This window comes from Pseudomonas sp. B20 (assembly GCF_020515755.1).
Classification (GTDB): Bacteria; Pseudomonadota; Gammaproteobacteria; order Pseudomonadales; family Pseudomonadaceae; genus Aquipseudomonas; species Aquipseudomonas syringae.
In genome coordinates, this window is the sequence record NZ_JAHPJG010000015.1 from 1 (window position 1) to 57,671 (window position 57,671).

The window sequence follows — 57,671 nt, forward strand, 5'->3', positions numbered from 1 at the left end:
GGTGCCGGTACAGTCCACGAAAAAAGGCGTTGCAACCATCGCCTTCGCGAGCAAGCTCGCTCCCACAGAGACTGGTGTTTATCCAGTTACCAAGGTTTCAGCCTTGCGGTTTTCAGAGTTCATCTCGTTTTGTTTAGCGGCGATAGGAATTCGATCCTTAAAATCTCACATGTGATACATATCTATCTTCAGAAACATCTGCTACGTTGCTCACCTGATCCACGGCCAGCAACAGAGGGAAGCGCCAATGCCTCGTAAAGCCCAGGGCGATAACGCAGCGGTCCCGGCCAAGGTTTCCAAGAGTTCCACCGATTACATGCGTGAAATGCGTCAGCGGCTCAAGGAGGCGGGGCTGGTGAAGCGCGAGTTCTGGATCCGGCCCGAAAATGTCGATGCCCTGCGGGGGATCGAAAAAGCCTTAAGACAGCCCTTTTTGGGCGACAGAATAAAACTGGAGGACTTCATGACCGAGAATACCCACTGGACCATCAGCTCTCTGCAGAAGGCACTCAGCGAACTGGAACTGGTGACGAACGGCAAGATCGAGCTCGACGTGACCGAGGGCGATGCCTCGGGGATCAGGCTGACCATGGCTGACTACGGCGACCTGCCGATCTATATCGCCGTGGAAGGCGAGCAGATTCTCGCCGACGCGACTTTGATCGAAGTGAACAAGATCAAGAACGTGCAGGCCTTCAACGACGTTGTGCTGCGCAGTCGCGACCTGTTTCCACTGTCCTCGATCGGCATTGAAAAGCTGGGCGGCGATCAGGAAGTCTACTGCCTGTTCGGCGCACTGAGCGCTGCTTCGTCGCTCACCGTAATCGTGCAGGAAATCCTCACCCTCGCGGACAACGTGATCCGTGCGGCCGATGCTTTTGAAGATCATTTCATCTACTGAACAGCGCTGTCAGGCGGAGAACATTCATGACTACGAGTATCTGGAAAAAACTGGTCACCGCCGTTCGTGGTGGTGCTTCCGAAGTGGGCGAGTCGATTGCCGACGCCAATGCCATCCGCATTCTGGACCAGGAAATCCGCGACGCCGAGAACGCGCTGGTCAAGGCCCGCGACGGGCTGATCACTATCAAGGCCAAGCACAAGCTGTCTGCACAGCGCCTTGAAGAACATGCCACCAGCATCGCCAACTGGGAAGGTCGCGCCATGCAGGCCCTGAGCAAGGGTGAAGAAGCCTTGGCCGTAGAGTGCGCGAACAAGATCGCCGAAATCGAAGCCCTGCGTGATCAGGAGCAGGAACTGGCCGATCAGTTCAGCAAGCAGGTCAACCTGTTGCAGGATCAGGTCATCAAGGCCGAGTCGCGAATCAAGAGCCTCAAGCAGCAGGTCGAGATGGCCAAGGCCCGTGAAACCGTGCAAAAGGCCCGCGTGGCAACGGCCACTGCAACCGGTGGCGCCAGCGGCGCCGTGGAAACCGCAGTCGGCTCGCTGGCACGCCTCAAGCAGCGTCAGGATGAACAGGACGCCAAGCTTGAAGCCGCTGAAGAACTGGCCAGCCAGTCCAGCGGCAGCGATCTGGAGCGTCGTCTGCAGGATGCCGGGATCGGTGCCAAAAGCGGCGGTGCGCAGGATGTACTGGCGCGCCTGAAAGCCAAAAATCAGACGCCGGCTCAGTAAGCGCTGCAACGAGGCAGGCGAGGGTGGTGCATGGCGTTTTCCCGACGACTCAAGGTCATCCTCGTCCTGTCGGCCGTGTTGATTGCGGTACAGGCAATCAACTCGGCCACCGGCAACAGTCTGGTCCATTTCGGTATCATGCCGCGCAGCCTCACCGGGTTGCGTGGCATTGTGTTTGCGCCCTTTCTGCACGGGTCGATTCAGCACTTGCTCAGCAATCTGTTGCCGTTCATTGTGCTGAGCTGGCTGGTGGCGACCGAGGGTGTAAGGCGTTATGCATGGGTCGCCGGGCTGATCTGCCTGCTGGGCGGGCTGCTGGTCTGGAGCTTGGGTCGCAGCAATATCCATGTCGGCGCAAGCGGTCTGATTTTTGGTTTGTGGGCTTATCTGCTGGCGCGGGCGTGGTATCAGCGCAGTATCGCCAGCGTGCTGATCGCGCTGCTGGTGCTGGCTGCTTACAGCGGGCTGGTATTCGGTTTCGTTCCGGTGGCCGGCGTGTCGTTCGAATCACATATCGCCGGTGCACTTGCGGGCGTTTGTGTGGCCTGGCTGATGCACTCCAGGGCATTGCTGGCGCAGAAGTAAGTCAGTCTCACGCGCGGAGGCAGTGCGCCTGTTGCGCTTGAAGAGCGTTTATATCGTCACCCGTCACTGCAAGGAAACGGATTATGAGTTGGTTCAAACGGGCCATGGGCCTGGAAGCCCCCAAGGCATCAGGCCGCGACGGCGCACAACCGGTCAGCACGGTGAGTCCGCTGGGACTGGCGTCCGGACGCATGCTATGCCTGGACAGTTCACTGAAGCTGTTGCTCGACGGTCACTCGGAAGTGGTCGTCCCGGGCGATGAAAAGGTCTGGTCCGTAGGGCATATCGATCTCGGCCAGTCCATGGCGCTGCATCGTTTCTACCTCGATAACGAGGACTACTTTCTGCAAGTGGTCAGCGACGGCCCCAATCCGGAAGATGTGCAGGACATCATCTTGTTCGGCTATTACAGTGCCGAGCCGATCACCAGCAAGGATGAATTGCTGCGCCTGACCGGCCCGTCGTCGAAGATCGGCCTACCGACCTACGAGCACGATGGCGAGGTCTTCGAGCGGCAATGGGGGACTTCACCCGGCCAGACCGAACTGACGCCACTCGATGAAGACATCGTCAGTCCTGACGCGACTTATCGCGTCAAGCACCTGAGCATGCTGTACGCCCGCGAGACGGGACTGATCAACCGCCGTGAGTTTCTGCTGTTTTCCGTAGAGGAAGACGAGGAGGGCAGCATCACGCTCACCACGGCAGTCGGCATCACGCTGCAATCCACTGATATCAACGTTCTTTGACAAGGAAATCCTCATGATCGACGCGCTGCGTATGTCGCTCAATGCCACTGCTGTGTTTGGCTTCGTCCTGTACATCCTGGTGGCGGCGATTCTGTTCGCGCTGTTCCAGTTCATCTACAGCCGGATCACGCCACACAAGGAATTTGCGCTGATTCGCGAGAACAACAGTGCCGCTGCGCTGGCCTTGGGTGGTTCGCTGATCGGTTTCGCGCTGCCGGCCAGTAACATCATCAGCTACAGCATCAGCATCCTGGATGTGGTCGTCTGGGCAGTGATTGCCGCCGTTGTGCAACTGCTGGCGTTCGGCGTTACCAGCCTGGTGCTCAAGGGCCTGTCGACGCGTATCGCCAAGGGCGAAATGGCGGCGGCCATCTATTCGGCCAGCGTCGCGATCAGCGTCGGTCTTCTCAACGCCGCCTGCATGACCCCGTCGGTCTGACGGCAGCCTTGAACAAGGAGACTCACGATGAGACGTAGTTCAGTAAAACTGGTACTTGCCGGTGCGCTGCCGCTGGCCCTTGCCGGGTGCGGTCCGTCCGAGCAGAAGGACACCGTCAACGCCAAGGCCAACTTCAGTTCGGTGCAGGAATGCGCCGATGCCAAGGTGCCGGTTAATATCTGTTCGGATGCCTACATGCAGGCGCTGTCCGATCATCGCCGCATTGCGCCGACCTACGATGACAAGGCCTCCTGCGACGCGGACTTCGTACCGGATTATTGCCAGGTCACCTCTGACGGCAAGTACATGCCCAAGCTCGGCGGCTTCGAACTGGGCTTTTCCGGGCAAGTGCCGAAAGAGGCTCTGGACCGGGCCAATCAGGAAGTCAACCAGTCTGCTTCGGCAGGCATGAGTGGCACCACCGGGCTGATGGCCGGCTTGCTGATCGGCAATCTGCTCAGCAACGGCTTCGGCAATAACCGCTATTACTCGCAGCCCATCTATCAGACGCGCGATGACCGGGGCGGCTATTACAGCTCGTCCCTGCCCAGTCAGATCGATCGCGGCAAGACCTTCGGGCGCTCGACCCAGGCGCAATCCAGCCCGGATCGCAGCTACGGCAGGAGCACTCTGGGGCGCAACCTGGGCAGCTCGGGTTCCGGCTCGTCCTCTGTGTCATCGACCATCTCGCGCGGCGGCTTCGGCAGTCAGGCTTCGGCACGCAGTGGCTGGGGCGGCAAGAGCAGCAGTGGCAGCAGTTTCGGAGGCTGACGGTTCGCGGCATGAAAAAGATCAGCATCGAGGAACGTCCGGACTGGCGCACGACCGCCGAACGTGAAGGCTTCAACTTTCACACCATCGACGGCGAGCGTTACTGGGACGAGCGCGGGTATTACCTGTTCAGCGAACAGCAGATTACCCGCGATCTTGAAGCGCCCACTCAGGAGCTTCACCAGATGTGCATGGACGCCGTGGCGCGAGTGGTGGACAGCGAAGCGCTGCTCCATCAACTGGCGATTCCGGAAGCGTTCTTCGACCTGATCCAGACCTCATGGAAGGAGGGACATCCGCATTTGTACGGGCGCTTCGATTTTGCCTACGACGGTACGGGCCCGGCAAAGATGTACGAAATCAATGCCGATACGCCGACCAGTCTGATGGAAGCCGGGGCGGTGCAACTGCTCTGGCTGGAAGAGCAGATGGCGCGCGGCGTGTTGCCTGCGCATGCCACCCAGTTCAACTCGATTGCCGAGGACCTGGTTCGGGCCTTTGCCGAGTTTCCCGGTACGAGTCCGTTCTACTTTTCGGCGATGTCCGGTTCCATCGAAGACCGGGGCACCACCGATTTTCTGCGGCGCATGGCGGCACACGTCGGCATCGATGCGAGGCATATTGATATCGAAGACATCGGGCTCGGCGCTGACGGACGTTTTGTCGATCTGGACGGGCGCTGGATCGAGCGCTTGTTCAAGCTGCATGCGTGGGAGCACATCTTTCACGAGGAATTCGGCCAGCACGTGTCGGCCAGTGGTACCCAATTCGTCGAACCCGCATGGAAGGCGATTCTCAGCAACAAGGGGATTCTGCCGTTGTTGTGGCAGTTCAACGAAGGCCATCCGAACCTGCTGCCTGCGCACGTCGACCAGGACCCGAACAAAGCGGTCCCCAAAGGCTGGGTACGCAAACCCTACTTTTCCCGTGAGGGCGCCAACATTGAAATGCGCACGCCCGGCGATCAGGTGATCTCGGTCGATGGGCCCTACACGGATGCGCCCTACATTCTGCAGGCTTACTCGCCGCTTCCGCGATTCGGCGACAGCTACACGCTGATCGGCTCCTGGGTCATCGGCGATCTTGCGTCCGGGATCGGTATTCGTGAAGACGACAGCCTGATCACCAAGGACACCAGCCGCTTCCTGCCACACGTCGTCATCGACTGAACCCTGCCTGTCGTCACCCGGTGTTACTGGCTTCGAGCACGTAACACTCTTGTTGTTACCACATGTTCATATACCCGCCATAAAACAGCGATAATAAGTGGTTTTGTTAGTGTGCTGTCTGACAATCAAACAGACGGTGTCGTTGTTTTTAATTCTGGTAATAACGCGGGGGCACGACGTTTCAGATCTGTAACCTATATAAGTTGTGATCTGTTCTTTTTCGCCTGTTGGCATTCACGTTGCATTACTGTGGGCTATTCCGGGTGCCTGCTTCATTGGTGTTTAACAGCGCGTTGTCGATTCTTCTTGTTCTGTGAAGTTTCCTACAGACCTATACCCGATAGATAACCTGTTCGCGGTAGGAATACGTGGGCAATTCGGTTTGCCTGTTAAACAAACGGTTATTGGCCGAACGTCAATAACCGTGTCGCCCTTACAACCTGCCGTTTACACGGAACTATTCCCGGCCTGGACGCCAGACACGCGTCCCGACGTGGCCATGCAAGGAGAGCCCACATGCTCATGAAACTACGGCTGGGCGGCGCGCTGATGCTGCTGTTCGCGATCAACACCTGCCAGGCAGTCGATGCCACGTCGCTCGGGAGTCGTTTGACCCCGCTGGGAGGCGAGATGGCAGGTAATGCCACGGGGACCATCCCGCCCTGGACGGGCGGAATCACCCGACCGCCGTCCGGATACAAGGGGTCGGGCACTCGGCATGTCGACCCGTATGCCGCTGACAAGCCCCTGTTCACCATCACCCACGCCAATATGCAGCACTATCGCACGCGTCTGACGCCAGGGCAGGTGGCGATGTTCGAAGCCTACCCTGACAGCTACCGGATGCCGGTATACCCCACGCGACGTTCCGGATCGGCGCCGCAATGGGTCTACGACAACACCCGCCGCAATGCGCAGAAAGCCCGGTTGATCGGCGGCGGCAACGGTTTTGTCGATGCCTACGGCGGCATTCCATTTCCGCTTCCGGAAAAGGGCATTCAGGCCGTGTGGAACCACATTGCCCGGTATCGCGGCCATTATGCGGTGCGACGTACTTCGGAAGTTGCCATACAGCGCGACGGCAGTTTCAAGCTGAACACGTCGCGTCAGGAAGTGCTGTTTCGCTTCTATGACCCTGCGGGCAGCTTTGCCAGTCTGGATAACGTGCTGTTTTATTACCTGTCGTTTACCCAGTGCCCGACGCGCATGGCAGGTTCTGCCGTGCTGGTCCATGAAACACTGGACCAGATCCAGGAGCCGCGGCAGGCGTGGACCTACAGTGCGCGGCAACGCCGGGTACGCCGCGCGCCGAGTCTGGCTTACGACATGCCGATCCCGGCCTCTGAAGGCTTGCGCACGGCCGACGACACCGACATGTTCAATGGCTCGCCGGATCGTTACGACTGGACGTTACTGGGCAAACGCGAGATTTATATTCCCTACAACAACTACCGGATTTCCAGCCCCGACATTACCTATCGGCAATTATTGCAGGTGGGTCATCTCAACCCGGCCTATACGCGCCATGAACTACATCGTGTATGGGTGGTGGAGGGCACGCTCAAACCGACCGCGCGTCATGTCTATTCAAGACGCACGCTGTACCTGGATGAGGACAGTTGGCAGGCTGCAATCGTCGATCAGTACGATGCCCGGGGGCAGTTGTGGCGCGTCTCCATGGCGTACCTGAAAAACTATTACGAACTGCCGACGACCTGGTCCGCACTGGACGTTTTCCATGACTTGCAGGCGCGGCGTTATCACGTACAGAACCTCGACAATCAAGAGCCTGGCACCAGTGACTTCTCTCAGCTGGTACCCAGCGTGAACGCCTTCAAACCAGCGGCCTTGCGGCGCAGGAGCATTCACTGACCGGCGTCTGGTCAATCTGCCCGATCAACCGTCGTTATGTTTCATCAATCACATTCAGCACGCTTAACAAAAGATAACGACATGTCGATTGTCAGGCATTTGCAAAGCTGCCTAGGATGGCTGAGCTTCCAGACAGGTAACGCCATAGCGCTGCGGGCGTCGACATCGATATGAGTTGTCCGGCACCCGCACCCGATAACAGCCACCTGATAATAATAAGAGCGGAAAAGTCCATGCGTGAGTCTTTCCATCGTCGCACCCGGTTATACGCGGGCATGTCCCTGGCTGTCGTTGCGTCATCCCTGTTTGCGCTGCCAGCCATGGCCGGTTCCGAGGCGCTAGCCACTGCCGCCGCTGCCGACACGCCTGCTTATGCCATCGAGTCGGCCAAAGCCTCACGCACGTTATTACTGGACGTCGCCCATGCGGGTGCGCGGCTGGTCGTGGTGGGTGACCATGGGCATATTCTGCTTTCCGATGATCAGGGCATGACCTGGAGTCAGGCCCGCGTGCCTACCCGGCAGTTGTTGACGGCCGTGTTTTTTGTGGATGAACAGCACGGTTGGGCGGTCGGTCACGACGCGCAGGTACTGGCCAGCAGCGATGGCGGCAAGACCTGGAACAAGCAGTTCGAGGACTTGAAGCGCGAGGCTCCGCTGCTGGATGTCTGGTTCAAGGACCTCGACAACGGCTTGGCCATCGGCGCCTACGGCCTGCTGCTGAGCACGGCCGATGGCGGGCAGCACTGGGAAGATGTCAGCGACCGGCTGGACAACGAAGACCAATACCACCTGAACGGCATCGCTCAGGTCAAGGACGCCGGCCTTTTTATTGTCGGCGAAGCGGGCAGCATGTTTCGCTCCCGCGACGAGGGGCAGACCTGGGAAAAAATCGCCGGCCCGTATCAAGGCTCGTTATTCGGCGTGATCGGCACGGCTCAGCCGTCCACGTTGCTGGCCTATGGTCTGCGCGGCAATCTGTTTCGCTCCAGCGATTTTGGTGACAGCTGGCAGCCGATCGAACTGAAGGGCGCGCGCGGGCCGCTCGAGTTCGGTCTGGCCAGCGCCACGCTGCTGGCCGATGGCTCGCTGGTGCTGGTTGGCAATGGCGGCAGTGTCATGCGCAGCACCGACGGCGGTGAAACATTCGCGGTTTTTAATCGACCTGATCGCATCTCGCTGGCCGGGGTCACCGGCAACCCTCAGGGCAATCTGATTCTGGTCGGGCAGGGCGGCGTTCGCCTCACCTCGCCGACGGGCGCCGATACGACCCAACAATAAGACCTTTCAGGGCGGGGATATTCAGGCATGAGCACGCACCAGCACGCGCAAGATTCGGATGAAAAGGCAACCTTCCTTGAACGCCTGATTTTCAACCATCGCCCGGCAGTCATCATCCTCTGCCTGCTGGCCAGTCTCTTTCTGTTCTGGCAGGCCACGCAGGTGCGGCCTTCCACCAGTTTCGAGAAGATGATCCCGCTGTCTCATCCGTTCATTCAGAACATGATGGAACACCGCAACGATCTGGCTAATCTGGGTAACACCGTTCGTATCTCGGTGGAGGCCAAGGACGGCGACATCTTTTCCAAACAGTACATGGAGACGCTGCGTCAGATCAGCGACGAGGTGTTCTATATTCCCGGCGTCGACCGGTCTGGCCTGAAATCGCTGTGGAGCCCGAGCGTACGCTGGACCGAAGTGACGGAGGAGGGCTTTGCCGGAGGCGAAGTGATTCCGCAGAGTTACAACGGTTCGGAGGAGAGTCTGGATCTGTTGCGCAACAACGTGCTCAAGTCCGGACAGGTCGGGCGGTTGGTGGCCAACGATTTCAAATCCAGCATCATTGATGTGCCGTTGCAGGAGTCCTACCCGGACCCGGCAGATCAGGGCAAGTTGCTGGCGCTGGACTATCAGCAGTTCTCGCACCAGCTTGAAGAGAAGGTCCGCGACAAGTACGAAGCACAGAACCCCAACATCAAGATTCATATCGTCGGTTTCGCCAAGAAGGTCGGTGACCTCATCGACGGTCTGTTCATGGTGGTGATGTTCTTCGGCATCGCCTTTCTGATCACGCTGGTGCTGCTGATCTGGTTCACCCGGTGTATCCGTAGCACGGTGGCGGTACTGAGCACCACGCTGATTGCGGTGATCTGGCAATTGGGGCTGATGCACGTTGTAGGGTTCGGTATTGACCCGTACTCAATGCTGGTGCCGTTTCTGATCTTCGCCATCGGCATCTCTCACGGTGTACAGAAGATCAACGGTATTGCTCTGCAATCCAGCGAGGCCGACAACGCCCTGACCGCTGCAAGGCGGACGTTTCGTCAGCTGTTTCTGCCCGGCATGATCGCGATTCTCGCCGATGCGGTGGGCTTTATCACGCTGCTGATTATCGACATCGGGGTGATCCGCGAGCTGGCCATCGGCGCTTCCATTGGTGTGGCAGTGATCGTGTTCACCAACCTGATCCTGCTGCCGGTGGCGATTTCCTACGTGGGCATCAGCAAGCGGGCGATCAATCGCAGCAAGCAGGATGCGGTCTCCGAGCATCCGTTCTGGCGCTTGCTGTCGAACTTTGCCAGCCCAAAGGTTGCACCTGTCTCGATTGTGCTGGCGCTTCTGGCCTTCGGTGGCGGCCTCTGGTACAGCCAGAACCTCAAGATCGGCGACCTGGATCAGGGCGCGCCGGAGCTGCGTCCCGATTCACGCTACAACAAGGACAACGCGTTCATTATCAGTCATTACTCCACCAGTTCGGACGTGCTGGTGGTCATGGTCAAGACGCCACCAGAAGGTTGCTCGGCCTATCCGACAATGTCAGCGATCAACGAGCTGGCCTGGAAGATGGAAAACACCCAGGGCGTGCAGTCGGCCATTTCGCTGGTGACGGTGTCGAGACAGATGATCAAGGGCATGAACGAGGGCAACCTGAAATGGGAGAGCCTGTCGCGTAACAAGGACGTGCTGAACAACTCCATCGCCCGCGCCGACGGCCTGTACAACAACACCTGTTCGCTGGCGCCCCTGCTGGTGTTCCTCAACGACCATAAGGCCGAGACCCTGGACCGTGCGGTGCATGCAGTGCAGGACTTCGCTAAACAGAACAACACGCCGGACCTGCAATTTCTGCTGGCCGCCGGCAACGCTGGTATCGAGGCCGCGACCAACGAAGTAATCAAGCAGTCCGAGCTGGTGATTCTGGTGCTGGTCTACCTCTGCGTGGCCGCGATGTGCATGATCACCTTCCGCTCATGGGCCGCCACGCTGTGCATCGTCCTGCCGCTGGTGCTGACCTCGGTACTGGGCAACGCCCTAATGGCCTTCATGGGCATAGGCGTCAAGGTCGCGACCTTGCCGGTGGTGGCGCTGGGCGTAGGGATCGGGGTTGATTACGGCATCTACATCTACAGCCGTCTCGAGAGTTTCCTGCGCGCCGGACTGCCATTGCAGGAAGCCTATTACGAAACCCTCAAATCCACCGGCAAGGCCGTGCTGTTCACCGGCCTGTGTCTGGCCATCGGTGTGTGCACCTGGATCTTCTCGGCGATCAAGTTCCAGGCCGACATGGGCCTGATGCTGACCTTCATGCTGCTGTGGAACATGTTCGGCGCACTGTGGCTGCTGCCCGCGCTGGCGCGGTTTCTGATCAAGCCGGAGAAGATGGCGGGGAAGGTGGGGAACTCATTGTTTTCGCATTGAGGTTGTGGCGGCCTGTAACTCGGTGTCCTATTCACTATCGTGCCAATGCGGCGCTGGAACGATCATTAAAAAACGTCCAGCATCGTAATGCTCTCGTTATTGAGGGTTCACGCGAGTAGGGCGATCACCCATGCAGTCAGGGAGATTGGGGCCGATAGGGATCAGCCCTGAATAAACGAAACCCGAGCCTTCTCCCCAGTCCATTCCCCATGCCCCGGCTTCACGATCGTAAATCTTGGTCTCTGAAATAAGTTTTCCATTTCGATGATCGTACAGCTTGTAAAAACCGGGGCTACCCCACCCAGGAAACCATTTTGGCGATCCAACTCCGTTAAGGTCCGGTTGTGGGTGGAATATGTTTGGCAGCACCCAAAAGGGCTTGAAAGCTTCCAATCGATAGCACCCGCCAGGACTGATTAGTGGAGCTCCTGATCTTTTGGCTAGCGCTCTTTCCCACCATTCCGATGCGGTCCAGAGACCGCCTGCGATAATAATATAAGCTAGGAAGAAAATTGCGCGCAGCCTCGTTGGTGTCATGGCTGCTGCTCCGAAATGCCTGGCTGATCACCAATACAATCAGGTGCGTTGGGGCCAACGGGGATCATCCCTACAAAAACGGTTTTGGACCCGGCTCCCCATGTTGTTTCTCCGCCAGCTATCTCCAGATCATAAATATCAGTTTCGGAAATTAATTGGCCGCTGCGATGGTCATAAAGTTGAAAAAAAGCAGGATATCCCCACCACGGAAACCATTTTGGCGCACTGATGCCGTTAGGGTCCGGTTCGGGGTGAAATATATCCGGCAAAATCCAAAAAGGTTTAAGCGCTTCCACTCTATAACACCCGTTCGGGCTAATGACGGGGTCTCCCAGATTTTCAGCCAAGCCTTTTTCCCATCTGCTAGAGGCAGTCCAGAGGCTGCCAATACCAATGCATGTTAATAATAAGAAATGCCTTTTGGAATGTTTCATGTTTTTGGCTCTACAGCTACTGGCTGGTCGCCTATGCATTCAGGAAAGTTTGGGCCGATATAAATTATTCCTGCTGTCACTTTCGGTATTGATGGATAGCCCCAATTTAATGGCCCGCTTGTGTACTGAAGGTCATAGATTTTGCTTTCGCCGATCAATGCGCCGGTATGATTATTATATAAGCGATAAAAACCAGGGTACCCCCACAACGGAAACCACTTGGGCTCGATATCCTCATTAGGATCGGACTCTCGATGAAATATACCGGGCAGTACCCAGTATGGTTTAAATCGTTCAACACGATAGCAACCATTTGGACTGACCGTGTCTGCGCCCAGTTTTGTAGCCAGCGCTTTTTCCCACCATTCCGATGCGGTCCAGAGACTGCCCGCTAGGGTGGCGTACGTTAGAAAAAAGGCTATTCGGCGCGATGAGGTTTTCAAGCCAACCCCTTAAGTTCGACAGTCTGGTTGACTGGCTTCCATAATATATCCGAATAGATTAGAAAGTCGCCTCCGTTACCTGTTTTTTCTCTATATTCACGGAAGTGCATGTTTGTAATTGCGGAAAAAGGCCCGTCCTTCAAGCGTATTACGAGATGCCCTTGTGGTGTTAGAGTAATAATGGATTCTGCCTTAGTCAGTACTCGGTCTTCTGTCCAAGTGCCTAAGTATTGCAGTCCATTAAAGTCATAGTGGTCTCGAATGTAAAAACCAATGTGTTCTATATTGAAATATATTTTTTGCTGTTGCGTGATAATGTTTTCTTTGGTTTTTGTTTTTCCTACTAATCCGACTTTTAATGTTGCTTTTCCTAAGGCGCCATACATGTCATCCAATGCGTCCCATGTGTCTCCAAGTAATGAAAAATTAATTTGGGACATAGAATCCATTTCTCTTGCTGACATACCATAAAATCCCAGATTTATCTGATTATTTTGCTGCCAGCCAGCTTTTCTTAATCGTGTTTCCAACTGCTCCAAGGCGTTAGGTGTACTTAGCCTCGACTCAGCCACTTCAACAGCCTGCCTGCATCGCTCAAACTGCATTGCCCATTCCATCTTCACGATGCTTTCATCGCACTGTGCGGGAGGCAGGCTCATTGGGTCAGGCTGTGTTTCCTGCTCCTTCCACTCCTCCGGCATCTCCCACGCTGGACTGTCAAACCATCTTTGCATCAGCGCCGCTGCCGTATTCCACCCCATGTTGCGCATGGCTCCTGGGATGCGGGAGAGGGCGAGGCTTTGGATGATGACTTCTTTGGCCGGGGTGTCTGTCGGGGCGTAGGTGTGTGAGGCGCCTTGGGGCAAGGCGAAGTAGGTGTCGGGGCCCAAGGCGTTGGTGCGCTGGAAATCGTTCAGAGACATCGGGGTTACTCCATGACCGGCCAGGGTGCGGTGGTTGCAAGTTGTAGGGCGGTGACCGCAGGGCTTGTATGGCTGCGGCTGTAGCCGTGCAGGTCAAGCGCACCAACGGCAGTGCAGCGTTGATCTTGCATGACCACATAGCCCAGATGGCCAAGGCTGGAACGCTGTTGGTTGAACAGACGAAATCGTTCGTCGCATGCCATTGAGTTTCGCTGGCTCGGCAACGAATCAACGGCCTGCACACTGCCATCCAACGCACCTTCGCTGGCCACCTCCTGATGATGACCAGCCGAAGTATCAGGCGCAGGCTGCACTGCACTGGACCGCCTCCCGACCCGAAAGAAGCTTTGTTGCCTGGATATCAACCGGGCCCCGCAACTGGTCAGGTCGCCTTCCAGGGCGATGATGTTCCCGTCGATATGGAAGTTGTTTTCTTCGCCGAGAATTTTGCTGGCGCCGTGCAGCGGACAGATGACGTCACAGCCTCTGTGCGCTACGGCGAAACCATTGATACGCATTGTTTGATCGCCGTTGATGACAGACCCTCCGTGGTCTGTGGTATCGCCTTGAACGATGGCCAGAAGTTTCATGCAATGCTCCCTGCACACTTTTTATCAGCTGCACGAATTCCTGACGTCCGACAGGTTTAATCGACGTATATGAACAGGCGCAGTGTTTTGATTAATGTGCAGGGAGAGATATCATTACTTTATATGTTCGCAAATAGCAGACTTGCTATCTGGAGTGATTAAGGACTGAGCTTACGCTGGGCTAGTAAAGATCTTACGAATGAACTGGATATTTCCCACGGAAATAGAACGTTCAGCGGCGGGTTTCAGCAATCGTCAGGGTTCGCCATGCCTGATTAATAAACACGACGAATACACAGGCGCAGGAAGTTATCGATTCGGTCGAGCCTGTCGATCAACCGCCCCCGAGTACCACACTCAGCGCATTGCGTGCATCGTCCAGTTGCACCAGCGAAGCGTGGCGTGCGCCCAGTGCGTCGCGGTTCTGGATGGCGGTGAGGATCGCCTTGTGGCGTGGCATGGCCAGTTCGTGCAGGTTGGGACGCTTGTTGGAGTATTTGAGCGCTTCGCGCAACGCCAGTGACAGCATGTTGCACAAGTGCGCCAGCAGATCGTTGTGGGTGGCGTCGGCGATGCGGCTGTGGAAGTCGAGGTCCGGTTGCAGCAGGTCTTCCGGCGTCGGTGCGGCTTCCATGCGCAGGTAGGCTTCGTGGATCGACTCGATCTCTGCGTCGGTGGCATGCTGCGCGGCCAGTGCGGCAACCGCTGGCTCGATGACCGCGCGTACGCTGGTCAGCAGATGGAAGAACTCATTCTGCGGCGAGCTTTGCATGACCCAGTGCAGCACGTCCGGGTCCAGCAGATGCCATTCGCGGCGTGCCTTGACCACCGTGCCGACACGCGGACGCGAATAAACCAGACCCTTGGCCACCAGAACCCGTGTCGCTTCGCGCAGGACCGGGCGGCTGACGGCGTACTCTTCGCAGAGCAGCGCTTCGGCAGGCAGCTTTTCGTCAGGCTTGAAACGGCCGGACACGATTTGCATGCCCAGCTCCTGGACGATACGGGCGTGCATGCTTTTTCGGTCGGAAGGCTTTCGATAATCCATGGGAACGCTGGTCGGTCCTGGCGGTAATTGCTGGGCATCATACCATTGCGTAACACTTGCGGCGGCTGCCTGCGTCAGGCAAACCGCCGCTTTTGTCAGTGCGAGTGGCGGGGCACTTCGGAACCTCTGCAGCCGACCAGGAAGTCGAAATCACAGCCCTGATCCGCCTGCATCACCCGGTCTACGTACAGTTGACGGTAGCCACCGAGCAACAGCTGCTGCGGTGCCTGCCAGTCGGCGAGGCGTGCCGCCAGTTCGGCTTCCGGGATGTCCAGATGCAGACGCCCGCCAGCGCAGTCGAGTTCGATCCAGTCGCCTTCCTTGACCACCGCCAGCGGTCCGCCCGCTGCGGCTTCCGGCGCCACATGCAGAACCACTGTGCCGTAAGCCGTGCCGCTCATGCGCGCATCGGAAATGCGCACCATGTCAGTCACGCCCTGCGCCAGCAGCTTGGCTGGCAAGCCCATGTTGCCGACCTCGGCCATGCCCGGATAGCCCTTGGGGCCGCAGTTCTTCAGCACCATGACCGAGTTGGCATCGATGTCCAGATCCGGATCGTTGATTCGCGATTTATACATCTCGAAATTCTCGAACACTACTGCGCGGCCACGGTGCTGCATCAGTGCCGGTGTCGCGGCCGAGGGCTTGAGCACGGCACCGAGCGGCGCGAGGTTGCCGCGCAACACGCAAATCCCGCCGTCGGCGCGGATCGGGTTGTCCAGCGCGCGGATCACCTGATCTTCACCATAGATCGGTGAGTTGCAGGTGTTTTCGCCAATGCTCTTGCCATTGACGGTCAAGGCATCCGGGTTGGGCAGCAGCCTGGCTTCGTTCATGCGGCGCAGCACGGCGGGCAGGCCGCCGGCGTAATAGAACTCTTCCATCAGGAAGCGCCCGGAAGGTTGCAGGTCGACGATGGTCGGCATGCCACGGCCCATGCGTGACCAGTCATCCAGGTCCAGATCGACGCCGATACGTCCGGCGATGGCTTTCAAGTGGATGACGGCGTTGGTCGAGCCACCGATGGCCGCGTTGACCCGGATGGCGTTTTCGAAAGCGGCCTTGGTGAGAATCTTCGACAAGCGCAGGTCTTCGCGGACCATGTCGACGGCACGCATGCCGGACATGTGCGCCAGCACGTAACGCCGCGAATCCACCGCCGGAATGGCCGCGTTGTGCGGCAGCGAAGTGCCCAGCGCTTCGGCCATGCAGGCCATGGTCGAGGCCGTGCCCATGGTGTTGCAGGTGCCTGCCGAGCGCGACATGCCGGCTTCGGCGGAGAGGAATTCATCGAGACTGATGGTTCCGGCCTTGTAGGACTCATGCATCTGCCAGACGATGGTTCCGGCGCCGATGTCCTTGCCTTCATGCTTGCCGTTGAGCATCGGTCCGCCGGTGACGACGATGGCGGGGATGTCGCAACTGGCAGCCCCCATCAACAGGGCAGGGGTGGTCTTGTCACAGCCGGTCAACAGCACGACCCCATCGATGGGGTTGCCGCGAATCGCTTCTTCAACGTCCATGCTCGCCAGGTTACGGGTGAACATTGCGGTAGGGCGCAGGTTGGATTCGCCGTTGGAAAACACCGGAAACTCCACCGGCCAGCCGCCTGCTTCGATCACGCCACGTTTGACATGCTCGGCGATCTGCCGGAAATGCGCGTTGCAGGGGGTCAACTCCGACCAGGTATTGCAGATGCCGATGATCGGCTTGCCCTGAAACTGGTGGTCGGCAATGCCCTGATTCTTCATCCAGCTGCGGTACATGAAGCCATTCTTGTCGGCAGTGCCAAACCACTGGGCAGAACGGAGGGTCGGTTTTTTATCGGAGTCAGACATGATCGGCTCTCTTATTGTAAGACTTAATGGCGATACTGCTGGCTAAGGTAAGCCTAAAAAACGCGTATTGGAAGAGTTGTCAGTTTAAATAGTATTACTATATAGTCAGTCGTAGACGAGGGATCATCCTGGCGCATGTGCAGTGTTATTCAGCCCCCAGGCACAGAGGCGATCCCCGCAGGTTCCATAACAAAAACAATGGGAGACCGCCTACATGAGCCAGGAACTGCGGCTTATACGCCGCATCACGCTGAAACTGATTCCTTTCCTTATCCTGCTGTACCTGATCGCTTATGTAGACCGCTCTGCCGTGGGCTTTGCCAAGCTGCACATGGGCGCGGACATCGGTATTGGCGACGCCGCCTACGGGCTGGGTGCCGGACTGTTCTTCATCGGTTACTTCCTGCTGGAGATCCCCAGCAACCTGATGCTCGAGCGTTTCGGCGCACGCCGCTGGTTCGCGCGAATCATGATCACCTGGGGCGCGATCACCATCGGCATGGCCTTCGTCCAGGGGCCGCACAGCTTCTACGTGATGCGGTTTCTGCTGGGCGCTGCCGAGGCGGGCTTCTTCCCCGGTGTGCTGTACTACATCACCCAGTGGTTTCCGGTGCGCCATCGCGGCAAGATCCTTGGCCTTTTCATCCTCTCGCAACCCATCGCCATGATGATCACCGGGCCCGTGTCCGGCGGTTTGCTGGGCATGGACGGCATACTCGGCCTGCATGGCTGGCAATGGCTGTTCATCGTCATCGGCACGCCGGCGATTCTGCTGACCTGGCCGGTGCTGCGCTGGTTGCCGGATGGTCCGCAGCAGGTCAACTGGATGGACCAGGCCGAGAAGGACTGGCTGACCGGTGAGCTGAAAAAGGATCTTGAAGAGTACGGCCAGACTCGTCACGGCAATCCGCTGCATGCCCTGAAAGACAAACGCGTGCTGTTGCTGGCGCTGTTCTACCTGCCGGTGACCTTGAGCATCTACGGTCTGGGCCTGTGGCTGCCGACGCTGATCAAACAGTTCGGTGGCAGTGACCTGACCACCGGCTTCGTGTCGTCGGTGCCGTACATTTTCGGCATCATCGGCCTGCTGATCGTGCCGCGCAGTTCCGATCGCCTCAACGATCGTTACGGGCATCTGGCCGTGCTCTATGTGCTGGGCGCCATCGGCCTGTTCTGCAGCGCCTGGCTGACCATGCCGGTGGCGCAGCTGGCTGCATTGTGCGTAGTGGCGTTCGCGCTGTTTTCCTGCACGGCGGTGTTCTGGACCTTGCCCGGGCGGTTCTTTGCCGGCGCCAGTGCCGCAGCCGGTATCGCGCTGATCAATTCGGTCGGCAACCTGGGCGGTTACATCGGTCCGTTCGTGATCGGTGCGTTGAAGGAAATCACCGGCAGCCTGGCATCGGGTCTCTATTTCCTGTCGGGCGTCATGGTCTTCGGGCTGCTGCTGACCGGCATCGTTTATCACGTGCTGGAGCGCAAGCATGTGCTGCCAGTGTCTGACTTCGCGGCGAGTGCCAAGGCGAGATAGGTTTTCAGCGGCCCATTATCTGAAAGGAGAATTTCATGCGGTTAGTACAGTTTGAATTGAGCGACGGTCAGCGTCGGGTCGGTCTGGTCGACGGTGACCAGGTGCGTGAGGTCCAGGGCGTCGAGAGTGTTCGCGAGCTGGCGCTGGCGGCGATCGAGGCGGGTTCGGCGCTGGCGCATCAGGTCGAGCAGCGGGGCGTTGGCGAGACGCATGACTATTCGCAGTTGCTTGAGGAATTGCGGATTCTGCCGCCGCTCGACCATCCTGACCCGGCGCACCTGCTGGTCAGTGGCACCGGGCTGACCCATCTGGGCAGTGCGTCGGCACGCGACAAGATGCACCAGCAGTCCGGCGATGAAGCCTCGATGACCGATACCATGCGTATCTTCAAATGGGGCGTCGAAGGCGGCAAGCCGGCGGCGGGGCAGGCCGGTGTTCAGCCCGAGTGGTTCTACAAGGGTGACGGCAGCATTGTCGTGCGCCCCGGACATTCGTTTTCGTTGCCGCCCTTTGCCGAAGACGGCGGGGAAGAGCCCGAGCTGAGCGGCCTGTACGTCATCGGTCATGACCGCAAGCCTTATCGCCTGGGCTTCGCCATCGGTAACGAATACTCCGATCACGTCATGGAGCGTCGCAACTACCTGTATCTGGCGCATTCGAAACTGCGCGCCTGTTCGTTCGGGCCGGAGTTGCGCGTGGGTGACTTGCCGCAAAGCCTGTCGGGCACCAGCCGGGTCTGGCGCGATGGCAAGGTGCTGTGGGAGAAAGAATTCCTCAGTGGCGAAGCGAACATGTGCCACAGCCTGGAAAACCTCGAATACCACCACTTCAAGTACGCGCAATTCCTCAGGCCCGGTGACGTGCATGTGCATTTCTTCGGCACCGCGACCCTGTCGTTTGCCGATGGCGTGCGCACACAGCCTGGCGATCGTTTCGAGATCAGTCAGGCCGAGTTCGGTCAGCCGCTGGTCAATGGCCTGGCACCTAGCGAACCGGTGTTTCAGCCGGGCGGCATCGGCAAGCTGTAAGCGCAGACGCGGATTGCTCACCGTGCCAGCGCTCGGCGCTGGTACGGCTCTACTTGCGCTCCGACTGTATCTGCGCCTGCGTTTTGCCCTATCATTCGCGCTTTTGCTGGCCGGATGAATTTCATGACTACCACACCCACCACACTGCTCGCCGCGCTCGAAGCCACCACCATGCTGGAAATCGACGGTCTGCACGCCTGGGACTTCTCTCTGGGCGAGGAGCTGAACGTCGAATGCATGGACGGCCGCGAGCGCAAGGTATGGCGCTTCACCAAGGCGCAAGTCGAGGCTGCGACCTTCGATGAGTCCCTGCAAAGCTGGGTGATCAATGACGGCAACGCCGATCACCGGATCATCTGCCTGGATGCCTTTACCCCCTCCGATGAAGATGATTCCGCGCAGGATTGAGTAAATGCGGGCTGGCGCTGTCATAGACCCCGACAGTGCCGTAACAGGCATCAATAACTTCGATAACAAGGGATGCCCCCATGCCCCATAAATTCCTGCCGTGGCTGGCGATTGCCAGTGCCATGAGCGCATTTACCCTGCAGGCCCAAACCATGCCCGATACTGAATTGCTGATAGGTTCCTACACGCAAGGCAAGAGTGAAGGGATCTATCGTTTTGCCTTCGACAGCAAAACCGGGATGATCGACGCCAAGCCGCTGCAAGTGGTCAAAGCCGAAAACCCGTCGTGGCTGACCGTCTCCAGAGACCAGCGCTATCTGTTCGCGGTCAATGAAAACGGCCCCGGACAAAAAGACGTGGTCGGTAAGGTCAGCAGCTTTGCGATCGACCCGAAAACCCGTCAGATCACGCCGATCAATCAGGTTCAAAGCCGCGGTGAAGAACCGACGCACTCGAGCCTGAGCTATGACGGTCGCTACCTGTTCGTGGCCAACTACGCCGTAAACCCTGACCCGGGCGGCGCGCTGACCGTGGTGCCGGTGGGCAAGGACGGCACGTTGAGCGAAGCCGTTCAGGTGCTGCCGCTGGGTCCTGGAAGCAAGGTCAACAGTGAGCGGCAGATGTCGTCGCATGTGCACCTGGCGGTGCCGACCCCGGATGACAAGTACGTGGTGACTGCCGACCTGGGCGCTGACAAGCTGTTCGTGTATCACTACGACGCAAGCCAGGCCAAGCCGTTGCAGCCAGCCAAGGTACCGTTCGTGCAGTTGCCGGGCGGTTCCGGACCCCGTCATACCCTCTTCAGTGGCGATGGCAAACATGCCTGGCTGGTACTGGAGATGACGGCTCAGGTGGCGGTGTTCGACTACCATGACGGCGGCTTCAAGCAGACCCAGCTGGTCGACATGAAGAACAAGGGCGTGGACGAGAAAAACGGTGGTGGCGCCTTGCACACTTCACCGGATGGCAAGTTTCTGTACGTGACCAATCGGGGTGACGCGAATCAGGTTGTGGTGTTCCGCATCGATCAGGCCAGCGGCAAGCTTGAAGAAATTCAGCGTCGTTCCCTGGAAGGCAAGGAACCCCGCGAGTTCGCTTTCGATCCGACCGGCCAGTTCATGCTGTTCGCCAATCAGAAGAGCAACCAGATCGTGACCGTACGCCGTGATCCGCAGAGCGGGAAGATCGGTGAAACGGTACAGAAATTCGATGCAGACGCACCTTCTTACCTGCGTTTTCTGACTGACAAGTAAGCCGCCCCGGCTCCAGCCCTTACGATATAAGGGCTGGGGCCGTTATCATTCTTGATGATATGGGTTAGTGCTACAAAAGATTTCTGCTGAACCACTCTCGGGCGTAAGTTTGAGTCACGGCCATAACGGTCAGGACTTCAAACCAGCGTACAGACAGACAAGAGGGGTGACCGACATGAATTTCAATCTTTTCTCCATCATCGCTGCATCTGCTATCTCGGCAAGCGTCGCTCTCCCGGCCAGCGCCAGTGTCGAAGTGAACGACAAGAAAGCCCACGCCGCTCAGACCTACACTGCGACCTACACAACCAAATACCTGCAACAGAGCGCTAATTTCTACGCAGCGCTGGACCACAAATCCGCCCAGTGATTGATCAGCCGTCACGCTTTCGCGAGCATGTTCGCCCACACAGGTCCCTGCGACTTACTGCCCAATGCGTGGCAGACCATGCACGGAATGTCAGGCGAGCCTGTTCGCGAAAGCGCTGGTGGCGGCACATTCACGCCTGTAAACAAGGCTTCTGCCCAGCGGGCGTAGGAGCGAACTTGTTCGCGAAGGCGGTACTTCGGGCGCTACATTTTCTCTGAATTTAACGTCCCTTTCGCGAACAAGCGAAGCGTCGCCCGGTCCACTCCTACGCCCTCCCGGGCAGAATCAAAAGCTGAAGACTGCCAGGCGAGCCTGTTCGCGAAAGCGCTGGTGGCACAACATTCAAGAGCGAACGCAGAGCGTCCAGAACGGCATTCCCGCGCGGAGCGTGAGGAACGATAACCAACTGCCGTGCCTCACGTTCCGCGTCACAGGTCTCTCAGTGCCCCACCTCGATGGTGCTCAACCCATTGCCCTGACGACGCACCTTGATCTGCACCGGGATTCGTTCGTGCATTTCCTGGACGTGGGAGATCACGCCGACCTTGCGACCCTGTGCCTGCAAGCCGTCGAGGGCGTCCATCGCCAGTTGCAGTGACTCCGGGTCGAGGCTGCCGAAGCCTTCGTCGATGAACAGTGACTCGATGCGCAAGGTGCTGGACGCCATGGAGGCGAGGCCCAGCGCCAGTGCCAGCGAAACAAGGAAGGTTTCCCCGCCGGACAGCGAGTGAACCGAGCGCAGTTCGTCGCCCATTTCCGTGTCCATGACCAGCAGGCCGAGCATGCTGCCGCCGCGTTTCAGGCGGTAGCGGCGCACCAGTTGCCTGAGCTGCGCATTGGCATGATGGACCAGCAGATCAAGGTTGTAGGCCTGGGCGATTTTGCGAAACCTGTCGCCTTCTGCCGAGCCGATCAACGACGCCAGACGTGCCCAGCGCAGGTATTCGCTGTTGGCATCGGCGATGCGCGCCTGCAGTTCGCTGTTGGCGTTGCGGCGGCGCTGATCTTCACTGAGCTCGGCACGCAAGTCGGCGCAGTGCTGCTCACTGAGCGCCGACTGTTCATGGGCCTGTTGCAGCGCTGCTTCCAGTTGCGCACTGTCGGTCAGATCACTGTGTTGCGCCTGATGCTGTTGCAGGCGCTGATCGCGTTCCTGCAGCAACACTTTTGCCTGTTCCAGCGCCTTGTCGGTGCTGCTCAATTGCGCACGCAGTTGCTCGACATGCGCGTCGTCGTAGGTCAGCAAGGTGTCCAGGGCGCTATCGTCCAGCTGCGGATGCTGAGCGCGCCATTCGCTGATCTGCACATCAAGTTCAGCCAGTTCCTGTTGCAGGGCCTGCTGCTGTTGCTGTCCGGACTTGAGTTCGGCAGCCAGTTGAATCAGTTGATTGTGGATGTCCTGCAGCGCGTGCGCCGCCATACTTTCCGCCTGTCTGGCCTGCTCGATGGTCTGCTCCAGCGCCTGCTGCCATTGCTCTGCGCTCGCGTGTTCGCCCAGCAGACCGGCAAGCGTCTGCTGACTGTTCTGCCGTTGCTCGCCGAGCCGGGTGACTTCCTGCGCCAGTTCGGTCTGGCGGTGCACGCGAGTCTGCTGCTCGACCTGCTGCTTCTCGATCTTCTGCTGGCGCTCGGTTTGCTCCTGCTGCTCTTCGTGTTGCTGCTCCAGTTGATCGAGACGCTGGGTCACCTGCTGTTCGAGCTGCAGCACGGTCGCTGATGCATCACTGCGCAGCCCTTCAAGCACCTGGGGCGATACCAGCGGCGTAAATGCCGTCAGTTCTTCTTCCAGTCGCTGCCCGTCTGCTTCCAGTTGCTTGAGCTGCTCGGCAACATGGCCCGCAGCGGTCTGGCTGGCTTCGGTCGCCGCCTGGAGCTGCTGCTGCAGGCGCGCAGCGTCTTTTTGCAGGGTCAGCAAGGCTTGCTGACGTTGCTCGTCACGGCTGATGACTTCGCTCAGTTGACTCAATTGCTGGCTCAACCAGCCGTCGCGCTTGTCGGCGTCGCGGTCGAGCAATTGCGCGGCGAGAGGATGTGACTCCAGGTCCGGTGCCAAAGCCTGATGGCGGGCGGTGAGCTGCTCATGCTGGCGCAGCAGCTCTTTCTGCCGGGCGATCACGCCGCCGACCTGTTCACGTAATTGATTGCGTTGCTCGGTGAGCAGGTCCACGGCTTTCTGCGCGCTGGCCTGCTCGTTGTCGTCGTGTTGCGTGAGGCTTTCGAGCAGCGCCTCCGGTTGATGCCAGGGGTGTTCGATGTTGCCGCAGACCGGGCAGGGCTGGTCGTCCTGCAACTGCACGCGCAACTCCTCGACACTGGCGCTGCGGGCCAGCCGTTGGCGCTCCAGCAGTTGCCGGGTGACGGTCAGGGTCTGTTCGGCGACGGTCAGTTCATCACGAACGCGAAGGCCTTCGCTGTTGAGCTGTTCGCGTTGCTGCTGGGCGCTCTGCTGTTGCTGGGTGAGGTCGGCAAGCTGGCGGTCGACGTCCTGCTGACTGGCCCACAGACGGGCCAGTTCCTCGAAGGCACGCTGCTGTTTGCGGTTGTCCTGCAACAGGCTGCCGAGAATCTGCACCTGCTCGGTTACTGCCTCCACTTCGCAATCGGCTTCGCGGTACAGCAACTCCAGCGCGCTGCGTTGCTCGGTCAACTGCTGATCGGCATTGCTGGCACGTTGCTGCAGCGCAGGCAGCTCACTGTGGCCGTGCTTGAGACGATTGGCGATCAGCGTGAGGGATTTCAGCCGATCACGCCACGCGTTCCAGGCCTGAGCCAGTGGCGCCAGTTCGCTACTGTGCTGCAGTTGCCCGGCAATACGCTCAAGACGTTGCGCTACCTGCTTTTGCTGATCGAGCAGGGTTTGCAGGCTGGTCTGGCCCTGGATGCAGAGCTGCTCGCTCTGCTGGTGCAGGTCGGACGCCTTGGCCAGTTCCTGGGCCAGGTGATTCAGGGTGTTCTGTGCTTCGAAAGCCTGCAGCAACAGCGGTTTGGCGCTGCTGTGGGCTTGCTGGGCTTCCAGCAGGCTGGTCTGCGCCTGAGTACGGCGGCTTTCCAGCTGTTGCTGCTGGTCGTGCAGCGAGGTCTGCTGTTGCTGATGCTGGCGAATCTGTTCAGCCAGCGGATCAAGCTGAGCATTCAGCGTGACCCGACGCGCGAAGCGATGACGCTGCGGGCCCAGGCGTTCCAGCTGGCCGAGGGTCTGGCGTGCACCGCTGTGCTCGTCCCAGGCCTGTTGCGCACTGTTCAGGGCTTCTTGGGCAGCGAGCTGTTCGTCACGCAGACGGTGCAGCTCGGTCAGCCACTGCTGTTTGAGTTCCAGTTGCCGTTGCTGTGTCTGATGAGCCTTGAGCTGCTGCTGCGCGTCGCTCAGGCGTTGTTCCAGTTCAGCCAGCAGCTCCGGGGCCAGCGGGATGATGTTGCTGGCCTGCGCGGTCAGGGTTTTCAGAGCGTCTTCGGCTTCCTTGCTTTTGCTGTAGGCGCGCCGACCGAGCTGGCTGTAGATCGCGGTGTTGGTGAGCTTTTCCAGCAGTTCGCTGCGTTCCTTGTCATCCGCCTTGAGGAACGCGCTGAACTCGCTCTGGGCGAGCATCACGGCACGGGTGAACTGTTCGAAGTTCAGGCCCAGGCGGTTTTCGATCAACTGCTCGAATTCGCGTTTGCTCTGGTTGCTGAGGATTTGCTCACTGTCCAGATCGGTGAGGGTCTGGCGGCTGGCCTGCAGCTTTTTGCTGGCGTTGTCGCGCGCGCGATTGGTTTCCCAGCGCGCGCGATAACGCCGCTGATCGATGCCGATGAAGTCCACCTCGGCGTAACCGCTGCCCGTGCCACGGCGCAGCAGGGTACGTGGGTCGCTGGTGGTGATGTCGCCGTCAATGTCCGGGACCTTGGACTGGCCGATGTTGCTCAGCCGCGGAATCGCCCCGAACAGCGCCAGGCACAGGGCATCAAGCAGCGTGCTTTTGCCCGCGCCGGTTGGGCCGGTGATGGCAAACAGTCCGGCGCTGGCCAGCGGCTCGGCAGTGAAATCGATTTCAAAGGGGCCGGCCAGCGAGGCCAGGTTTTTCAGGCGAATGGCGAGGATTTTCATGGTTGCTCGCTCTCCTGCTGGACTTCACGCAGCAGCGTGGCGAAATCGGTCAGCGTCTGTTCGTCGACCTCGCTGCCGAAGTTGTCCTGCCAGGCACGGCTGAACAGTTCCTGAGGCGTGAGTTGGTCCAGTTCGATCAACGTGGCGTCACCCTCGCTGCCGTCCGCGCTGCCCTTGCCGGCGTATTCGGCACCGATGCGCACCAGCCGCACAGCCTTGCCCTGTAGGGCGTTTTCGATCTGGTTGCGCAGGTCCGGCTGGGGCTCATCCAGACGCACACGCACTTCCAGCCACGGCTGGCGATCCGGATCGGCAAGCAGGTCGATGTCCGGCAGCGTCTTGAGCTGCACCAGCAGGTCGGCCAATGGCGCAGGCCCGAGGCGTTGCAGGTTGACGGCGCGAGGGATCAGCAACGGCTCGACACTGGTCAGCGTCTCGCCGTCGCAATTGATTTCCAGAATCTGGTGCTGGTAGCTGATTTCCGAAAAGGACAGCGGGATCGGCGAGCCGCTGTAGCGAATGCGCTCTTCGCCGTTGACCCGCTGCGGTTTATGCAGGTGGCCCAGCGCAACATAGGTGATGCTCGGCCCGAACAGGCTGGCCGGCAGGGCTTCGGCGTTGCCGATGATCAGGCTGCGCTCGGAGTCTTCCGAGACCGAGCCACCTGCCATGTGGGCGTGACTGATGGCGATCAATGCCTGACCGGGCTGGCGCTTGAGGTCAGCCGCCGCGATCAGCAGTTCATGCACCCGACCGATGCCACGCAGGTAGTCATCGCCCAGGGTCGGGCCGGTGACCTCGGCGGGACGCAGAAAGGGCAGCGCCAGGCACCAGGCCTTGATGTCGCCATTGGCGTCTGGCAATGGCAACAGCAGGCGTTGGGCATCCAGCACGCCGTCGTCCAGCCACATCACCCTGCCCAGCGCGTGGGTACGCAAGCGGCGCATCAGCGGGGCGGGAAGTTCGATACGCGAGCCGGAGTCGTGGTTGCCGGCGATCATCACGATGGTCAGCAAGGGTTGCTGTTCGTGGGCGTTGACGATGAAGTCGTACAGGCGCTCCTGCGCTTTGACCGGCGGGTTGACGGTGTCGAAGATGTCGCCCGCGATCAACAGTACATCCGGTTTACGGTCGGCCAGACGGGCCAGCAGCCAGGTCAGAAAGCAGGCGTGTTCGAAATCCCGCTCCTGGCCGTGCAGGTTCTGACCCAGGTGCCAGTCAGAGGTGTGAAACAGACGCATTGGTTTACCTTGTCGTATAGGGGTGTTGCCTGAGCTGCATCCTTATTTGGGATACAGCGGCGGCAACCCGGCATCACCTGCCGGGTCCTGAATATGTTCGGCGGCGGGCAGCTTGCGCACCGCGCGCCAGAGGTCCTCGCCCAGCCACAGCTTGCCGGTTTCGCTGTACAGCGCACCGTTGAGACCGTCCAGAGCATCGGACAGCGGCACGAAACGCGCGGCCATTTCGGCCAGGGTTTCCGGCTGCTGACGTGCCCAGGCGTCGAGCGCCTGACGGGTGCCCTGCGGATCGTTGGCCAGGCAGGCGCGTTTGAGGTCATCGAGTACGGTACGCGGGCTGGGCCCGGTCTGCACGGCCCGGGCGATTGCCGGCTGTCCACGGGCGCGCCACCACAGGCCGAAACCGAGCAGGGTGGTGCAGACCAGCAGCAATGTGCTCATCTGCCACGGCCAGACTGGCGGGCCGATTACGGTCACGCCGCTTGTGTCGTTGTTCACCGGCGTGTCCACCGCCAGACCCGGGTTGACGCTGATCTGCAGGGTGCGCGCGGGCAGGCTGCTGTGCTCCAGATGATCTTCGCGGGTATTCCACCAGGTCACTTCAACCGCAGGCAGGTCGATTGCGCCGGCGCGGGTGGGCACCAGGGCTTCGCGTTCTTCGCGCGTGCCGATCAGGCCGCGTTCGCTGGGCAGGTTGCGCAGTTGTGGCTGATCCGGGTAACGCCGCAGGCCGGGTACTTCTGTGGGCGGCAAGGGTGGCAGCTGCGCGCCGGCCAGCCCTTCGGCCTTGAGCGTCAGGGTGCGGGTCAGCGAATCGCCGACCTGCGTAGTGCCGGGCTCCGGGCTCCAGTTTTCTTCCAGATTGATACTGCGTGCCGGCAACCAGGCGACATCGGCCGGGTAGTCGGCAGGCTTGGGCTTGACGGTCAACGGCACTTCGGCAGATTTGACCCGCACCGCTCGGCCCGGCTGCGGGCCGAACGGATTGGCGTCCTGGGCTTGCGAACCCTCGGCAGGCGTCTGCACCAGCGTGGCACTGAACACTTGCGCCGGTATCTTCAGCACACCGCTCTGCTGCGGGTAGATCGCGTAGCGTGTCTCGATCACCCCATGGCGCACGCCGTTGATCAGCTTTTCGTAGGTGCGCGAATCACCCAGTTTTTCGACCCGCGCGTCCGGCACTTGCAGCGGGCTCAGGCTACTGTCGTCGAACAGTGACACCGAGTGGTAAACGCGCAGAGTCAGCACGGCCTGGGCCTGAACATACACGCTGTCCTGATCCAGGCTCGCTTCGATGAAGATCGATGCCAGATGGTTGCCCGGCTCCTGGGGCTCGCTCTGCAGGACCTGCAGGGTCAGCGGCTGGCTTTTCAGCTCTCCCAGTTGCAGCGACGGAATCAACACGCTTCCGGTCTCGCGGGGCAGCAGGGTCACGATCCAGCGCGTCGTGGCCTGGCTGCTGCCATCCAGAGTTTTCAGGCTGTTGAGCTGACGCGTGTCGCGCACCTCGAAACTGCTTTCCAGCGCGCTCATGTCGGGCTTGCCGAACTGCGTCACATCGTCGGTTTCCAGCGTCAGCTCGACGGTTTCCCCGGCGTTGAGGCGCGTGCGGTCAACGCTGGCGGTCAGTTGCGCAGCCTGCAGCGACAAGGTGATCAGGCTCAGCAGCAGGCCGATCAATAAGGTGTACACGCGACTCATCGGGTCTTTTCCTGATGTTGCTGTTCGTAGCGAAATTTGCGCCGCAACAGTTCGCCCGGGTCATCCGGAATCTGCCTCAGCCACTGCTCCAGTTCCTGACGCCGCTCGCCGGTCATGGGGCTGTCGGCGGACTGTAGCGCAGGGCGGGTGGTCTGTTCGTCGTCGGTCGACTCGCCCGAGGTGGCCTGGCCGCTGTTGTCCGGCGGCAGGCTTTCGCTGGTGCCGGGTTGATCCGATCGGGACGGGTTCTGCTCGGCGGGCGATGCGCTGCTATTGGGGTCTTGCGACGCCTGCTGCCCTTCTTCGCCCTGATCGGCCTTGTTCTGTTCATCCTGGGCTGGCTTCTGCTCATTGGCCTGATCCAGCAGGCTTTGCACCAGCGCCCGATTGGTTTGCGCCGCAGGGAAATCGGGCTGTCGGTCCAGGGCCTGCTCGTAGGCATCCAGTGCCGCTGCCAGCTCGCCGCTACGGGCCAGGGCATTGCCACGATTGTAGTGGTCGGCGGCGCTGTTGCCTTCGGCAAACTGCCGGGCGGCGCTGGCGTAGTCTTGCGCCTGGTACAACGCCACGCCTTTCCAGCGCGAGTCTTCGAAGCGCTGCGCTGCCTCGGCTGGACGATGCTGTTCCAGCAGTCGCTGGCCCTGTTGATCGGGACGCAGCCACAGGTCCTGAAACTCGAACGCCTGGCTGTTCTGCGGAAACATGAACATCAGCGGCAGGCAGAACAGCCAGCCGCGCCGGCCGGCCAGTGCCGCGATCAGCAGCAGCGGCAGCAGCAACCAGTGGCCCTGGTCAGCCCAGGTGTCGAGTTGCACGACCTGGCCGTCGCGGGTCATGTGTCGGGGGCTGGCCAGCAGACCGAGGCTGCGCAAGTCTTCTTCATCGCCGCGTGCCTGACGATAGCTGCCACCGACCTGATCGGCGAAGTCGTTGAGGCTGCTGCTGTCCAGACGTGGCACCAGAATCGCACCCTGATCGTCCTTGAGCAGGCTGCCGTTTTCCTGCGTGACCGGCGCGCCTTCGGCCGTGCCGACCCCAAGAATCAACAGCGGCGGCGATTTTCCGCGCAATGCGGCGCGGATGCCCTGACGTTCCTGTTCGCTCAGCGACGAGGTGATCAACAGCATCCGCCCCTGACCCAATGCGCCCTGTTTGAGCAGGTGCAGCGCTTTCTGCACAGCCAGATCGGCGCGCTGGCCGGTCACCGGCATGATCGACGGTCTGATGGCTTCCAGCAGGTTGTGGCTGGTGACCAGATCATCGGACAGCGGCACCAGCGTGTGTGCGCTGCCTGCATAGACAACGATGGCGGTCTGCGCATCGCTGCGTTTTTGCAACAGGTCCAGCAGCTTGCGTCTGGCCTGTTCCAGGCGGGTAGGGGGCGTATCGGTGGCGAGCATCTGCGGGGTGAGTTCGAGAATGATCACCAGCGGATCGACCGGCTTCTGGCTGATCTGTTCGACGCGCTGCCAACTGGGGCCCAGCAAGGCGAAAAGGGCCAGCAACCAGGCGAGCCCCAGCGCGACCCATGGCGGTTTGCTGTTGCTGCCGCGCCCACCGTTGAGCAACACCTCGTGAAAGTGAGTGGGCAGCAGCATTTGCCAGCGTCCGGCGCGTTTCTGCCGGTGCCAGAGTCGCCAGATCAGCAGCGCCAGCAAGGGCGTGATCAGCAGCCATTCCGGGCGAAACCAGTGCGGCCAGAGCCCGCTGATCATCGCGACCTCCACAGGCTTTTGCAGCGCTCACGCCAGTTGATGGAACGTAGCACCGCCAGCAGGCGTTGCAGTGCGTTGTTCGGCCATAACTCGCGCAGCACCAGCAACACACTCAACAGCAGCGCCGTCGCCAGTGGCCATTGATAAAGCGCTTGCGCCGGGCGCGCCTGGGTGGGCTGCTGTGCGACCGGTTCCAGGGCATCGAGGGTGGCGCGGATTTTTTCCAGCTGGTCGCCATCGCGCGCGCGGAAATACTGGCCACCGCTGAGGCTGGCGATTTCCTTGAGCGTCGGTTCATCCAGATCAAGGCTGGGGTTGAGGCCCAGCACGCTTTGCAGCGCGTCCTTGTCCGGGTCCGAGCCGATGCCGATGGGGTAGATTTTCACGCCTTCTTCGGCAGCCAGCCGTGCGGCGGTGATCGGATCGATCTGACCGGCGTTGTTGGCGCCATCGGTGACCAGCACCAGCGCACGACTGGTGGCCGGACGCATACGCAGACGTTTCAGGGCCAGGCCGATGGCATCGCCCAGTGCGGTGTTCTTGCCGGCAATGCCTATCCTCGCCTCGTCGAGCCAGACCCGCACGGTGCGGCGGTCATAGGTCAGTGGCGCCTGGACAAACGCCTGGGTGCCGAACAGGATCAGGCCGACTCTGTCGCCCTTGCGGCCTTCGAGAAAGTCACCGAGCAGTTGTTGCACCAGCACCAGCCGGCTGACTTCATCGCTTTTCCATTGCATGTCCGGGTAGTCCATCGAACCGGACACGTCGACTGCCACCAGCAGATCGCGGCCACTGGCAGCCACCGGCAGTGGCTCGCCCAGCCATTGCGGTCGCGCTGCGGCGATCAGCAGCAACAGCCAGATCAACAAGAACGGCGCACGCTGTCTCCAGACCGGCAAATTGGCTTTGGCGCGGCGACCGCTCAGGCCTTCGAGTTCACTGAGAAAGCTGACCTTGAGCGCCGGCTCGCCACTGTCGGCCATGGGCAGCAGGGCGCGCATCAGCCATGGCAATGGCAGCAGGGCGAAGACCCACGGCCAGGCGAACTCAAACATGTTTGCGGATCCAGGTATCGACCGCCTGAGTCAGGCCGGTGATGGCCTTGTCGTCCAGTTTGCACTCGGGCTTGTAAGCGCCTTCGACCAGGATCATCCAGCGCGTCAGACCGGCAGCCGGGCAGCGGTTGTCGAGGAACGCCAGCCATTTGCGGCCGTTGAGGGTATGGCTCTGGCTGTGCGGGTAATGGTTACGGCACAGGCGTTTGAGCAGGCCGTTGATCTGCTGCAGCCAGGCACCGGCAGGCGCGCCGTCGTAGGGTTTCGGCAGGCTGGCCAGTTCCGCCAGCGCGGCGAGGCGAACCGGGTCCAGCGGCTGTTCGCTGCGCACTTTGCGGGCCTTGACCGGCAGCAGTTTGCGCAAGCGCCACAGGCCCCAGCCTGCAACGGGGATTAGCAACAGCAGCAGCCACCAGCCCGGCGCAAGCGGCCAGAAGCCTACGGCTTCGGGCGCAATCAGCGGCTCCAGCTGATCGAGGGGATTCATTTGCGCTTCACCGGACGACGCGCATTGAGGTATTCGCGCAGTTGTTCGACGAGCTCCGCCTGGGTGCTCAAGGGCATGAGCAATACCCGCAGCTTCTGCGCCAGCAACTCCCAACGCGCCGTGCGCTCCTCGCCCTGTTGCCGATAGGCGCGGCGCAGCTCGGGGTTGAGGGTGTCGATCTCCAGTTGCGCGCCGCGTTCGGCAAAGCGCAGCAAACCGGCAGCGGGCAGGGCGCGGTCCAGCGGGTCGGACAGCGGCAGCAACAGCAGGTCGCTGTGGCGAGACAGCAGGCTCAGTTGTTGTTCGGCGGCATCGGACAGGGCGCGCTCGTCGCACAGGACGATGACCAGACTGCCGGGGCGCAGCACTTCCCGTGCGCGACGCAGCGCAGTGCCGAACGCATCGCGGTCTGGCGGAATCTCGGTATGCAGCGACTGATTGACCCGCACCAGTCGGTTGAGCAACTGCAGCAGGCTCTGTTTGCTGCGTCGCGGCTTGATCTCGTAGTGTTCGTTATCGCCGAATACCAACCCGCCGACCCGGTCGTTGTGCTCCAGCGCCGCCCAGCCGATCAGCGCGGCCGCTTGAGCCGCGAGTACCGACTTGAACATCAGGCCGGAGCCGAAGAACAGCCGTCGGCTCTGTTCCACCAGAATGAAAATGGGCCGCTCGCGTTCCTCATGGAACAGCTTGGTGTGCGGCTCCTGCGTGCGTGCCGTCACGCGCCAGTCGATGCTGCGCACGTCGTCACCGGCCTGATAGACCCTTACCTGATCGAAATCCACACCACGACCGCGCAGCTTGGAATGGTGCAGGCCGATCATCGGGCTGCGTTGGCTCGGGGTGGAAAACAGCTGCACTTCCCGCACCCGATGACGCATCTCGATCAGCTCGCTGAGGCTGACGCGGATGCCCGGCTGGGGGATCAGGTAGGGTTGCATGGGGTCAGGCGACGGCCACGACGTCGAGGATGCGCTGAATCACGCGATCCTGATCGATACCGGCAGCTTCGGCCTCGAACGACAGGATGACCCGGTGGCGCAACACGTCGAACAGCACCGCCTGAATGTCTTCGGGGCTGACGAAGTCGCGTCCGGCCAGCCAGGCGTGCGCACGGGCGCAGCGGTCCAGCGAGATTGAGCCCCGCGGGCTGGCACCGTAGGCAATCCATTCGGCCAGCTCCGGGTCGAACTTGGCCGGCGTACGGGTGGCCATGACCAGTTGCACCAGGTATTCCTCGACCGCATCGGCCATGTACAGGCCAAGGATTTCCTTGCGTGCGGCAAAGATCGCCTGCTGGCTGACGCGGCGCTCCGGCTTGGTTTCGCCATTCAGGGCTTCGCCACGCGCCTGTTGAAGGATCTTGCGTTCGACGGCGGCATCCGGGAAGCCGATCTTGACGTGCATCAGAAAACGGTCGAGCTGGGCTTCGGGCAGCGGGTAGGTGCCTTCCTGCTCGATAGGGTTCTGGGTCGCCATGACCAGAAACAGCGGCGACAGGTCGTAGGTGCTGCGCCCGACACTGACCTGCCGTTCGGCCATGGCTTCGAGCAGCGCCGACTGGACCTTGGCCGGCGCACGGTTGATTTCGTCGGCCAGCACCAGGTTGTGGAAGATCGGCCCTTGCTGGAACACGAAGCTGCCGGTTTCCGGGCGATAGATCTCCGTACCGGTGATGTCGGCAGGCAGCAGGTCGGGGGTGAATTGAATGCGGTGGAACTGGGCTTCGATGCCTTCTGCCAGCTCCTTGATCGCCTTGGTCTTGGCCAGGCCGGGAGCGCCTTCGACCAGCATGTGGCCGTCGGCAAGCAGGGCGATGAGCAGGCGTTCGATCAGCTTTTCCTGGCCAAGGATCTGCGTTGAAAGAAAAGTTCGCAGCGCAATCAGCGCTTCACGATGTTCCATCGGTGACGGTTCCTGGCAGGGTGAACAGCTGTGTCTGACGACTGCTGAGCTGGGGGCGATACTTTAATCCATCCAGGCAGCTATCGACTAACGACTCCCGCGTTTTTTATTGCATTTAGAGAAGTGCCTGTCATTTATGCGGGTATTGTCCTACATGATCCTTGGGTGTCCATGTAGGAAGGCTGGCTCTGGCTCCCGGAGGCCACGGCGTCAGAGTCGATAGAAGCTCGCCGCGTTATCCCACAGCGCCTGACGAGCGCCGCTTTCGCCCAGTGCGTCGATCAACAGTTCGATATCGTCGGGCCGGAACGGGCGGGGGGCGCGGGTCGAAGGCAGGTCGGTGCCGAACATCAGGGCATTCGGGTTGGCGGCGTGGATATCCCTCAGGGCCTCGCGCACCGGAAAGTCCACTCGCCCGAAACCACAGGCCTTGATCCGTACACCGCGCTCGGCAAGACGCAGGACCACGGGCAGCCCTTCGGTACTCAGCCCCAGGTGATCGATGCTGATAGCCGGAAGTTTGCGCAGGCGTGTTTCGATGGGCGCCAGTTCCCGCGAGTCGATGTACAGCTCGGAGTGCCAGCCTGCGCGTTCATGGACACGCACGGCCAGTGCCTCCAGCTGGTCGAGCTGCTCCGAGCCTCCGCGCTTGAGGTTAAAGCGCAAGGCGCGCACGCCTGCCGCATTCAGGGTGTCCAGCTCTGCATCGGTGACGCTGGCGGGCAATTGCGTGACACCGACGAAACCCGGTCCCAGCAGGCGCAGCGCCTGAAGCAGATATCCCTGATCAAAGCCCTGAAAGGAACCGGACACCACCGCGCCGCCCTGAACGCCCAGCGGCTGGACCGTCGCAAGGTAGTCAGCGACACCGAACGGCTCCGGCAGATAGCCGTTATTGGCGATCAGCGGGAAATGCGGGTCGATGATGTGGCAGTGGGCGTCGAAAATGCGGTTCATGACGGACTCCTGTTCGGCGAAGTGTTCACTCTGGTGCTTTTTTGATCATCAGCTGATTGTGCTGGTGTACTCACCGACGTTTTTGAGAATGATCTGTAACGTCTGGTGAACGTCCTGCAACTCGCCTGCATCGGTGGCGTGGAGGATTTCGTACTGATGGTGGCCATCGAGCTGCCTGGCGTCCTGCGCGTCGATTTCCACCAACAGGCGCTCGGCACTGAAGGTGACCTTCAGGCTGGACACGTTCAGTGACTTGTCGTCGCTGACGGTGATTTCCACTTCGTTCTCGTCCGGGAAACGGGTCAGGGAAAACAGCATGCCGTTTTCTGCGTGGCAGCAGAGCAGTGCCATGTCGTCGTATTCGTCGTCGCACGGGTTGGCGATGAGGCTGGCGGTCTTGATTTGCATGGGTGGCTCCGGGTCTGTCCAGGTAAGGCATGAGTGAATTTTGCCAGTCCCGGGCAAATAATGTCGGGCGATATTGGCACCATCGTACGCAGTGTATCGCGACCTGATGACCGAATATGTCGCAGCCTCGTAAGCAGTGTGCGCTCAGCTCTCGTTAAGCTGCATGACGGACAAGTGGTGTACGGTGTCGGGTGCGCGTAGCGTTTTTTCACTCCGATATACAAATGTGACTACCCTGACACGGCGCGCGTTACTACTTTAGCTTTACACTCGATCAGGTGATGCCCACGCGATTGACTGCAAGGGCACCCCGGTTTCAACACCTTCTTCAAGCCTCCCCAATAAAAGCCAAAGCGGAGTACCACAGATGGCGTTCTTCACCGCAGCCAGCAAGGCCGACTTCCAGCATCAACTGCAAGCGGCACTGGCTCAGCACATCAGCGAACAGGCACTGCCACAAGTGGCGCTGTTCGCCGAGCAATTCTTCGGCATCATTTCCCTCGACGAACTCACCCAGCGGCGGCTTTCCGACCTGGCAGGCTGCACCTTGTCCGCATGGCGCCTGCTGGAGCGTTTCGAACATGCTCACCCGCAGGTCCGGGTCTACAACCCCGATTACGAGCGCCACGGCTGGCAATCGACTCACACTGCCGTTGAAGTGCTGCATCATGACCTGCCGTTTCTGGTCGACTCCGTACGTACCGAGCTGAACCGCCGCGGCTACAGCATCCACACCCTGCAGACCACCGTGCTGAGCGTGCGTCGCGGGGCTGCTGGCGAATTGCTTGAGCTGCTGCCCAAGGGCACCACTGGCGACGACGTGCTGCAGGAATCGCTGATGTACCTGGAGATCGACCGCTGCGCCAACGTCAGCGAGTTGAACGTGCTGGCGCGCGAGCTGGAACAGGTGCTTGGCGAAGTACGCGCCGCCGTTGAAGATTTCGGGCCGATGAAAGCGCGTCTGCACGAGCTGCTGGCCAGTATCGATGCCAATGAGTCCAACACCGATGTCGAGGAAAAGGCCGAGATCAAGGTCTTCCTGCAATGGCTGGTGGACAACCACTTCACCTTCCTCGGTTACGAAGAGTTCGAAGTGCGCAACGACGCCGAAGGCGGCCAGTTGGTCTACGACGAGTCGTCCTTCCTCGGGCTGACCCGACTGCTGCGCCCTGGTCTGACCCGCGAAGAACTGCACATCGAAGACTACGCGGTGAAATACCTGCAGGAACCGGTGCTGCTGTCGTTTGCCAAGGCGGCGCATCCAAGCCGCGTACACCGTCCGGCGTACCCGGATTACGTTTCGATCCGGCAGATCGACGCGTCGGGCAAGGTCATCAAGGAATGTCGTTTCATGGGCCTGTACACCTCGTCGGTGTATGGCGAGAGCGTGCGGCAGATTCCGTACATCCGTCGCAAGGTTGCCGAGGTCGAGCGCCGTTCCGGTTTCGACGCCAAGGCGCACCTGGGCAAGGAACTGGCGCAGGTGGTCGAAGTGCTGCCGCGTGACGACCTGTTCCAGACGCCAGTGGACGAGTTGTTCACCACGGTCATGTCCATCGTGCAGATTCAGGAGCGCAACAAGATTCGCGTGTTCCTGCGCAAGGACCCGTATGGCCGTTTCTGCTACTGCCTGGCCTATGTGCCGCGCGACGTGTATTCCACCGAAGTGCGCCAGAAGATCCAGCAGGTCCTGATGGACCGCCTCAAGGCCAGCGATTGCGAGTTCTGGACGTTCTTCTCTGAATCGGTGCTGGCGCGGGTGCAACTGATTCTGCGCGTGGACCCGAAGATCAACCTGGAGATCGACGTCGCCCAGCTGGAAAACGAAGTCATTCAGGCGTGCCGTTCGTGGAAGGACGACTACGCCAGTCTGGTGGTCGAAAGCTTCGGTGAAGCGCACGGCACCAACGTGCTGGCCGACTTCCCGAAAGGCTTCCCGGCCGGCTACCGCGAGCGCTTTGCGGCGCATTCGGCAGTCGTCGACATGCAGCACGTACTGAGCCTCAGCGAAGCCAATCCGCTGGTGATGAGCTTCTACCAGCCACTGGCCGGTGGCCGCCAGCAATTGCATTGCAAGCTGTATCACGCCGATACGCCGCTGGCCTTGTCCGATGTGTTGCCGATTCTGGAAAACCTTGGCCTGCGCGTGCTGGGCGAGTTCCCGTACCGCCTGCATCATGCCAACGGTCGCGAGTTCTGGATTCATGATTTCGCCTTTACTTACGGCGAAGGTCTGAACCTCGATATCCAGCAGCTCAACGACACTCTGCAGGATGCGTTCGTGCACATCGTGCGCGGCGATGCCGAAAACGATGCGTTCAACCGTCTGGTGCTCACCGCCGGCCTGCCGTGGCGCGACGTGGCGCTGCTGCGTGCCTATGCGCGCTATCTGAAGCAGATTCGTCTGGGCTTTGACCTGGGTTACATCGCCACCACGCTGAACAACCACACCGACATCGCCCGCGAGCTGACGCGTTTGTTCAAGACCCGTTTCTATCTGGCGCGCAAGCTGGGTTCCGACGATCTCGACGACAAGCAGCTGCGTCTGGAGCAGGCCATTCTGACTGCGCTGGACGACGTGCAGGTGCTCAACGAAGACCGCATCCTGCGTCGTTATCTGGACCTGATCAAAGCCACGCTGCGGACCAACTTCTATCAGGCCGATGCCAACGGGCAGAGCAAGAGCTATTTCAGCTTCAAGTTCAACCCGCGCCTGATTCCCGAACTGCCCAAGCCGGTGCCCAAGTTTGAAATCTTCGTTTATTCGCCGCGTGTCGAAGGCGTGCATCTGCGCTTCGGCAATGTGGCGCGTGGCGGCCTGCGCTGGTCGGATCGCGAGGAAGACTTCCGTACTGAAGTGCTGGGCCTGGTAAAAGCCCAGCAGGTGAAGAACTCGGTCATTGTGCCGGTAGGTGCCAAGGGCGGCTTTGTGCCGCGTCGCCTGCCAACCACCGGCAACCGCGACGAAGTGCAGGCCGAGGCCATCGCCTGCTACCGCATCTTCATCTCCGGGCTGCTCGACATCACCGACAACCTCAAGGAAGGCGCACTGGTGCCGCCGGTCAACGTCGTGCGTCATGACGATGATGACCCGTATCTGGTGGTGGCCGCCGACAAGGGCACGGCGACGTTCTCCGACATCGCCAACGGCATTGCCATCGACTACGGCTTCTGGCTGGGTGACGCCTTCGCTTCCGGTGGTTCTGCCGGTTACGACCACAAGAAGATGGGCATTACCGCCAAGGGCGCATGGGTGGGCGTGCAGCGTCACTTCCGCGAACGCGACATCAATGTGCAGCAGGACAGCATCAGCGTGATCGGTATCGGCGACATGGCCGGTGACGTGTTCGGCAACGGCCTGCTGATGTCTGACAAGCTGCAACTGGTCGCAGCGTTCAACCACCTGCACATCTTCATCGATCCGAATCCGGACCCGGCCACCAGCTTTGCAGAGCGTCAGCGCCTGTTCAATCTGCCGCGCTCGTCCTGGACCGACTATGACACCAGCATCATGTCCGCTGGCGGCGGGATCTTCCCGCGCAGCCTGAAAAGTATCGCCATCACCGAACAGATGAAGGCGCGCTTCGACATCAAGGCTGACAAGCTGACCCCGACCGAACTGCTGAACGCTTTGCTCAAGGCGCCGGTCGATCTGTTGTGGAACGGCGGTATCGGCACCTATGTGAAGTCCAGCGAAGAGTCGCACGCCGATGTCGGCGACAAGGCCAACGATGCGCTGCGCGTCGACGGCAACGAGCTGCGCTGCAAGGTAGTGGGTGAGGGCGGCAACCTGGGCATGACCCAGCTGGGCCGTGTCGAGTTCGGTCTCAATGGCGGCGCGACCAACACCGACTTCATCGACAACGCGGGCGGTGTGGACTGCTCCGACCACGAAGTGAACATCAAGATCCTGCTCAACGAAGTAGTGCAGGCCGGTGACATGACCGAGAAGCAGCGCAATCAGCTGCTCGAAAGCATGACCGACGAAGTCGGCCACCTGGTACTGGGCAACAACTACAAGCAGACCCAGGCGTTGTCGCTGGCAGCCCGTCGTGCTTACGAGCGGATTGCCGAATACAAGCGCCTGATGAGTGACCTGGAGGCGCGTGGCAAGCTTGATCGTGCCATCGAATTCCTGCCTGCTGAAGAGCAGATTGCCGAGCGGATTGCGGCCAAGCAGGGCTTGAGTCGTGCCGAGCTGTCGGTGTTGATCTCGTACAGCAAGATCGACCTCAAGGAAGCGTTGCTGGAATCCCGTGTGCCGGATGACGACTATCTGGCGCGTGATATGGAAACCGCGTTCCCGCCTTCGCTGGGCGCCAAGTTTTCCACGGCCATGCGCGGCCACCGTCTGAAGCGCGAGATCGTCAGCACGCAGATCGCCAACGATCTGGTCAACCACATGGGCATCACCTTCGTGCAGCGGCTCAAAGAGTCGACCGGCATGAGCGCTGCTGCGGTGGCCGGTGCCTACGTGATCGTGCGTGACATCTTCCATCTACCGCACTGGTTCCGTCAGATCGAGGCACTGGACTACAAGGTTTCGGCCGAAATCCAGCTGGCGCTGATGGACGAGCTGATGCGTCTGGGGCGTCGTGCAACGCGCTGGTTCCTGCGTAGCCGTCGCAATGAGCTGGACGCCGGTCGTGACGTGGCACACTTCGGTCCGCACCTCGCTGCACTGGGCCTCAAGCTTGACGAGCTGCTGGAAGGTCCGACCCGCGAGATCTGGCAAACGCGTTATCAGGCGTATGTCGAAGCCGGTGTGCCGGAACTGCTGGCGCGCATGGTCGCCGGTACGACGCATCTGTACACACTGTTGCCGATCATCGAAGCCTCCGACGTGACCGGGCAGAATGCTGCCGACGTCGCCAAGGCATACTTCGCCGTCGGCAGTGCGCTGGACATTACCTGGTACCTGCAGCAGATCAGCAGTCTGCCGGTGGAAAACAACTGGCAGGCGCTGGCGCGTGAAGCGTTCCGGGACGATGTCGACTGGCAACAGCGGGCGATCACCGTGTCGGTTCTGCAGATGGCCGATGGTCCTTCGGAAATCGATGCGCGTCTGGCCCTGTGGCTGGAGCAGCACACACTGATGGTCGAGCGCTGGCGCGCCATGCTGGTCGAGCTGCGTGCGGCAAGCGGCACGGATTACGCGATGTACGCCGTTGCCAACCGCGAACTGCTGGACCTGGCCATGAGCGGGCAGGGCATTACCGTTTAACCAGGCTGTAAAAGCTGTACCCATAAAAAACCCGCATCGAAAGATGCGGGTTTTTTTATGTCTGACTGATAGGTTCGATCAGCCGCTTACTGCGCCGCCGACAGGTGCTCGTAAAGAATCGTCGCACCCACCACGATCAACACGATACCGCCAATGATTTCAGCGCGTTTGCCGACCATGGTGCCCAGCACCCGGCCCAGCATCACGCCGATGGTGACCATGACCGTGGTCGCCAGGCCGATGGCCAGGGCGGCAACCACGATATTGACGTCGACAAACGCCAGGCCTACGCCGACTGCCAGTGCATCGATACTGGTGGCGAATGCGGTAACGGCGAGAATCCAGAAAGAATGCTGCCCCGGCTTTTCCTGCTCTTCGTCATCGTCGTGCTTGATGCCGTTGTAGATCATGTGCAGGCCGAGCACCAGCAACAGGGTGAAGGCGATCCAGTGGTCCCAGCTCTCGGCGAAGCGCGCAGCCACCTGGCCAATGCCCCAGCCGATGACCGGCGTGATGGTTTCGATGGCGCCGAATATGAGGCCCGTGCGTAACGCTTCGAGAAAGCGCGGTTTATGCAGGCTTGCTCCTTTACCGAGGGCCGCAGCAAAGGCGTCCGTGGACATGGCAAGCGCGAGAAAGAGGAGGGAAATCGGGTTCACGGTTATATCCAGTCGGGCTATGAGTCAACGACGCAACCACACGCCCGACTTTAGGCATGGATGCATCGTTGGTCTCGCCAACCAGAAGGTGTTCGCACCACGGCATGCTGCCGAGAATGTTGATACGAACGCTCTGTGACCGGAGTCAAGAGCAGGCTACTCCCCAACAAGGGCCGCCACTATAGCCATGTGAATGTGAAAAATATATGTACGAGGCCGAGTGAGGGCAAAAAAAACCCCATCACGAGGATGGGGTTCTTCTGATGCCTGCTTTCGTGCTTACACTTGAACAGCCGGGATGTTGGCGTTCGCAGCGGCTTCACGGAACTCGGCGATCTGATCGAAGCTCAGGTAGCGGTACACGTCCGCTGCCATGGTGTCGATCTGATTGGCGTAGCCCATGTACTCTTCGACCGTCGGCAGACGACCCAGAATCGAGGCAACGGACGCCAGTTCGGCCGAGGCCAGGTAGACGTTCGCTCCGTCACCCAGACGGTTCGGGAAGTTACGGGTCGACGTCGACACCACGGTCGCGTTCGGTTCCACGCGTGCCTGGTTACCCATGCACAGCGAGCAGCCCGGCATTTCCATGCGTGCGCCAGCCTTGCCGTAGATGCCGTAGTAGCCTTCTTCGGTCAACTGGTGAGCATCCATCTTGGTCGGCGGCGACAGCCACAGACGCGTCGGCAGTTGGCCCTTGACCTGATCCAGCAGCTTGCCCGCAGCGCGGAAGTGGCCGATGTTGGTCATGCAGGAACCGATGAACACTTCGTCGATCTTCTCGCCCTGTACCGAAGACAGCAGGCGGGCATCGTCCGGATCGTTCGGCGCGCAGAGCACAGGCTCCTTGACGTCGGCCAGATCGATTTCGATGATTTCGGCGTACTCGGCGTCCTTGTCGGCTTCCAGCAGCTCCGGGTTGGCAACCCAGGCTTCCATCGCCTGAGCACGACGCTCCAGGGTGCGAGGATCACCGTAACCCTGTTCGATCATCCAGCGCAGCAGGGTGATGTTCGAATTCAGGTATTCGATGATTGGCTCTTTGGCCAGCTTGATGGTGCAACCGGCAGCCGAACGTTCGGCAGAGGCGTCGGACAGCTCGAAAGCCTGTTCGATGCTCAGGTTGTCGAGGCCTTCGATCTCCAGGATGCGACCGGAGAATGCGTTCTTCTTGCCTTTCTTCTCTACGGTCAGCAGGCCAGCCTGAATCGCGTAGTAAGGAATGGCGTGAACCAGGTCGCGCAGGGTGATGCCAGGTTGCATCTTGCCCTTGAAGCGAACCAGGATCGATTCAGGCATGTCCAGTGGCATGACGCCCGTTGCAGCAGCGAACGCCACCAGGCCGGAACCGGCCGGGAAGGAGATACCGATCGGGAAGCGGGTGTGCGAGTCGCCACCCGTACCGACGGTGTCCGGCAGCAGCATGCGGTTCAGCCAGCTGTGGATGATGCCGTCGCCCGGACGCAGGGAAACGCCGCCGCGGGTCATGATGAAGTCAGGCAGCGTGTGGTGCGTCTTGACGTCGATCGGCTTCGGATAGGCCGCGGTGTGACAGAACGACTGCATGACCAGATCGGTCGAGAAGCCCAGGCATGCCAGGTCTTTCAGTTCGTCGCGGGTCATCGGGCCAGTGGTGTCCTGGGAACCGACGGTGGTCATCTTCGGTTCGCAGTAGGTGCCCGGACGAACGCCCGCTACGCCGCATGCCTTGCCGACCATCTTCTGCGCCAGGGTGTAGCCCTTGGTGCTTTCGGCTGGCTGGTCAGGTGTCTTGAACAGGTCGAACTCCGGCAGGCCCAGTTCGGCGCGAGCCTTGCTGGTCAGGCCACGGCCGATGATCAGTGGAATACGGCCGCCAGCGCGGACTTCGTCGAGCAGCACCGGGGTCTTCATTTCGAAGGTGGTGATGACTTCGTCGCTATCGTGTTTGCAGACCTTGCCAGCGTAGGGATAGACGTCGATCACGTCACCCATGTTGATGTTCGAGACATCGAATTCGATTGGCAGAGCGCCAGCATCTTCCATGGTGTTGTAGAAGATCGGAGCAATTTTGCTGCCGAAGCAGAAACCGCCGGCACGCTTGTTCGGGACGTAAGGGACGTCGTCGCCGAAGAACCAGAGTACCGAGTTGGTTGCCGATTTACGCGAGGAACCGGTACCGACCACGTCACCGACGTAGGCAATCGGGAAGCCCTGACCGCGCATTTCTTCGATCTGCTTCATCGGGCCGATGGCGCCCTGTACGTCAGGGACGATGCCTTCACGGGCCATTTTCAGCATGGCCAGCGCGTGCAGCGGGATGTCCGGGCGCGACCAGGCATCAGGGGCAGGGGACAGGTCGTCGGTGTTGGTTTCGCCGGTGACCTTAAAGACGCGCAGGCTGATCTTGTCGGCCAACGTCGGGCGCTTCTTGAACCACTCGCCGTCAGCCCAGGACTGCAGGACAGCCTTGGCGTGGGCATTGCCGTTCTTGGCTTTTTCGGCCACGTCGTGGAAGGCATCGAACATCAGCAGGGTGTGCTTGAGTTGTTCTGCTGCGACCGGCGCGAGGGTGGCATCGTCGAGCAGCTCAACCAGGGTGACGATGTTGTAGCCACCTTGCATGGTGCCGAGCAGTTCGGTAGCGCGTTTTTTGTCGATCAGGGGAGAAGTGGCTTCGCCCTTGGCCAGGGCAGACAGGAAACCGGCCTTGACGTAGGCAGCTTCGTCAACGCCTGGCGGAACGCGATTGGTGATCAGATCGACAAGGAAAGCTTCTTCGCCAGCCGGGGGATTCTTCAGCAGCTCGACCAGGCCTGCAGTTTGTTCGGCGTTAAGCGGCTGGGGCACGATGCCCTGGGCGGCACGCTCTTCGATATGTTTACGGTAGGCTTCAAGCACAGTATTAACCCTCATCAGTGGTCCCAAATGGGTGTCCGGGACGCTCATCCAGAAATCGACCGTACCCACGCAAGGCTTATTGAGCCTTGTTGGCAGGGTGTCGGTGATTCCTAACAGAAGCTGTTTTCAAAGTTTTACGCCTGCAGGGCGGGGGGAGTGGCGGTCGACACGGCCATTCGTGATGAGGGAATGGCCTGTCGACGCCGCACTGCGGGATTAACTTGACTGTGCTCGTGACGCTTTGAAAACAGCTTCCAACGGACATTGGCGCCTTAAAAGGCTCGCTGATTCTACGCCAAAACTTTGCCAAAGGTAAGTTAGCCCCTACATCTTCGGGGGTGAACTTGCTTAGACAAAGGGCTAACATGAGCCCTTGTTTCGCCTTCCCCAGTCCTGCCTGACATGCCCGATTACATTATCAAAACCCCCTGCGTCGGCCTCTGCTCCACTGTTTACGGGGATCTGGTGTGCCGTGGCTGCAAGCGCTTCCACCACGAGGTCATCCACTGGAACGGCTATAACGAAGACGAAAAAAGAGCGGTCTGGCTGCGTCTGGAGCAACTGCTGGTCCAGGTGATGACTGCCAAGCTCGAAGTCTTCGATGCCGACACGCTGCGTGCGCAGCTCACCCAGCGCAAGATCCGCTTTGTGCCGCACCAGTCCGAATATTGCTGGGCTTACCAGTTGATCGCCCGTGGCGCGCGGGTCATCAGTCAGGTCGAGGCCTACGGTTTCGTGCTGTTGCCGGAGTTTCGCGACTGGACGCTGCCGGAACTGCGCGATGCGATCGACCGCGAGTTTTTCCTGCTGTCCGAGGCGCACTATCAACGCTATATCGCGCCAGGCTTTCTGCGCGACGCATTCGGCGCCTGACAAACCCGGCATGCTTTTGTGTCGCGAGGCATCGTGGCTGCTCGTATAATGCGCGGCCGTGCCTCTCCGTCATTCTGTGAGCCTATGTACCCGATCCCTGAAATCGAAGCCTTTTTGCTTTGCCGCACCCCCGACAGCTGGGTCCAGGCCGCGCTGCGCAATCTGGACATCCTGTTGATCGACCATGCGAACAACGAGAAGAAGGCCGCCGGGGCTGCGTTCCAGTTCATGTTTCAGTACAACGACAAGTTCGACCTGTTGAGCAAGATGTCGCGTCTGGCCCGGGAAGAACTGCGCCATTTCGAGCAAGTCATCAGCATCATCAGAAAGCGCCAGATCCCCATGGCCAACATCAGCTCGGCCCGTTATGCCGGAGCGCTGCGCAAGCTGGTGCGCAATCACAACCCGTACCGGCTGACCGATGCGCTGATCGTCGGTGCCATAGTCGAAGCTCGTTCCTGTGAGCGCTTTGCCGCGCTGGTGCCGCATCTGGACGAAGAGCTGGCCAAATTCTATGGCGGTTTGCTGAAGTCCGAAGCGCGGCACTTTCAGGACTACCTCAAGCTGGCTTACAGCTACGGCGACAAGGCTGATGTCGATGCCAAGATCGAGGAGATCCGTCTGGCCGAGCGTGAGTTGATCGAAAGCCCTGACGAAGAGTTCCGTTTTCACAGTGGCGTACCTGTCGCCGCCTGATTCCTCTCGCGTTCCCTCCAAAAAACGACCGTCTTGCCAGCGGTCGTTTTTTTTTATGGGGATTTAGTAAGCACGCTAATAAATGCTTTGACAACGGCTGCCTAGGCAGTAATATTTCGCAATCACTGCCTAGGCAGCTATCTGGGTCAATCCGTGAAACATTTCAGCCCCGACAATTTCGAATCCAGCCTCATCGGTCTGCTGGTCGGTCGTACCAATGCGCTCAAAGACCGCATGCTCGACAAGTACCTGCTGCCCTATGACGTGACGTTCGCGCAGTTCAAGGTGCTGATCATCATTGCCCAGTTTTCTACCGATACCCCCGTGGAATTGTGTCGGCACCTGTCACTGGACAGCGGTTCGATGACCCGCATGCTCGATCGTCTGGAACAGAAAGGGCTGGTGGTGCGCCAGCGCTCCGCGACCGATCGTCGTCAGGTGCGTCTGGCGCTGACCGAGCAGGGACAGGCGCTTTCCGATCTGTTGCCGCAGATTGGCGCCGACGCGATGAATGACACGTTCGCCGCGCTCGACAGTGACGAGGTCGAGAGCCTGAAAAGAATTCTCACCAAGGTGCTGGTGGCTGCCGATGACCACATCACCCTGACTCGTTTGAGCTTCAACCCCAAAGCTAAAAGCTGAGCAGCCGACGTGTTGGCAGGCGTGAGCCTGATCGCCGTCGTTCCGTCGCTTCGCTGATTAAAGGTAACTGCCATGGCCACTGCTGCCGCTGAAAACACATCTGCCCAAGCTCCTCAACAGGAGCCGAAGTCTGGCAAGCGCAAGTTCCTGCTGATCGGGCTTGCCATTGTCGTGGTGATCCTCGCACTGGGCATCTGGGCCTGGTACGAGATCTACGGCCAATGGAGCGAAGAGACCGACGACGCCTATGTCAATGGCAACGTGGTCGAAATCACCCCGCTGGTCACCGGAACCGTCATCAGTATTGGTGCCGACGATGGTGATCTGGTGCATGAAGGGCAGGTTCTGCTCAAGTTCGACCCGAGCGATGCCGAAGTCTCGCTGCAAAGCGCCGAGGCCAATCTGGGCAAGGTTGTGCGCCAGGTGCGCGGCCTGTACAGCAATGTCGATGGCATGAAAGCGCAACTGGCCGCACAGCGTGCTGCCGTGCAGACCGCTCAGGACAACTACAACCGTCGTCGCAGCCTTGCAGCCGGCGGGGCGATTTCCCAGGAAGAGCTGTCGCACGCCAGAGACAGCCTGACCAGCGCGCAGAGCGCCCTGAACAACATTCAGCAGCAGTTGAGCACCAGTGTGGCGCTGGTCGATGACACCGTGGTGTCCTCGCATCCGGACGTCAAGGCCGCCGCCGCGCAGTTGCGTCAGGCGTACCTGGCCAACGCTCGTTCGACGCTGGTGGCACCGGTCACCGGTTACGTCGCCAAGCGCACCGTGCAGCTGGGACAACGCATTCAGCCGGGCACCGCAACCATGGCGGTCATCCCGCTGGATCAGTTGTGGATCGATGCCAACTTCAAGGAAACCCAGCTGGGCAAGATGCGCATCGGTCAGCCGGTGGAGATCAGCTCCGACCTGTATGGCAGCGATGTGAAGTACAGCGGCACCATCGACAGCCTGGGGGCCGGCACCGGCAGTGCCTTTGCGTTGCTGCCTGCGCAGAACGCGACCGGCAACTGGATCAAGATTGTCCAGCGTGTGCCAGTGCGGGTGCACATCAACCCTGAAGAGCTGGCGAAGTACCCGTTGCGCATCGGCCTGTCGACCACGGTTGAGGTCAACCTGCACGACCAGAGCGGCCCGGTCCTGGCGCAACAGCCGCGCAAGCAGGCCGCTTTCAGCACTCAGGTGTACACCGAGCAACTGGCTGACGCCGACGCGCTGATCGCCCGCCTGATTCACGAGAACAGTGCGCCCGGTGGCAAGACTGCCGTTCAGCGCTGAACCGCCAATCCGTGAGCCCCGGCCTGCCGGTCGGGGTGTCGCATTCGTCTTCAGGGATTCGCGATGAGCAACAACGCCCCCGCTTCTTTTACCCCGCCAAGCCTGTTGCTGTGCACCATCGGTCTTTCGCTGGCGACCTTCATGCAGGTGCTCGATACCACGATTGCCAACGTGGCGCTGCCGACCATCGCCGGCAACCTGGGGGTCAGCTCGGAGCAGAGCACCTGGGTGATCACCTCGTTTGCGGTCAGCAACGCGATTGCCTTGCCGCTGACCGGCTGGCTCAGTCGCCGCTTCGGTGAGGTCAAGCTGTTCCTGTGGGCCACCATTCTGTTCGTGATCGCTTCGTTTCTGTGCGGTATTTCCCAGTCCATGCCGGAACTGGTGGGCTTCCGCGCGCTGCAGGGGATGGTCGCCGGCCCGCTGTACCCGATGAGTCAGACTCTGCTGATTGCGGTGTACCCGCCCGCCAAAAGGGGCATGGCCCTGGCATTGCTGGCGATGGTGACGGTGGTGGCGCCCATTGCCGGGCCGATCCTCGGTGGCTGGATCACCGACAGCTATAGCTGGCCGTGGATCTTCTTCATCAACATCCCCATCGGCCTGTTCGCTGTGTTGGTGGTGCGTAGCCAGATGGCTAAAAGGCCGGTCAGCACAGCCCGTCAGCCGCTGGACTACATTGGCCTGCTGGCGCTGATCGTCGGTGTGGGCGCGCTGCAGATAGTGCTCGACAAGGGTAATGATCTGGACTGGTTCGAGTCGAACTTCATCATTTTCGGTTCGCTGATTTCGCTGGTCGCGCTGGTCTTCTTCGTCATCTGGGAAATGACCGACAAGCACCCGATCGTCAACCTGCGCCTGTTTGCCTACCGCAATTTCCGCATTGGCACGCTGGTCATGATCGGCGGCTATTCCGGCTTCTTCGGCATCAACCTGATCTTGCCGCAGTGGTTGCAGACCCAGATGGGCTACACCGCGACCTGGGCGGGGCTGGCCGTCGCGCCGATTGGCATTCTGCCGGTACTGATGTCGCCCTTTGTCGGCAAGTACGCGCACAAGTTCGACTTGCGTCTACTGGCCGGGCTGGCGTTCCTGGCGATGGGGCTGAGCTGCTTCATGCGTGCAGGCTTCAACACCGACGTGGATTTCGAACACGTGGCGATGGTGCAACTGTTCATGGGCATCGGCGTGGCGCTGTTCTTCATGCCCACCCTGAGTATTCTGCTGTCCGACCTGCCGCCCAATCAGATCGCCGATGGCTCCGGGCTGGCAACGTTCCTGCGCACCCTGGGCGGCAGCTTCGCAGCCTCGCTCACCACCTGGATCTGGATCCGCCGCGCCAACCAGCATCACGCCTACCTGAGCGAAAACATCAGCACCTTCGACCCCGCCACCCGCCACGCCCTCGACAGCCTGGGCGGTGCCAGTCCTCAGGCCTATGCGCAACTGGAGCAGACCCTCAACGCCCAGGCCTACATGATGTCCACCGTGGATTACTTCTACCTGCTGGGCTGGATATTCGCAGGACTCATCCTGCTCGTCTGGCTGGCCAAACCCCCATTCGCCGCCAAGGCCGGGCCTGCGGCAGGGGGCGGGCACTAGTTTCTTGTGCGCCTATCTGAACCGTGCCTTTGGTCAAACTGCTCTAAAGTGCTTTGTCAATCGCGATGGCACTGACGACGCAGAGTGCGACGTAAGTGACGGCGAAGGAACCCGACGAAGTCGGGCCGGAAACGGAGCTGGGGGCTTTGCCTACTTTGGCCCCATCAAAGTAGGTCGCCGAGGGGCGAAAAGGTGACCTGAGCCTGACCCCAATCCACCTGACAAAGAAAACCCGCCGTGTGACGCAGAGCGTCACGAACTGCATTACCACGCGGAGCGTGGGAACGAGAATCCGATTCGACCTAAATCCACCTGAAGTCGCAGAACAGCCGCATTCCCGCGCCGTCAGTTCAGCAACGCAACCGTCTCCGGCACAAAGTCGAACGAACTCAGATTGAAACCCTGCTCATCCACCTGCAACACCCAGCCCTGACGATCCCAGTCACCCAACACAATGCGTCTGGCCGCCTGATCGCCAATCTGCAACTTATGAATCGCCGGACGATGAGTGTGACCGTGGACCAACGTACGCACACCGAACTGCTGCATGATCCGCGGCACCTCGTCCGGCGTCACATCGACAATATCATTGGCTTTCATACGGGTTTGCGCACGGCTCTCACTACGCAACTTGCGCGCCAGCTTGTGCCGAGTGCCCAGCGGCAAATGGCGCAGAATGAACAGCGTCAGCGGATGGCGCAGATAGCGACGCATCCGGATATAACCTTCATCGCGGGTGCACAGACTGTCGCCGTGCATCAGCAGCACCGGCTCACCGTTCAACTGCACGACACTGGGGTCGCCCAGCAGCGTACAGCCCGCTGCCTTGCAGAAACCCTTGCCGAGCATGAAATCACGGTTGCCGTGCATCAGAAAAATTCGTGTGCCGCTGTCGCTCAATTCGCGCAGGGCCTTGCAGATCGAAAGCTGGAACGGCGACATCGCGTCGTCACCGATCCAGACTTCAAAGAAATCCCCGAGGATATACAGCGACTCGGCGTCGCGAGCGCGTCCTGCGAGCAGATCCAGAAACGCCCGGGTAATGTCCGGGCGCTCCTGTTCAAGGTGCAGATCAGAGATCAGCAGTATCACTCAACGATCTCGGCTTTCTCGATGATCACGTCTTCTACCGGGACGTCCTGATGGCCGGCCTTGCTGGAAGTCGCCACGCCTTTGATCTTGTCGACCACGTCAGTGCCTTCGATCACTTCACCGAATACAGCGTAACCCCAGCCCTGAACGGTCTTGGCGCTGTGGTTCAGGAAGGCGTTGTCAGCGACGTTGATGAAGAACTGCGCAGAGGCCGAATGCGGTTCCATGGTACGGGCCATGGCGACGCTGTACTTCTTGTTCGGCAGACCGTTGTCGGCTTCGTTCTGAATGCTCGGGCGCTTGTCTTTCTTTTCTTTCATGCCAGGCTCGAAACCGCCGCCCTGAACCATGAAGTTGCCGATCACACGGTGGAAAACGGTGTTCTCGTAGTGGCCGGCTTTAACGTATTCGATGAAGTTGGCAACGGTCTGCGGCGCCTTTTCTTCGTTCAGTTGCAGCACGATGTCGCCGTGGTTGGTAGTCAGCTTTACATTAGGCATTTGGGAAGTCGCTCTCTAGTCATGCATGAATGGGCAGATTATGACCCTGACGCGCAGTTTACAGACGAGGTTACATTTTTCAGCGCTTTTGCAGCTTTTATGCCTTCAAATACGCAGTCTGTTGTCAGGGACTTGACAGCTTCGGCTATGATAAGCGCTTTGATTTAGTCGGCCTACCCTGGCCGCGCACGTATGTCCAAGGATCCTATGAGCAAGCCCACTCCAGAACCCGCTGCCCATTCAAAGGCAGGTCCAGCCGTACCGACCAATTTCCTGCGTCCTATCGTGCAGGCAGACCTGGACTCGGGCAAGCACAGCAAAATCGTGACCCGCTTTCCGCCGGAGCCCAACGGCTACCTGCACATCGGTCACGCCAAGTCGATCTGCGTGAACTTCGGTCTGGCCAAGGAGTTCGGTGGCGATACGCACCTGCGTTTCGATGACACCAACCCGGCCAAGGAAGACCAGGAATACATCGACGCCATCATGAGTGACGTCAAGTGGCTGGGCTTCGAGTGGGCGGGCGAAGTGCGCTACGCCTCGCAGTATTTCGACCAGTTGCACGACTGGGCGGTCGAGCTGATCAAGGCAGGCAAGGCCTACGTGGACGATCTGACCCCCGAGCAGGCGCGCGAATATCGCGGCACCCTGACCGAGCCGGGCAAGAACAGTCCGTTCCGCGAGCGTGGCGTCGAGGAAAACCTCGACCTGTTCGCGCGCATGAAAGCCGGCGAATTCGAGGATGGCGCGCGTGTACTGCGCGCCAAGATCGACATGGCCTCGCCGAACATGAACCTGCGTGACCCGATCATCTACCGCATTCGTCATGCGCATCACCATCAGACCGGCGACAAGTGGTGCATCTATCCGATCTATGACTTCACCCACGGTCAGTCGGATGCCCTCGAAGGCATCACCCACTCGATCTGCACCCTGGAGTTCGAGAGCCATCGTCCGCTGTACGACTGGTTCCTCGACAACCTGCCGGTGCCGTGCAAACCGCGTCAGTATGAGTTCTCGCGCCTGAACCTGAACTACACCATCACCAGCAAGCGCAAGCTCAAGCAACTGGTTGACGAGAAACACGTCAGTGGCTGGGATGACCCGCGCATGTCGACGCTGTCGGGCTTCCGTCGCCGTGGCTACACGCCGAAATCGATTCGCAATTTCTGCGAAATGATCGGCACCAACCGCTCTGACGGCGTGGTCGATTTCGGCATGCTCGAATTCAGCATCCGCGACGACCTGGACCACAGCGCGCCGCGCGCCATGTGCGTGCTGCGCCCGCTGAAAGTGGTCATCACCAATTATCCGGAAGGCCAGATCGAGAAGCTGGAACTGCCGCGCCACCCGAAAGAAGACCTGGGCATGCGCGAGCTGCCGTTCTCGCGGGAGCTGTACATCGACCGCGACGATTACATGGAAGAGCCGCCAAAGGGTTACAAGCGTCTTGAGCCCAATGGCGAAGTGCGTTTGCGTGGCAGCTATGTGATCCGTGCTGATGAAGCGATCAAGGATGCCGATGGCAACATTGTCGAGCTGCGTTGCTCCTACGACCCGGAAACGTTGGGCAAGAACCCTGAAGGCCGCAAGGTCAAGGGCGTCGTGCACTGGGTGCCAGCCGCCGAGAGCGTAGAGTGCGAAGTGCGCCTGTACGATCGTCTGTTCCGTTCGCCGAACCCTGAAAAAGCCGAAGAGGGCGCAAGCTTTCTGGACAACATCAACCCGGACTCCCTGCAAGTACTGACCGGTTGTCGCGCCGAGCCTTCTTTGGGCCAAGCGCAACCGGAAGACCGTTTCCAGTTCGAACGCGAAGGTTATTTCTGCGCGGACATCAAGGACTCCAAACCTGGTCGACCTGTCTTCAACCGCACCGTGACGTTGCGGGATTCCTGGACCTGATGCTGTACGTTTGAGGGGGAGCACGTGCTTTCTATCTACAACACGCTCACCAAGAGCAAAGAAGTTTTTAAGCCGCTGGATGGCAACAAGGTGCGCATGTATGTCTGCGGGATGACCGTTTACGACTACTGCCACCTGGGCCATGGCCGCAGCATGGTTGCGTTCGATCTGGTGACGCGCTGGCTGCGTTTCAGTGGTTATGAACTGACCTATGTGCGCAACATCACCGACATCGACGACAAGATCATCAACCGGGCGCGGGAAAACGGTGAGTCTTTCGACGCACTGACCGCGCGCATGATCGATGCCATGCACGAGGACGAGGCGCGCCTCAACATCCTCAAGCCGGACATGGAGCCGCGTGCCACCGATCATATCCCTGGCATGCACGCCATGATCCAGACCCTGATCGACAAGGGCTATGCCTACGCGCCGGGTAACGGCGATGTGTATTACCGGGTCGGCAAGTTTCAGGGTTACGGCAAACTGTCGCGCAAGAAGATCGAAGACCTGCGCATCGGTGCTCGCATCGAAGTGGACGAGTCCAAGGAAGATCCGCTGGACTTCGTGCTCTGGAAAGGCGTCAAGCCGGGCGAGCCGAGCTGGGAATCGCCCTGGGGGGCAGGACGTCCTGGCTGGCATATCGAGTGCTCGGTGATGTCGACCTGCTGCCTGGGCGAGACCTTCGATATTCATGGCGGTGGCAGCGACCTTGAGTTTCCGCACCATGAAAACGAAATCGCCCAGAGCGAAGCGGCCACCGGCAAGACCTACGCCAATGCCTGGTTACACTGCGGCATGATTCGCATCAATGGCGAGAAGATGTCCAAGTCCCTGAACAACTTCTTCACCATTCGCGACGTGCTGGAGAAATACCACCCGGAAGTGGTGCGTTACCTGCTGGTGTCGAGCCACTACCGCAGCGCGATCAACTATTCCGAAGACAGCCTGCGTGAGTCGAAGGCGGCACTGGAGCGGTTCTATCACGCGCTCAAGGGCCTGCCGGTCGCCGAACCTGCGGGTGGCGAGGCGTTCGTCGAGCGTTTCAGCGCGGCGATGAACGATGACTTCGGTACGCCTGAAGCCTGCGCCGTGCTGTTCGAGATGGTTCGCGAGATCAATCGTCTGCGCGAATCCGATGTCGCAGCAGCGGCGGGTCTGGCGGCGCGCTTGAAGCAACTGGCCAGCGTGCTGGGTGTCCTGCAACTCGAAGCCGACGACTTTTTGCGCGCTGGCGCGGAAGGGCGGGTCGATGCAGCTGAAGTGGAGGCGCTGATTCAGGCGCGTCTGGCTGCGCGTGCCGCGAAAGACTGGGCCGAGTCCGACCGTATCCGCGATCAGATCACCGCCATGGGCGTGCTGCTGGAAGACGGCAAGGGCGGCACCACCTGGCGTCTGGCGGACTGATCAAGGACTGTTCCTGAAACACTATTGTGCCCATGCTCCGCGTGGGCATGCTGTTCTGGACGCTCCGCGTCCTGTCCTCGATGACGTGCGGCCTGCCGAGCGTCGAACACTAAACGATCCGCTGTTCCCGCAACCGCTTGTACAGCGTGTTGCGGCTGACGCCCAGACGTTTGGCCAGCTGTGAAATATTCCCGCCTGCCGCTTGAAACAATTGGCCGAGGTCTTCGCTGGAGTGAAGGCGCGTGGCCGATTCCTGAGTCTTGACCGGGGCACGGCATTCCTCATCCGCGTGAGCATCGAGCAGAAAGTCCTCGGGCAGATGATCAGTGCCGATCGGCTGTTCGTCGGCCAGTGCCAGCGCCACCTGAATCACACTGTTGAGCTGGCGCAGGTTCCCCGGCCATGGGTGACGCTCGAACAACTCAAGCACTTCTCTGGAAAAGCCTGCGCGCTGGTGAGCATCACGGTGCCGCTCCCAGATTCGCTGGACAAGCGCGTGTTTGTCCGTCCGCTCGCGCAGGGGCGGGAGTTCAATGCTCAGCCCGCTGATCCGGTAATAAAGATCCTGGCGAAAAAGCCCCGCCTGGACCTGATCGCGCAGACCTCGGTTGGTGGCTGAAATCAGGCGTATATCGACCGGATACAGCTCGCTGCTGCCCAATGGCTGAACGCAGCGCTCTTGCAGCACGCGCAGCAGTCGCGCCTGTACCGGCATCGGCATGTCGCCCACTTCGTCGAGAAACAGCGTGCCTTTGTCGGCCTTGCGGATCAGGCCGATGCTGCCTTTCTGGTTGGCCCCGGTGAAGGCACCTCTTTCATAGCCAAACAGCTCGGCCTCGACCAGTTCGGCCGGGATCGCTGCGCAGTTGACCGCGATCAGCGGCTGGCTGGCGCGCGCACTGGCCTGATGCAGGGCTTTGACAAAGACTTCCTTGCCGACCCCGGTTTCACCATGAATGAGCAGCGGGATGTCTTTTTCCAGCAGCCGCTGCGCCTGACGCACAGCCTTCTCGACCTTCGCATCGCCCAGGCTGATCGCCTGCAGATCAAGGCTTCGTGGTGCAGCAGGCACTTGCGCAGCCTGGACGCAATGCAGCTTCAGTGGTTTGCGGGTCGGCCGCTTGAGCAGGCACTGAAAGCGATTGTTGCCAAATGCATGCAGTGCAAACGGACGCGCTTCGGTCTCGCTGAGCAATTGCAGGATCGGACATTTGAACAGCGTCTCGATGCTGGCGCCGGCTGGAGCCGTCCCCAGCAAGGTGTCGGCACGCCGATTGGCGCACAGGATCTGGCCGCTTTCGTCAAAAATCAGCAGGCCGGCCCACTGGCTGTCGAGGTTGTTCAGACCGGTATTGAAGATCAGCTGGAAGTGGGAATCGCGAAACTGGTCGAGGATCAGGCGGTTTTCCACCGACTGGCTCATCATCTTGACCATGCCCAGCGTGTGCGAGGGTGGCAGGAAGCTGTCACTGGACACATCCAGCACGGCAATGATACGCCGATCGGCATCGAAGATCGGTGAGGCCGAACCGGTCATGAAGCGGTTGGCCTTGAGGAAATGCTCGTCCGGTTCGATATGAATGGCCTGCTCGCAGGCCAACGCCGTGCCGATGGCATTGGTGCCCGTGCCACGTTCGCTCCAGCTGGCACCGGGCATGAAGCCCTGAGCCTGGGACGATTCGACGAAGCGTTGCGCACCCCATGACTTGAGCAACTGACCTTGAGGGTCGGCCAGCAGAATCAGACAGCTGGAGTTGCTGAGAATGTTCTCGTAGACCGGCAGGACCTCCTGATGGGTGGTCTGCACCAGTCCATGATGGCGCTCCAGCAGCCTGGAAACCTCCGCCCCCGGCAGTTGGCCGAATGAGGGGCGCGTCTGATGACTGAGGCCGAAGTCCCGGCAGCGGGTCCATGAATCCTGAATGATGATGTCGTGAGCAAGCGAAGCGCTGGTTTGAGACATGAGGATGCCTGCGAATGTGACGTATTGTTTTTGTTTTTAGGTCCCGTCGGCGTGACCATCCTTGCCCGCAACGTCCGTCCAGTGTCGTTCAGTTGTGTTCAAAGTCAATGTTCATTTTGTTCAAGTGTTCAGTATTTTCTGTTCATTATTGTTCAGCTGTGAAAGCCGTTTCGTCCCCTGAATACGGGCGATCGCTCTGTTTCGGGCTTCACCGGCAATCTGTCTGAGCTGGCACGAATGTCGCTATCTGCAAACAGTCACGCATTCACCCTTAAGAAAAAAACAACAAAGGGCACGCCATGTCACTCATGCTGGAGCATGTCAGTCGCGCCGTCGATGGCCAGGTCTGGATCGACGACGCCTCCCTGAGCTTTGAGCCGGGATCATTCAACGTTCTGCTGGGGCGCACCCTGTCCGGCAAAACCAGCCTGATGCGCCTGATGGCCGGGCTGGACAAGCCGGACAGCGGGCGAGTGCTGATGAACGGGGTCGATGTCACCCATCGTCCGGTTCGTCTGCGCAACGTCTCGATGGTCTATCAGCAGTTCATCAATTACCCGAGCATGACGGTGTTCGAAAACATTGCTTCGCCGCTGCGCCAGGCGGGTCTTTCCAAAGACGTGATCCACAGCCGTGTGCAGGAAACCGCGAAGATGTTGCGCATCGAAAAATTCCTGCAACGCCATCCTCTCGAGCTGTCCGGTGGGCAGCAGCAGCGCACCGCGATGGCCAGGGCGCTGGTCAAGGATGCCGAGCTGATCCTCTTCGACGAACCGTTGGTCAACCTCGATTACAAGCTGCGCGAAGAGCTGCGTCAGGAAATGCGCGAGCTGTTTGCCGCTCGCCATACCATCGCTATCTACGCCACCACCGAGCCCAATGAAGCGCTAGCGCTGGGTGGCACCACCACTATCCTGCATGAAGGGCGGGTGGTACAGAGCGGCAAGACCCCCGAGGTCTATCATCGACCTGCGACTGTGCTGGCCGCCGAGCTGTTCTCCGAACCGCCGATCAACCTCATGCCGGGCCGTATAGAGGGCAATGAAGTCAGCTTCGCCAATTTCGTGCACTTCCCGCTCAACGTCGACCTGCGGGCTGTCGGCGACGGCGAGTATCGTTTCGGCGTGCGCCCCAGCCATTTGAGCCTGGTGCCGTCCAACGATGACGATCTGGAACTGGCGGTTACTGTCGAGCTGGCGGAAATCAGCGGTTCTGAAACCTTCCTGCATGTGCGCAACGAGCTGTTCTCGCTGGTCCTGCATCTGCCGGGCGTGCATGCCTACGACGTCGATGCGGCGATCCGGGTGTACATCCCGACCCACAAATTGTTTGTATTCGATCAGCAGGGCGGCCTGATTCAGGCGCCGGGCCTGCGCATGGCGAGGGTTGCCTGATGGCCGAGATCCGCTTGCAGAACCTCGCGCACAGCTACAGCGCCAAGCCTGGTCCTGACGACTATGCAATTCGCGAGATGAGCCACGTCTGGGAGCAGGGCGGTGCTTATGCGCTGCTCGGGCCTTCCGGGTGTGGCAAGTCAACGCTGCTCAATATCATTTCCGGCCTGCTCAGTCCGTCGCAGGGGCAGGTGCTGTTCGACTCGAAAGTGGTCAACGAGCTGCCCCCGGAACGCCGCAACATCGCTCAGGTTTTCCAGTTTCCGGTGATCTACGACACCATGACGGTGTTCGACAATCTGGCCTTTCCGCTGCGCAATCAGGGCATGGACGAGGCGCGGATTCTCATCAAGGTCAACGAAATTGCCGATGTCCTGGACCTGCAGCCGCTGCTGAAAAAGAAGGCGCGCAACCTCAGCGCGGACGAAAAGCAGAAAGTCTCTATGGGCCGCGGGCTGGTGCGCGATGACGTGTCGGCGATCCTCTTCGACGAACCGCTGACCGTGATCGACCCGCACCTGAAGTGGAAACTGCGGCGCAAGCTCAAGCAGATCCACGAGCAGTTCAATATCACCATGGTTTACGTCACACACGATCAACTGGAGGCGTCGACCTTCGCCGACAAGATCGCCGTGATGTATGGCGGACAGATCGTCCAGTTCGGCACGCCGCGGGAGCTGTTCGA

General features: G+C 60.0%; 47 protein-coding genes (1 of these 47 running past the window's edge). 25 read left to right on the top strand and 22 right to left on the bottom strand.

The features are described from left to right. Window positions 1-247: 247 nt before the first annotated feature. From LIX91_RS15585 to LIX91_RS15630, 10 genes are all read left to right on the top strand, one after another. On the top strand, window positions 248-901 hold the full coding sequence (locus tag LIX91_RS15585; RefSeq protein WP_226488736.1) for a YjfI family protein: 654 nt from the start codon (window positions 248-250) through the stop codon (window positions 899-901). Between the two features lie 26 nt (window positions 902-927). Beyond that, on the top strand, window positions 928-1,635 hold the full coding sequence (locus LIX91_RS15590; protein WP_003415708.1) for a PspA/IM30 family protein: 708 nt from the start codon (window positions 928-930) through the stop codon (window positions 1,633-1,635). A 30-nt stretch (window positions 1,636-1,665) separates the two neighbouring features. After that, entirely contained in the window at window positions 1,666-2,220 is a 555-nt protein-coding gene (locus LIX91_RS15595; RefSeq protein WP_003415709.1) for a rhomboid family intramembrane serine protease, read from the top strand. Window positions 2,221-2,303: 83 nt separating this feature from the next. Next, window positions 2,304-2,969 (top strand): DUF2491 family protein, encoded by a 666-nt coding sequence (locus tag LIX91_RS15600; RefSeq protein ID WP_003409663.1) that lies wholly within the window; start codon window positions 2,304-2,306, stop codon window positions 2,967-2,969. A 13-nt stretch (window positions 2,970-2,982) separates the two neighbouring features. After that, complete coding sequence (locus tag LIX91_RS15605; protein ID WP_003415711.1) at window positions 2,983-3,408, top strand: DUF350 domain-containing protein; 426 nt, start codon at window positions 2,983-2,985, stop codon at window positions 3,406-3,408. Window positions 3,409-3,435: 27 nt separating this feature from the next. After that, a complete protein-coding gene (locus tag LIX91_RS15610) occupies window positions 3,436-4,179 on the top strand; it encodes a DUF1190 domain-containing protein (RefSeq protein ID WP_003409665.1) in 744 nt (247 codons plus the stop codon). 11 nt (window positions 4,180-4,190) lie between these two features. Continuing rightward, complete coding sequence (locus LIX91_RS15615) at window positions 4,191-5,348, top strand: glutathionylspermidine synthase family protein (protein ID WP_100072727.1); 1,158 nt, start codon at window positions 4,191-4,193, stop codon at window positions 5,346-5,348. A 516-nt stretch (window positions 5,349-5,864) separates the two neighbouring features. After that, the gene (locus LIX91_RS15620) at window positions 5,865-7,220 is read left to right on the top strand and encodes a DUF1329 domain-containing protein (RefSeq protein ID WP_100072726.1); all 1,356 of its coding nucleotides are present in this window, start codon (window positions 5,865-5,867) and stop codon (window positions 7,218-7,220) included. Window positions 7,221-7,453: 233 nt separating this feature from the next. Next, a complete protein-coding gene (locus LIX91_RS15625) occupies window positions 7,454-8,500 on the top strand; it encodes a YCF48-related protein (protein WP_180301267.1) in 1,047 nt (348 codons plus the stop codon). Between the two features lie 27 nt (window positions 8,501-8,527). Continuing rightward, window positions 8,528-10,918 carry an efflux RND transporter permease subunit gene (locus LIX91_RS15630; protein ID WP_100072724.1) on the top strand — a complete coding sequence of 797 codons (2,391 nt, stop codon included), beginning with the start codon at window positions 8,528-8,530 and terminating at the stop codon, window positions 10,916-10,918. A 96-nt stretch (window positions 10,919-11,014) separates the two neighbouring features. Here LIX91_RS15630 and LIX91_RS15635 read toward each other — a convergent pair whose 3' ends face one another. The 7 genes from LIX91_RS15635 to LIX91_RS15665 form a co-directional block, all read right to left on the bottom strand. After that, a complete protein-coding gene (locus tag LIX91_RS15635; protein ID WP_100072723.1) occupies window positions 11,015-11,455 on the bottom strand; it encodes a hypothetical protein in 441 nt (146 codons plus the stop codon). Further along, window positions 11,452-11,889, bottom strand: a complete 438-nt coding sequence (locus tag LIX91_RS15640) for a hypothetical protein (RefSeq protein ID WP_226488737.1) — start codon at window positions 11,887-11,889, stop codon at window positions 11,452-11,454. The genes LIX91_RS15635 and LIX91_RS15640 overlap by 4 nt, the downstream gene beginning before the upstream one ends. After that, window positions 11,886-12,332, bottom strand: a complete 447-nt coding sequence (locus LIX91_RS15645; protein ID WP_100072721.1) for a hypothetical protein — start codon at window positions 12,330-12,332, stop codon at window positions 11,886-11,888. The genes LIX91_RS15640 and LIX91_RS15645 overlap by 4 nt, the downstream gene beginning before the upstream one ends. Further along, complete coding sequence (locus tag LIX91_RS15650) at window positions 12,329-13,255, bottom strand: DUF6402 family protein (protein WP_226488738.1); 927 nt, start codon at window positions 13,253-13,255, stop codon at window positions 12,329-12,331. Before LIX91_RS15650 ends, LIX91_RS15645 begins: the two co-directional genes overlap by 4 nt. Before the next feature lie 5 nt (window positions 13,256-13,260). After that, the gene (locus tag LIX91_RS15655) at window positions 13,261-13,845 is read right to left on the bottom strand and encodes a PAAR domain-containing protein (protein ID WP_226488739.1); all 585 of its coding nucleotides are present in this window, start codon (window positions 13,843-13,845) and stop codon (window positions 13,261-13,263) included. A 334-nt stretch (window positions 13,846-14,179) separates the two neighbouring features. Further along, complete coding sequence (locus LIX91_RS15660) at window positions 14,180-14,893, bottom strand: FadR/GntR family transcriptional regulator (RefSeq protein WP_003318617.1); 714 nt, start codon at window positions 14,891-14,893, stop codon at window positions 14,180-14,182. A 95-nt stretch (window positions 14,894-14,988) separates the two neighbouring features. Beyond that, window positions 14,989-16,731 (bottom strand): IlvD/Edd family dehydratase, encoded by a 1,743-nt coding sequence (locus tag LIX91_RS15665; protein ID WP_103696576.1) that lies wholly within the window; start codon window positions 16,729-16,731, stop codon window positions 14,989-14,991. Between the two features lie 214 nt (window positions 16,732-16,945). Here LIX91_RS15665 and LIX91_RS15670 point away from each other — a divergent pair, with 214 nt between their 5' ends. The 5 genes from LIX91_RS15670 (at window position 16,946) to LIX91_RS15690 (ending at window position 21,318) form a co-directional block, all read left to right on the top strand. After that, a complete protein-coding gene (locus tag LIX91_RS15670; protein WP_003415722.1) occupies window positions 16,946-18,259 on the top strand; it encodes an MFS transporter in 1,314 nt (437 codons plus the stop codon). 35 nt (window positions 18,260-18,294) lie between these two features. After that, window positions 18,295-19,287 (top strand): AraD1 family protein, encoded by a 993-nt coding sequence (gene araD1 / locus LIX91_RS15675; RefSeq protein WP_004665919.1) that lies wholly within the window; start codon window positions 18,295-18,297, stop codon window positions 19,285-19,287. A gap of 123 nt (window positions 19,288-19,410) precedes the next feature. Continuing rightward, on the top strand, window positions 19,411-19,695 hold the full coding sequence (locus LIX91_RS15680; RefSeq protein ID WP_181017137.1) for a DUF5629 family protein: 285 nt from the start codon (window positions 19,411-19,413) through the stop codon (window positions 19,693-19,695). A gap of 80 nt (window positions 19,696-19,775) precedes the next feature. Continuing rightward, complete coding sequence (locus LIX91_RS15685; RefSeq protein ID WP_226488740.1) at window positions 19,776-20,948, top strand: lactonase family protein; 1,173 nt, start codon at window positions 19,776-19,778, stop codon at window positions 20,946-20,948. Window positions 20,949-21,123: 175 nt separating this feature from the next. Further along, on the top strand, window positions 21,124-21,318 hold the full coding sequence (locus tag LIX91_RS15690) for a hypothetical protein (protein ID WP_003390722.1): 195 nt from the start codon (window positions 21,124-21,126) through the stop codon (window positions 21,316-21,318). A 439-nt stretch (window positions 21,319-21,757) separates the two neighbouring features. Here LIX91_RS15690 and LIX91_RS15695 read toward each other — a convergent pair whose 3' ends face one another. The 10 genes from LIX91_RS15695 to LIX91_RS15740 all read right to left on the bottom strand — a co-directional run bounded on the left by LIX91_RS15695 (window position 21,758) and on the right by LIX91_RS15740 (window position 34,871). Then, on the bottom strand, window positions 21,758-25,402 hold the full coding sequence (locus LIX91_RS15695; RefSeq protein WP_226488741.1) for an AAA family ATPase: 3,645 nt from the start codon (window positions 25,400-25,402) through the stop codon (window positions 21,758-21,760). Continuing rightward, window positions 25,399-26,643, bottom strand: coding sequence for an exonuclease SbcCD subunit D C-terminal domain-containing protein (locus LIX91_RS15700; protein ID WP_226488742.1), 1,245 nt, complete (start codon window positions 26,641-26,643; stop codon window positions 25,399-25,401). Before LIX91_RS15700 ends, LIX91_RS15695 begins: the two co-directional genes overlap by 4 nt. Window positions 26,644-26,685: 42 nt before the next feature. Further along, window positions 26,686-28,344, bottom strand: coding sequence for a BatD family protein (locus LIX91_RS15705; protein WP_046271519.1), 1,659 nt, complete (start codon window positions 28,342-28,344; stop codon window positions 26,686-26,688). Then, entirely contained in the window at window positions 28,341-30,059 is a 1,719-nt protein-coding gene (locus tag LIX91_RS15710) for a VWA domain-containing protein (RefSeq protein WP_226488743.1), read from the bottom strand. Before LIX91_RS15710 ends, LIX91_RS15705 begins: the two co-directional genes overlap by 4 nt. Next, the gene (locus LIX91_RS15715; RefSeq protein ID WP_003415731.1) at window positions 30,056-31,114 is read right to left on the bottom strand and encodes a vWA domain-containing protein; all 1,059 of its coding nucleotides are present in this window, start codon (window positions 31,112-31,114) and stop codon (window positions 30,056-30,058) included. Before LIX91_RS15715 ends, LIX91_RS15710 begins: the two co-directional genes overlap by 4 nt. Beyond that, window positions 31,107-31,601: a DUF4381 domain-containing protein gene (locus tag LIX91_RS15720; protein WP_003415732.1), complete on the bottom strand. Its 495-nt coding sequence runs from the start codon at window positions 31,599-31,601 to the stop codon at window positions 31,107-31,109. Before LIX91_RS15720 ends, LIX91_RS15715 begins: the two co-directional genes overlap by 8 nt. Further along, window positions 31,598-32,542 carry a DUF58 domain-containing protein gene (locus LIX91_RS15725; protein ID WP_226488744.1) on the bottom strand — a complete coding sequence of 315 codons (945 nt, stop codon included), beginning with the start codon at window positions 32,540-32,542 and terminating at the stop codon, window positions 31,598-31,600. Before LIX91_RS15725 ends, LIX91_RS15720 begins: the two co-directional genes overlap by 4 nt. Before the next feature lie 4 nt (window positions 32,543-32,546). After that, window positions 32,547-33,506 (bottom strand): AAA family ATPase, encoded by a 960-nt coding sequence (locus LIX91_RS15730; RefSeq protein WP_003342804.1) that lies wholly within the window; start codon window positions 33,504-33,506, stop codon window positions 32,547-32,549. Window positions 33,507-33,716: 210 nt separating this feature from the next. Next, entirely contained in the window at window positions 33,717-34,463 is a 747-nt protein-coding gene (locus LIX91_RS15735; protein WP_046237266.1) for an amidohydrolase family protein, read from the bottom strand. 48 nt (window positions 34,464-34,511) lie between these two features. Continuing rightward, on the bottom strand, window positions 34,512-34,871 hold the full coding sequence (locus LIX91_RS15740; RefSeq protein ID WP_003415734.1) for a hypothetical protein: 360 nt from the start codon (window positions 34,869-34,871) through the stop codon (window positions 34,512-34,514). Between the two features lie 367 nt (window positions 34,872-35,238). On the opposite strand from LIX91_RS15740, the gene LIX91_RS15745 reads away from it, so the two are divergent. Then, on the top strand, window positions 35,239-40,095 hold the full coding sequence (locus LIX91_RS15745) for an NAD-glutamate dehydrogenase (RefSeq protein ID WP_003415735.1): 4,857 nt from the start codon (window positions 35,239-35,241) through the stop codon (window positions 40,093-40,095). An 86-nt stretch (window positions 40,096-40,181) separates the two neighbouring features. Here LIX91_RS15745 and mntP read toward each other — a convergent pair whose 3' ends face one another. Next, entirely contained in the window at window positions 40,182-40,754 is a 573-nt protein-coding gene (gene mntP / locus LIX91_RS15750; RefSeq protein WP_003318883.1) for a manganese efflux pump MntP, read from the bottom strand. A gap of 279 nt (window positions 40,755-41,033) precedes the next feature. After that, entirely contained in the window at window positions 41,034-43,634 is a 2,601-nt protein-coding gene (gene acnB, locus LIX91_RS15755; RefSeq protein WP_046237262.1) for a bifunctional aconitate hydratase 2/2-methylisocitrate dehydratase, read from the bottom strand. A gap of 402 nt (window positions 43,635-44,036) precedes the next feature. Here acnB and LIX91_RS15760 point away from each other — a divergent pair, with 402 nt between their 5' ends. The 5 genes from LIX91_RS15760 (at window position 44,037) to LIX91_RS15780 (ending at window position 48,728) form a co-directional block, all read left to right on the top strand. Then, on the top strand, window positions 44,037-44,507 hold the full coding sequence (locus LIX91_RS15760) for a DUF1289 domain-containing protein (protein ID WP_226488745.1): 471 nt from the start codon (window positions 44,037-44,039) through the stop codon (window positions 44,505-44,507). An 84-nt stretch (window positions 44,508-44,591) separates the two neighbouring features. Then, window positions 44,592-45,203, top strand: coding sequence for a tRNA-(ms[2]io[6]A)-hydroxylase (locus LIX91_RS15765; protein ID WP_003368536.1), 612 nt, complete (start codon window positions 44,592-44,594; stop codon window positions 45,201-45,203). A 153-nt stretch (window positions 45,204-45,356) separates the two neighbouring features. Continuing rightward, a complete protein-coding gene (locus LIX91_RS15770) occupies window positions 45,357-45,845 on the top strand; it encodes a MarR family winged helix-turn-helix transcriptional regulator (protein WP_003409713.1) in 489 nt (162 codons plus the stop codon). 72 nt (window positions 45,846-45,917) lie between these two features. Continuing rightward, window positions 45,918-47,126 (top strand): HlyD family efflux transporter periplasmic adaptor subunit, encoded by a 1,209-nt coding sequence (locus LIX91_RS15775; RefSeq protein WP_003368538.1) that lies wholly within the window; start codon window positions 45,918-45,920, stop codon window positions 47,124-47,126. Window positions 47,127-47,168: 42 nt separating this feature from the next. Continuing rightward, window positions 47,169-48,728 carry a DHA2 family efflux MFS transporter permease subunit gene (locus tag LIX91_RS15780; RefSeq protein WP_226488771.1) on the top strand — a complete coding sequence of 520 codons (1,560 nt, stop codon included), beginning with the start codon at window positions 47,169-47,171 and terminating at the stop codon, window positions 48,726-48,728. Between the two features lie 345 nt (window positions 48,729-49,073). Here the strand turns inward: LIX91_RS15780 and lpxH are convergent, their stop codons facing one another. Together lpxH and LIX91_RS15790 are read right to left on the bottom strand one after the other, a co-directional pair. Further along, entirely contained in the window at window positions 49,074-49,820 is a 747-nt protein-coding gene (lpxH, locus tag LIX91_RS15785; RefSeq protein WP_003415739.1) for a UDP-2,3-diacylglucosamine diphosphatase, read from the bottom strand. After that, a complete protein-coding gene (locus LIX91_RS15790; protein WP_003390678.1) occupies window positions 49,817-50,320 on the bottom strand; it encodes a peptidylprolyl isomerase in 504 nt (167 codons plus the stop codon). The genes lpxH and LIX91_RS15790 overlap by 4 nt, the downstream gene beginning before the upstream one ends. 207 nt (window positions 50,321-50,527) lie before the next feature. On the opposite strand from LIX91_RS15790, the gene LIX91_RS15795 reads away from it, so the two are divergent. Next, complete coding sequence (locus LIX91_RS15795; protein ID WP_226488746.1) at window positions 50,528-52,222, top strand: glutamine--tRNA ligase/YqeY domain fusion protein; 1,695 nt, start codon at window positions 50,528-50,530, stop codon at window positions 52,220-52,222. Window positions 52,223-52,246: 24 nt separating this feature from the next. Beyond that, the gene (gene cysS / locus LIX91_RS15800; protein ID WP_003415742.1) at window positions 52,247-53,629 is read left to right on the top strand and encodes a cysteine--tRNA ligase; all 1,383 of its coding nucleotides are present in this window, start codon (window positions 52,247-52,249) and stop codon (window positions 53,627-53,629) included. 109 nt (window positions 53,630-53,738) lie between these two features. On the opposite strand, the gene LIX91_RS15805 is transcribed toward cysS, so the two are convergent. Next, complete coding sequence (locus LIX91_RS15805) at window positions 53,739-55,592, bottom strand: sigma-54-dependent Fis family transcriptional regulator (protein ID WP_226488747.1); 1,854 nt, start codon at window positions 55,590-55,592, stop codon at window positions 53,739-53,741. Between the two features lie 299 nt (window positions 55,593-55,891). On the opposite strand from LIX91_RS15805, the gene LIX91_RS15810 reads away from it, so the two are divergent. Both LIX91_RS15810 and LIX91_RS15815 read left to right on the top strand, forming a co-directional pair. Next, a complete protein-coding gene (locus LIX91_RS15810) occupies window positions 55,892-56,986 on the top strand; it encodes an ABC transporter ATP-binding protein (protein WP_226488748.1) in 1,095 nt (364 codons plus the stop codon). Then, window positions 56,986-57,671, top strand: the 5' portion of a protein-coding gene (locus LIX91_RS15815) for an ABC transporter ATP-binding protein (protein WP_103696585.1). It continues 430 nt past the right edge of the window; the window shows 686 of its 1,116 coding nt (coding positions 1-686); its start codon is at window positions 56,986-56,988; its stop codon lies off the right edge, out of view. The genes LIX91_RS15810 and LIX91_RS15815 overlap by 1 nt, the downstream gene beginning before the upstream one ends.

Coding starts and splice junctions, on each gene's coding strand:
- LIX91_RS15665 (WP_103696576.1), bottom strand. CDS start 16,731: ATGTCTGACTCCGATAAAAAACCGACCCTCCGTTCTGCCCAGTGGTTT.
- LIX91_RS15655 (WP_226488739.1), bottom strand. CDS start 13,845: ATGAAACTTCTGGCCATCGTTCAAGGCGATACCACAGACCACGGAGGG.
- LIX91_RS15625 (WP_180301267.1), top strand. CDS start 7,454: ATGCGTGAGTCTTTCCATCGTCGCACCCGGTTATACGCGGGCATGTCC.
- LIX91_RS15640 (WP_226488737.1), bottom strand. CDS start 11,889: ATGAAACATTCCAAAAGGCATTTCTTATTATTAACATGCATTGGTATT.
- LIX91_RS15795 (WP_226488746.1), top strand. CDS start 50,528: ATGAGCAAGCCCACTCCAGAACCCGCTGCCCATTCAAAGGCAGGTCCA.
- LIX91_RS15680 (WP_181017137.1), top strand. CDS start 19,411: ATGACTACCACACCCACCACACTGCTCGCCGCGCTCGAAGCCACCACC.
- LIX91_RS15765 (WP_003368536.1), top strand. CDS start 44,592: ATGTACCCGATCCCTGAAATCGAAGCCTTTTTGCTTTGCCGCACCCCC.
- LIX91_RS15590 (WP_003415708.1), top strand. CDS start 928: ATGACTACGAGTATCTGGAAAAAACTGGTCACCGCCGTTCGTGGTGGT.
- LIX91_RS15685 (WP_226488740.1), top strand. CDS start 19,776: ATGCCCCATAAATTCCTGCCGTGGCTGGCGATTGCCAGTGCCATGAGC.
- LIX91_RS15610 (WP_003409665.1), top strand. CDS start 3,436: ATGAGACGTAGTTCAGTAAAACTGGTACTTGCCGGTGCGCTGCCGCTG.
- LIX91_RS15670 (WP_003415722.1), top strand. CDS start 16,946: ATGAGCCAGGAACTGCGGCTTATACGCCGCATCACGCTGAAACTGATT.
- LIX91_RS15740 (WP_003415734.1), bottom strand. CDS start 34,871: ATGCAAATCAAGACCGCCAGCCTCATCGCCAACCCGTGCGACGACGAA.
- LIX91_RS15745 (WP_003415735.1), top strand. CDS start 35,239: ATGGCGTTCTTCACCGCAGCCAGCAAGGCCGACTTCCAGCATCAACTG.
- LIX91_RS15595 (WP_003415709.1), top strand. CDS start 1,666: ATGGCGTTTTCCCGACGACTCAAGGTCATCCTCGTCCTGTCGGCCGTG.
- LIX91_RS15635 (WP_100072723.1), bottom strand. CDS start 11,455: ATGACACCAACGAGGCTGCGCGCAATTTTCTTCCTAGCTTATATTATT.
- LIX91_RS15715 (WP_003415731.1), bottom strand. CDS start 31,114: ATGTTTGAGTTCGCCTGGCCGTGGGTCTTCGCCCTGCTGCCATTGCCA.
- LIX91_RS15660 (WP_003318617.1), bottom strand. CDS start 14,893: ATGGATTATCGAAAGCCTTCCGACCGAAAAAGCATGCACGCCCGTATC.
- LIX91_RS15805 (WP_226488747.1), bottom strand. CDS start 55,592: ATGTCTCAAACCAGCGCTTCGCTTGCTCACGACATCATCATTCAGGAT.
- LIX91_RS15585 (WP_226488736.1), top strand. CDS start 248: ATGCCTCGTAAAGCCCAGGGCGATAACGCAGCGGTCCCGGCCAAGGTT.
- LIX91_RS15615 (WP_100072727.1), top strand. CDS start 4,191: ATGAAAAAGATCAGCATCGAGGAACGTCCGGACTGGCGCACGACCGCC.
- LIX91_RS15710 (WP_226488743.1), bottom strand. CDS start 30,059: ATGATCAGCGGGCTCTGGCCGCACTGGTTTCGCCCGGAATGGCTGCTG.
- LIX91_RS15600 (WP_003409663.1), top strand. CDS start 2,304: ATGAGTTGGTTCAAACGGGCCATGGGCCTGGAAGCCCCCAAGGCATCA.
- LIX91_RS15650 (WP_226488738.1), bottom strand. CDS start 13,255: ATGTCTCTGAACGATTTCCAGCGCACCAACGCCTTGGGCCCCGACACC.
- araD1 (WP_004665919.1), top strand. CDS start 18,295: ATGCGGTTAGTACAGTTTGAATTGAGCGACGGTCAGCGTCGGGTCGGT.
- LIX91_RS15620 (WP_100072726.1), top strand. CDS start 5,865: ATGCTCATGAAACTACGGCTGGGCGGCGCGCTGATGCTGCTGTTCGCG.
- LIX91_RS15775 (WP_003368538.1), top strand. CDS start 45,918: ATGGCCACTGCTGCCGCTGAAAACACATCTGCCCAAGCTCCTCAACAG.
- LIX91_RS15700 (WP_226488742.1), bottom strand. CDS start 26,643: ATGCGTCTGTTTCACACCTCTGACTGGCACCTGGGTCAGAACCTGCAC.
- LIX91_RS15695 (WP_226488741.1), bottom strand. CDS start 25,402: ATGAAAATCCTCGCCATTCGCCTGAAAAACCTGGCCTCGCTGGCCGGC.
- LIX91_RS15810 (WP_226488748.1), top strand. CDS start 55,892: ATGTCACTCATGCTGGAGCATGTCAGTCGCGCCGTCGATGGCCAGGTC.
- LIX91_RS15690 (WP_003390722.1), top strand. CDS start 21,124: ATGAATTTCAATCTTTTCTCCATCATCGCTGCATCTGCTATCTCGGCA.
- LIX91_RS15725 (WP_226488744.1), bottom strand. CDS start 32,542: ATGCAACCCTACCTGATCCCCCAGCCGGGCATCCGCGTCAGCCTCAGC.
- LIX91_RS15735 (WP_046237266.1), bottom strand. CDS start 34,463: ATGAACCGCATTTTCGACGCCCACTGCCACATCATCGACCCGCATTTC.
- LIX91_RS15790 (WP_003390678.1), bottom strand. CDS start 50,320: ATGCCTAATGTAAAGCTGACTACCAACCACGGCGACATCGTGCTGCAA.
- LIX91_RS15730 (WP_003342804.1), bottom strand. CDS start 33,506: ATGGAACATCGTGAAGCGCTGATTGCGCTGCGAACTTTTCTTTCAACG.
- LIX91_RS15760 (WP_226488745.1), top strand. CDS start 44,037: ATGCCCGATTACATTATCAAAACCCCCTGCGTCGGCCTCTGCTCCACT.
- LIX91_RS15630 (WP_100072724.1), top strand. CDS start 8,528: ATGAGCACGCACCAGCACGCGCAAGATTCGGATGAAAAGGCAACCTTC.
- LIX91_RS15705 (WP_046271519.1), bottom strand. CDS start 28,344: ATGAGTCGCGTGTACACCTTATTGATCGGCCTGCTGCTGAGCCTGATC.
- LIX91_RS15605 (WP_003415711.1), top strand. CDS start 2,983: ATGATCGACGCGCTGCGTATGTCGCTCAATGCCACTGCTGTGTTTGGC.
- LIX91_RS15720 (WP_003415732.1), bottom strand. CDS start 31,601: ATGAATCCCCTCGATCAGCTGGAGCCGCTGATTGCGCCCGAAGCCGTA.